We start from the raw sequence: 57,671 nt of genomic DNA on the forward strand, positions 1-57,671 counted from the left end.
TTGCGCTCCTCCGTCTCACCGCGATGCAGAACGAAGGACAGGTCGGCAGCCGTGCGGAACGCCCAGCACTCGCCGACCTTCATCAGGTTGACACCGCGGTTCTGATAGAGGCCCCGAAGGCTCTCCATAACAGCATCGACGGCAATGCCATGCGGCAAACGCTCGGCGATATAGCTGGAACTCACCGGTTCGGCGGCAGCAAAGACAAGCGCCTCGGCAATCCGCTCCGCTTCCAGCATGATGACCGGATCGGACGCCGCCTCTTCGCTGCGGTCAGGACCGGCGGCCTCGTCATCCACATCATCCGGCAGCACGCTCATTCATCGTCTCCCGAAGTGCCGCTGTCATCTGGCGGCGCCACCGGCCGCCCGGCGCCACGCCGCATGAGGATCGGTGCAAAGGCCTCGTCCTGGCGTATTGCCAGTCGCCCTTCGCGAACGAGTTCGAGTGACGCGGCAAAGGTGCTGGCAATGGCGGTGCGCATATCCTCAGGCTTTGCCAGATAGCGCAGCAGAAACCGGTCCAGCGCGGTCCAGTCGGCGATGTCACCGACCATCTCCGTCAGCAATTCGCGGGCTTCGGTGAGCGACCATACGGTTCGCCGCGCAATCTTCACCTCGCTGACCGCCTGACGCTGCCTGAGACTGCTATAGGCATTCAGGAGGTCGTAAAGCGTCGCGCCGAAACGCAATTCGCCGTCATCAGGAATATGTTCCGGCTGACCGCGCGCAAACACATCACGCCCGAGCCGGTTGCGATTGACGAGACTGGCAGCGGCATCGCGCATGGCCTCAAGTCGCTTGAGCCGGAAGGCAAGTGTTGCGGCCATGTCTTCGCCGCTCGGCTCGTCATCCTTGTCCCGCCTGGGAATGAGCAGCCGCGATTTCAGATAGGCAAGCCACGCCGCCATCACCAGATAATCAGCCGCAAGCTCGATGCGGATCTGCCGCGCCTTCTCGATAAATTGCAGATATTGCTCGGCGAGCGCCAGAACGGAGATGCGCGCCAGATCAACCTTCTGTGTGCGGGCAAGGTGCAGCAACAGGTCCAGCGGCCCTTCAAAGCCGCCGACATCAATCACCAGACGCTCGTCGTCTGAAGACAGGCGATTGCCGTCATCATCGAGCTCGGGAAAGAATTGTTCCTGCATGATCTGTCCCATGTCGCAGCAGCTGCCACAGCCGGCAGAGCAGCGTTCCACTTTTTTAGCGCTTGCCCCCAAAGTGGCCGTTTTTCTCTGCTCGTCCCTCAGAAGCGAATCATGCGTCAGAGATCGGCAGATAACGAGCGCCGCTTCGCCACAATCAACAGCTTTATCACGAAAAACCCCGCACAAGGCGGGGTTTTTCAGTCATGCGTCTGTCAGCCCGCTCTAGCGCGGAACGAGGCAGCTGCCGCCCTGGCTCTTGAGCGCCTCGCAAAGCGAAATCGCCTCATTCAGGCTCGAAGCCGGAATGCGAACCCGGTAATAGGTCCCCTTCCCGTCAATCGCAGCCGCCTGATACTCGACCGAGCGTCCGCCGAAGATGCTCGGATATTTCGCGGCCAGCGCAATATAGGCCTTCTTGGCATCGGCTTCCGAAGGCAGAGACGCCACCTGAACGGCATAAGGCGACAGTGAACCGGCCGGCGTTGCCGAAGTCGGGGCCGGCGCTGCCGGTGCAGGCGCTGGCGCGGCCGGTGCGGCAGCTGCGGGCGCGGCTGCAACCGAGGCGGCTGCGGCTGCGGCCGTCGAAGAACGCGGCGTCGGCAGCGGAACATTGTAGAGATCGAAGCCGACACTGTTCGGATCAATCGGCTGCGCCTCCGGTTCGCTGGTCTCGACCGGCGCTGGCTCCAGTGCCGTGCTGGTGTCAACCGGCTGGCCCGCATCAGCCGTTTGGCCCGCGTCCGACGTCTCAGCCGTTGCCTGCGTCTCCGGCGCTGCCGGCACAGGGGTAGCAACATCGTCCTCGCCGACACCGCCAGAGGCGTCACGCTCGACAAGCGTTCCGTCCGGCCGAACGACAATCGTGCGCACCTTGCGGGTTGCAACACCGAGGCTACTGTCAACTGTGCCCGCTTCGCCCGTGTCTGCGGCGGTATCATCCGGCACTGGCGTATCGGAACCGTCATCGGCCGGCGCAACACCATCGGCAACATCGGCGATCGGATTTGGCGCTGCAGCGTCCAGATCGACCGGAGACTGGTCAGAAGAGATCAGGCTGTCCTGGGTCGGCGGCTTGCCGCCCTCGCCGGTCACCCGGCTGAAGACAGGATTATCCTGATTGGGAACGACCTCCCCGCCAGGATCCTCCGGTGCCTCCTTGACGCTGGAGTTGTCTGCCGTAATGACCACAGGCGTATCCCCGCCCGATCCGCTGAAGGCAAACTGATAGACCAGAAAAACGGCAACAGCGATCACGCCGACAAAGGCAAGGCTACCGAGGATGAGCTGACCGGCACCGCGCAATGGACCGAAATAGATGACTGGCTTCTCGTCCTGCAGCTCGTCATCGCGATCGGCCTCGCCGCCCATACGCTGACGGCGCATCGCCTCAGACTGGCTGAGCGCGCGGCGGAAATCATCTTCCAGCACCGACTCGATATCGTCATCGTAAATCGCATCGTCCCCGCCTGCCGTTCCGGCAGCAGCGGACATTTGCGGTTGCTGAGGTTCGCGCGGCGACTGGCGCAACGGGTTCGCCAGCCCGTGCTCGGCGCCGAGAACATCATCAAGGTCGTCGTCCAGCCCGTATTCATAAGCGGGTGCCGCCAGACGCTCCTGCTCGAGGTCATCCTCCGGCAGATCCGGGAGATCCATCTCGGTGACCGGCTGGGGCAATTCGTCCGGGGAAACCAGCGCGGCGGGATCGAAAACATCGTCACGATGGGCTGCGGCTTCCTCAATCGGATCTTCCGGCGCGGCCGGCGGCTCTTCGAGCGCTGCATCATCGAGCTCGAAGTCGGAAAGCTCCTTGGCAAGTTCATCAAGATCCAGATCGAACTCATCAGGCCGGCGCGTTTCCTCGGCGGCGGCAACCGGAGGCTGGAATGACGGCTGCGGTGGCGGTTCCACCTGCCGGCGTTTCTGCACCGGCAAAATCTCGTCTTCGACTGGCGCTGTGACGGTGGCACGCCATTCCGGCTCACCAAAGCTGGCGCCGCCATAAGCAGCGGACGGCCGGGCGTCCACGGCCGGCTCATCAAAGGGCAAGGGTACTTCCGCTGCTGGCTGCACCGGTGCTTGCGGCGCGGCTCGCCCATAGGACGGCTGAGCAAAAGGATCAGGCTCGGGCGCGCTTGCGGGCCTCTGGGAAAAACCCGGCTCCGCCTGATGCGGCTGCGCTGGAGCAGGCTGGCGGCGATCCGGCACGAAAGGCTCAGGCTCAGGCTCAGGGATATCGAACTGCCCCATCGACATTTCCAGCTCATCGGCCAGCATGTCGTCGGAGTAGTCGTCAAAGCCCGTCGCCGTATCAGCCGTGACGTCCTTGGCCGGCTGCGGCGGCACAGCGGGCGGCGGCGGATCGGGCTGTCGCCGGGGGGCGCTCTCAACGGGTTTCTCGACCGGCGCTGAAATCCGTTCAAATTCTCGCAGCAATTCATCTGCGAGGTCGTCCTCACGGGGCGTTTCAGCGGGCCGGGCGGGCTTGTCGTCTGGCGCGATCAGCCTCGCCAGCTCGGCAAAGGGATCATCCGGCGACAAATCACCGAAATTGCCACGCGACCGGTCTGGGTTGTTCTTATCTGCCATTCGTTTCCACCACGCACGCCCAGCCACCCGAAAATCCGGGTGGCGGGCAAATTTGAACCGATATTACCGCATTTCGAGCGGCGCCTCCGTCCCAGTCAATGCGAGACCGGACTTCAATACCGCAGCCACAGCGGCCACAAGACCTAGCTTTGCGATGCTGGATTGTCGGTCTTCGTCATTAACAAATCGTAATTGCGGTTTTTCTTTACCTTTATTCCAGTGAGCGTGGAAATGAGACGCTAGGTCATAAAGGTAGAACGCAATCCTGTGCGGCTCGTAAGCAAGCGCTGCGGCCTCAACCACCCGGGGATATTCCGCGACTTTGGCAATAAGACGGATTTCATCCGGATCGTCAATCGATTCCGCCGCCGCATTTGCCAGGACCTCTGTCGAAAGATCGATGTCGCCGAACACTTCACGGGCCTGACGGAACACCGACATGCAACGCGCATGGGCATATTGCACATAAAAGACCGGATTGTCTTTTGACTGCTCGGTGACCTTGGCAAAGTCAAAGTCAAGCGGCTCGCTATTCTTGCGATAGAGCATCATGAAGCGGACGGAGTCACGCCCGACCTCATCGACAACCTCGCGCAGCGTCACAAAATCGCCCGAGCGCTTCGACATCTTCACTTCTTCGCCATCGCGCATCAGCTTGACCAGCTGGCACAGCAGCACGGTCAGCTTCGACTGCTCGCCCGAAACGGCCTTGGCAACCGCTTCCAGCCGCTTCACATAGCCACCGTGATCGGCGCCGAGGACATAAATCATCTCCTGAAAGCCGCGGTCGAACTTGTCCTTGAAATAGGCGACGTCGGCAGCGAAATAGGTATAGCTGCCGTCGGATTTCTCCAGCGGACGGTCGATGTCATCGCCGACCTCGGTCGAACGGAACAGGGTCTGCTCGCGGTCTTCCCACTCATCAGGCACCTGCCCCTTGGGTGGCGGCAGTGTTCCCTTGTAGACGAAGCCCTTGAAAGTCAGCGCATTGATGGCACCGCGAATTGCTGCCGCATCATCGGCATGCAGCGTGCGCTCGGAAAAGAACACATCGTGATGCACGTTCAAGGCCTCGAGATCCTCGCGGATCATCGCCATCATCGCGGAAATCGCACGGTCCTTGACGAGCGGCATCCACTCATCTTCCGGCAGCTGCCGAAGGCTGGTGGCGAACTCGTCAGCCAGCGCCTTGCCCACTGGCACGAGATAGTCACCGGGGTAAAGACCCGGCGGGATCGTGCCGATATCTTCACCCAGCGCCTCGCGATAGCGCAGATAGACCGAGCGGGCCAGCACATCGATCTGGGCGCCGGCATCGTTGATGTAATATTCCTTGGTCACATCATAGCCGGCATAGCCAAGAAGATTGGCAAGCGCATCGCCGACAACCGCGCCGCGGCAATGGCCGACATGCATCGGGCCGGTCGGATTGGCCGAGACATATTCGACATTGATCTTGCGGTTCGCGCCGACCGGGCTGCGGCCGAAATCCTCGCCCTCACGGATCGCCGTTTTCAGCAGGTTCTGCCAGTAGGCGACCGAAAGCCGGATATTGATAAAGCCCGGACCGGCGACGGTCACTTCAGCGATATCGTCATCACCTTCAAGGATGGTCGAAAATTCGGCAGCCAGATCGCGCGGTTTCAGCCCCAGCGGCTTGGACAGGACCAGTGCGGCATTGGTCGAGACGTCGCCATGGCTCGGATCACGCGGCGGTTCTACCGCAACGCGGGAAAAATCCAGCGTCGCCGCCTGGTCGCGGATCATCGGCATGGCCTTCAGCCGCGTTTCAATTCTCTGTTGGAAATCGGTAAAGAGGTTCATCGCTGTCTTCCATGGGCGCCTGTTTCAGCACGAAACGCCCCTTGTTTCGGGGCGCTCCTAGCGCAATTCGGGGGTGTGGTCAAACAAGCGCTGGTGCGTGCGGATCGCATAGGTGTCCGTCATGCCGGCCAGATAGTCAGAAACATGGCGCGCGAGCTGAGGCTTGGGCAGGTCCTGAAGCCCTGCACTCCAGTGATGCGAACCCATCAAGGCCGGATCGTCGATATAGGCATCGAACAGATCCGCAACGATCTCTGCCGCAGCGCGGCGGATCTCCATGATATCAGGATGACGGTAGATCCGGCTGAACAGCATGGCCTTGATCTGCCGGTCGACAGCCATCATGTCCGGCGAAAAGAACGCGATCGTCTCGCCGGCATGGCGCACGTCATCTGCACTCTTCGGATTGATCTTGCGAAGCTGTGCCTGGGAGAAACCGATCACATCCTCGACCATGCGGGTTATCTGCCGGCGCATCACCTCGTTGGTAAAGCGGCTTTTCTCCAGTCCCGGATAGCGATCATGCACCTCACGCATCAGCCCGGCCAGAAACGGCACATCCTCCAGCATTTCAAAAGTGAGAAAGCCGGCGCGCAGGCCGTCGTCAATATCGTGGGTATTATAGGCGATATCATCCGAAACGGCGGCAACCTGAGCCTCAAGGCTGGCATGGCTTGCAAGCCAGAGATCGTGCCTGGCGCTGTAATCGAGAATAGGCTGCGGCACCGGGCCCTTGAGGCCGTTGCCATCGGCGCCGACCAGCGGACCGTTATGCTTGACGAGCCCCTCAAGGGTTTCCCAGGTCAGGTTGATGCCATCAAACTCGGCATAGCGATGCTCAAGCTTGGTGACGATCCTCAAGGACTGGGCATTATGGTCAAAGCCGCCAAAGGGCTCCATTTTTTCATGCAGCGCATCCTCGCCGGTGTGACCGAAGGGCGTGTGGCCGAAATCGTGGACAAGCGCCACACCTTCGGCAAGATCCTCATCCAGCCTGAGCGCCCGCGCAAGGGCTCTGGCCACCTGAGCCACTTCGATCGTGTGGGTCAGGCGGGTGCGATAGTGGTCATCATCCTGACCGATGAAGACCTGGGTCTTGTGCTTCAACCGGCGAAAGGCCGTGGTATGAATGATACGGTCCCGGTCTCGCTGGAAATCGGACCGTGTCAGACTGCCCGCCTCAGTGACCAGCCGGCCCCTGCCCGTCCATGGATCACAGGCATAGGCGGCGCGCGCAACATCACCAAATCCAAGCGCCTTGCTATCGATGCTCATAGGTCTCGCTCTCAGCCAAAATAACGGCGCCACAATGGCAGAAACTCAATCGCCCATTGACGGCGTACCGCGCCGTTCTTAACTAAGTTTAGAGTGCTTTGAAAGGTGCGCCGGGCTTTCTTTGCCCTGCCCCTCTTGCAGCAAAGGTGAAAGACTGCGGCAATCCCCTCTTCAGGAGATCGATATGGATACGCAAACCGTTACACTTTCCGATGCCGCCGCCAGGCGCATCGCAACCATTATTGCCGGTGAGACTGACAAGCATGCCTTGCGCGTTTCCGTCGAGGGTGGCGGCTGCTCGGGCTTTTCCTATAAATTTGACCTTGTCGCCGGTCCGGAAGAAGACGATCTGGTGATCGAGAAAGCCGATGCGACGGTGCTGATCGACAGCATGTCGCTGATCTACATGGCCGGTTCCGAGATCGATTTCGTCGACAATCTGCTGGGCCAGTCCTTCAAGATTGAAAACCCCAACGCCGTAGCCAATTGCGGCTGCGGCACGAGTTTCGCCATCTGACAGAACCTGCAGGCCGAGAGAAACCGGCCGGAAGAGACAGCGCCGCAGCATAAGCCGCTGCGGCGTTTTTTTGTTGTCAGGAGGGACGGCAATGTCCGCCCGTCCTGCCCGAGTTCAGCTCAGCTTTGTTTCATCGCCTTGCCGGCTGTCTCAGGGATGATCAGAGACATGATGATTGCCGAAAGGCCCGACAGCGTGATGGGCGTGGCAAAGACCTTCTGAATGATATCAGGCATCTGCTGCATGGCAGTCGGCACCAGCGTCACGCCAAGACCTAGACCAAACGACACCGCCATGATGTAGACCTTGCGATGATCGATCGGCTCCGATGCCAGGATACGGATGCCGGCGACAGCGATCGAGCCGAACAGCACAACCGTTGCGCCGCCCAGAACAGGCTTCGGCACCAGCAGGAAAGCCCCGCCGATGATCGGGAAAAAGCCAAGCAGAACAAGAATGCCGGCGATGTAGAGACCAACATGACGGCTGGCAACGCCGGTCATCTGGATGACGCCATTGTTCTGGCTGAACGTGGTGTTCGGGAAGGTGCAGAAAATCGCTGCCAGGCCTGAATTGATGCCGTCAGCAAGCACGCCGCCCTTGACGCGGTTCAGATAGACATCCCCCTGCGTGGGTTCGCCGGAGATAACGGAATTCGCCGTCAGATCGCCGGTCGTCTCGATCGCCGTGATCAGATAGACAAAGGCAATCGGCAGGAACAGGCCGAAATCGAAATTGATGCCGAATTTGAAGGGGACCGGAACAGCAAAAACTGCCTGCGTCCCCAGCTTGGAGAAATCCACCATGCCGAGGAATGAGGAGATGATGAAGCCGGCAACCAGTCCCAGCATGATGGCAGCGATGCGAACCATCGGGTGCTTGTTGAACGACAGCGCAACGATAATCGCAACAACGATGAGGCCGAGGATGATATTCACCGGTGCCCCGAAGGCTTCTCCGGCGCCAGCGCCGCCGGCGAAATCCGTGAAACCGGACTTGACCAGGCTGAGACCGATCACCGTGATGACAATCCCCGTCACCGTCGGCGTCACAATCCTGTCCATCTTGGTGATGAACTGGCTGAGAATGATTTCGACAAGGCAGCCGACAAGGCAAAGCCCGAAAATCATCGCCAGGATATCCTCCGGCGTCCCGCCGCGGTTCTTGACCGCGAAACCGGCGGCCAGAATCACCGAGAGAAAGGCAAAGCTTGTTCCCTGCACGCTCAAAAGGCCGGAGCCGACAGGTCCGATGCGATAGCACTGGATGAAGGTGGCCACGCCCGAGACGAACAGCGACATGGAGATCAGATAAGGCACATGCTGCCCAAGCCCCAAGGCCCCGCCAATGATGAGCGTCGGCGTGACGATGCCGATAATACTCGCCAGAATGTGCTGAATGGCCGCCAGAAACGATGCTCCCGGAGAGGGAACATCGTGCAATTTGTAGATGATATGGTGGTGTCCGCTAGTCGCGTTGTCATCTGCCATGTCGTTCTCTTTTTTCCTGCGGCCCAGCCGCGCGTTGCCCCTGCCTAAATACAACTAGTAAGAAGCAATAACCGTGCCACGAAATTGCCACATTGGCGCAGTCCAAACTTTTTATACATATTTTTCAATATGTTATATCTATTTTTTCAATATCTTGGACAACATCTGAACGCGGTTGCAGAGGCCGGCCGACGCAATCGCTGCGCCATCGCCCATATTTCAGGCAATCGGCCGGGAAAAATCGCAACGGACGCCACGCCTGAACGGGACAGCAATGGTGAACCAGGGCTGGCGCATCGACGCGAAAACAGGTCGCAATGTTCGGCAAGAATGGTGCGTAGACTAGAGCGTTTCCAGGAAAAGTGGATACCGGTTTTCCGTTCGGAAACGCGAAAAAACAAAGACTTAGAGCGCCGATCCGATTCAATCGGATCGAAAAGCGCTCTAAACAGCGCAGCGCATTCCGTCGCGCCCGGGAGAACGCATGGCACCAAAACCAACTGACGAAAATGCAAATCGGGTCAGATCAACCGGAATGACCTTGTTCACTCACGTCTCGCGCGGATCAAGCAACCGGAAACAGCCGATCACGGTCAGTTGCCGCGCCACCGCGAGGCGAAAGGGCGGCCGGAGCTGTTCCGGCCGCGCCATGGTTTTCAGTGGCCGCCTTCCGCAGCGAGTGCGGCGGAACGAATCTCGTCTTCATTGGCTTTCGAGGCGCCGTTGAAAAACAGATTGAGCAGGAGCGCAGCGATCGAAGCAAGCAGGATGCCGCTGTCGATCAACGGATGAATGACATGCGGCATCCACTGCTTGAAGCTCGGCGCGATCAGCGGGATCATGCCGAAGCCCAGCGCGACGGCAACGACCAGCAGATTGTTGCGATTGGTCTTGAAATCGACACCCGCCAGAATGCGGATACCGGTTGCCGCGACCATGCCGAACATCACCAGTCCGCCACCGCCGAGAACCACGGTCGGCAGCGCCTCGACAAGAGCAGCCATCTTCGGCAAAAGGCCGAGAAGGATCAGGATGATGCCGCCGGTGACGCAGACAAAGCGTGAGCGGACACCGGTGACGCCGACCAGGCCAACGTTCTGCGAGAAGCTCGTATAGGGAAAGGTGTTGAAAATGCCACCGATCAGCGTACCGAGACCATCGGTGCGCAACCCGGCGGCCAGCATGCCGCGGGTAACCGTCTTGCCCGTCATCTCGCCAAGCGCCAGGAACATCCCGGTTGATTCGATCATCACCACAACCATGATGACCGACATGGTGAGGATCAGAATCGGATCGAAGATCGGCATGCCGAAATGGAACGGGACGACCGGCGCGAACCAGGCGGCGCTTGCAACCTTGGTGAAGCTCATCATGCCGAGCGCTGCGGCGACGACACCGCCGACGACGATGCCGATGAGAACCGAGATATTGGACAGGAAGCCCTTGCCGAACTTGGCGATCACCAGAATCGTCACGAGAACCAGTGCGGAGATGCCAATGCCCGCGAGCGGCGCATAGGCCGGGTTTGGCAGATTGGCGCTGAGTGCCAGATTGGCCGGGACAGGCGGTACAGTGCCGCCATTGCCGGCAAGCCCCTTGATGCTATCCAGCCAGGACAGGTTCGACGGATCGACGAGGTTCGGCGCGGTCGGGCCGACGGGATTGCCGAAAATCCAGTTAATGCCGATGCGCATCAGCGTGACACCGATGACCAGAATGATCGTTCCGGTGACCACCGGCGGGAAAAAGCGCAGCAGACGGCTGACCAGCGGGGCGATGATCATCGCGACGATACCCGCGCCGATGATAGAGCCGAAAATCATCCGCGCGCCCTCCGGCCCGCCATTCATGCTTGCAATCGAGATCATCGGCCCGGCGGATGCGAATGTGACGCCCATCATCACCGGAAGCTTGATGCCGAACCACTGCGTCAGGCCAAAGGATTGGATTAAAGTTGCAATGCCGCAGGCAAAAAGGTCCGCTGAAATAAGAAAAGCCACGTCCTCTGGCGGCAGCTTCAGCGCGCGACCGATGATCAGCGGCACGGCAATGGCACCGGCATACATGACAAGAACATGCTGCAAGCCGAGCGCGACAAGCCGCGGCAACGGCAAAACCTCGTCTACCGAGTTCACTTTCTGAATGTCTTCTGACATATTTGATAGTCCCTGAAGGAGGGCATTCGCCCCCGCGTTGCTCCGGCATGAGCGCCCTTAACAGAGCGTTCTTCCCCTCAACCGGTCGTTCTAGATTGCGATAGATTGCATTTTTGTCAAAGGCAACTTGAAGCCGAAACGCAGTTTTTTGCAGCAATGTTCATAAATGATCAATAATTAGGCAGGACATAGGAATTTCGCCATGAAAATAGCGAGCTGGAACATCAACGGCATCAAGGCACGGCTGGAAAACCTGCTTGTCTGGCTTGAAGCGGCCCGGCCAGACATCGTCTGCCTTCAGGAGATCAAATCGGTCGACGAGGCCTTCCCGGGCACTGCAATCGAGGCCCTGGGCTACCATGTCGAAACGCATGGGCAGAAAGGTTTCAACGGCGTCGCGATCCTGTCACGGAACCGGCCTGATGACATCATGCGCGGCCTGCCCGGCGATGACACGGATGAACAGGCCCGGTTCATCGAAGCCAGCTTCTCGGTCAAGGGCGGCGCATTGCGCATTGCCTGCCTCTACCTTCCCAACGGCAACCCGGTCGATACCGAAAAATACCCCTACAAGCTCGCCTGGATGGAGCGCCTGCAACGCCACGCCGCGAGCCGGATGGCATTCGAAGAAGCCTTTATCCTCGCCGGCGACTACAATGTCATCCCGGGGCCAGAGGATTGCCATGATCCGGCATCGTGGGCGCAGGATGCACTGTTCCTTCCGCAAACACGCCAGGCCTATCGCCGCCTTCTCTCCATCGGTCTGACGGATGCCGTATCGGCCAATGGCGATGCAGCCGGGCGCTATACATTCTGGGACTACCAGGCCGGCGCATGGCCCAAGAACAACGGCATTCGCATCGATCACATGCTGCTGTCACCGGAAAGCGCCGACAGGCTGCGCAGTGTCGCCATCGACAAGGACACACGCAGCTGGGAGCGCCCTTCCGACCACGTGCCGGTGATGTGTGAGATTGACTACGAGTTTGCCTGAAGACCGCCGAGCACATATCGCACCCGCCTGCCAGTCATGGACTGCCAGTCACGGGGTGCTGGTCGACAGATTCTGCGCCAGAGCAATGGCACCGCGACGGTCCTTCTCATCGACGATCGAGAAGGACTTCTCCTGCAGATCCCGCATCCAGGCGCAGTCGGAGGGTTTGCACAGATTGGTCGCCGCCGTCATGTAAGCGAGCCCGAGCACGGACTGGCCTTCATTGAAGATCAGATTTCCAAACACCGCCATCGCGCCGACATTGCCGTTCACGCGCGCGAGATTGAGCCACTTCTTGGCAAGCTTGACATTTTTGTCGCCGCCCTCACCATTCAGGATCATCTGCGCAAGCTGAAACTGCGCTTCGGCATTGCCAAAAACGGATGCAGCCTGGAAATACAGCTGACGTGCCTCCGAGAGATCCTGCTTAACCGGGCTGCCGGCAATACCTGTCTTGTAATATTTGGCGAGCGCCATCAGCGCATTGACATAGTAGCCGGTATCTTCTGAACCTGGCTCCACATCCTGATTGACGATCTCTGCGAAATATTTGAACGCTTCGTAATCATCTTCCGGAACGCCATCACCAAAAGCATACATATTGGCAAGCGCCCAGCGTGAGCCGGTGTGCCCCTTCTCAGCAGCATAACGATAGGCCTCGACGGCCTTGGCCTTGTCGCCACTCTTATAGGCTTCGAAGCCGAACTTGAAGAGATCAAACCGGCCAGAATCCTTCGGCACATCCGACTTGATGTCGAAACCGAAAGCGTTGCCGCCGGACATGGCGAAAATTCCACCAAGAACAAGCAAAACAGCCGCTGATTTCAATCGCATCTCCAAGATCGTTACTCTACCAATCTTCCAGAACACCTAATCTGAACCCAAGGCTTCACTGCTATGACAGCACGGCAATTTCTACTTTTCCAGTACAATAAACCGACCACGTCGCCCGTCTTTAAACTTCAGCTTCATTATCCATTCGCTTGCACCTATTTTGTGGCGGGAAATGGACTTTTTCGCTAAGCCGACCTTATGAAATTCCATAGTGAAATGCTGTGACCAAACAGCCACAGTCTTACATCTGCGCGCAAAATGGTGAAAAATCAGTGGACGTCATGACCAGGGCAGACGGCCGGGCGCCGGAGCGCCCTTGAACACTGTCGCCGCGCTCAACACGGCGGTTGCACGGCAGCAAAAGCCAGTCTAATAGTCTGAGCAGCGCTGCGGACGTGGCGAAACTGGTAGACGCAAGGGACTTAAAATCCCTCGACCATTGGTTATGCGGGTTCGATTCCCGCCGTCCGCACCATTTCCCGTTTGCAAAAGTCTGCCGCGTAGCGTCGGGCATCAGCAGTCAGCCGAACAGATCCCCCCTCGCCTCTCTCGACTGCAGCGGAGCAACCAATCACGGCCCCCGTCGCCGGGCGGCGAAACCGCGACTGCATCCCATTCGGCAATGGACTTTTTTTCCGCTCAGCCATCCCGCCTGCGAGCGCGCGGCGAGGACATCAAACACTGCAATGAGACATCATCAGCAATGATTTTCGACATTTGCCCCGGAATACCAAAACGAGGCGGAGCAAAGCCGACACAACACCAAAACGAGAAAAGCCCGGCAGAGCCGGGCTTTTCCGTCAATCGACAAATGTCGATTAGAAGTCGCGCTGCAGACGGAACCAGCCGCCGAAAGCGTCGCTGATCGGATCCGGAAGGTCAGCGTAACGCAGGTTCAGCTTAGCGTGGAAGCCATCAACGATGGTGTAGTCAAACAGAGCACCGGCTTCCCAGTAGTTCTTGTCCGACATGTTGTCAGCCTTGGCAGTGGTCCACTGTACAGCCGGGGTGATGGTGAACTTGTCGGTTGCCTTGAGAGCATAACCGGCAGCAACGGCCCATTCGCTGTAGAGGTTGGTAGGCTTGGTGTAGCCCGTGCCGGAGAACCAGCTGAAGCTGTTAGCATAGGCGTTGAAGCCCGAGCTGTACTGAGCGCCGAGGTTCAGGCTGCCCGGTCCGAGAGCGAACGAGCTCATGAAACGCAGCGAACCTTCTTCGTTGTAGGTGTCATAACCACCGTCCAACTTCATGCCAACGCCGCCAGCCTTGAAACCAACGCGGCCCGAAACGCCGAGCTTGGCCATGTCGTTGCTGCCGGTGTAGTTAACCATGTCCGGCGTAAGCGCGTCGAGCGAGATACCGGCTACATAGCCGTCGCCGAGGAAGACGTAACGCATCGAGTTGAACTTGGTGTTGCCCGACAGATGGTCGATTTCGCCGATCAGACCTTCATCCCAGTACGAGGTGAAGTAACCAGCCTGGAAACCACCGAGACCCAAGTAGGTCTGGTCCAGCTCAACCTTCGAAGAAGTGCCGTCGCCGTAAGCGTAGGCGTTCAGTTCGATGTCGCCCGTCAGAACACCGAGTTCAGTGTCGGTCTTCGAGCTAACAGCCAGGTGAGCCTTCGTGAAGACATCCCAGGTAGCCTGGTCGGACGGAGAGGTTACGAAATCAACCTGGAAACGGACATAACCACCGATGTCGAGGCAGGTTTCAGTACCCGGAATGTAGAAATAGCCCTTGCCGAAAGCGTCGCAAACTTCGACATAGTTGGTAGCAACCGGCTCAACAACAACGACCGGATCGGCAGCGTAAGCGCCGGAAGCTGCTGCAACAGCTGCAGCGGAGCCAAGAAGCAGGCTCTTAACGTTCATAGTGACCTCCAAAAAAGGTTTTAAGCGGGTCTGGGATTTTCGCCGAGGCGTTCCCTGCCCCATCCCCTGGTTGAAAGAAGATTGGGCATATCCGCCCTCGCTTCCGAACATGAACATACAAGACAGGATCACGTTCGCAATCACGAAACGCGTTTGTTGCGGCCAACCAAACCACCTTCCTGCCCCCCTGTTGCCAATCAGCAACAAATTCTTTCACAGACCGGTCAAATCTTTACAAAAGGTAAACAAATCCGGGCTTCTGAGGCACAGACATCCATTTGAGCAACCACGAGAATCCAGCAAATATTGCGGTTTTGGTGCCGACAGGGCGACGTCACTGCTGCATGATTGGCTTAATCTGCTAGCGCTGCGGCTGACCGAAACGCGAATCGAAGCAGACCGGGGCGGAGACGATTCGGTCGTGAAATGAAGCAGGCGGCGCGCGCCTGCGACTGCGGCCAGCACCGAAGACGATCGCCGCGCGGTCCAGAAGACGCTTGCAGGGCAGCCCGGAATGGCGACACCATATTAAGCAGCGGCTGACGAAGTCCAGGCGCCCCCTCGGCGAACATCGAGAGCGATCCGATCAGCCAGACGAACACAGACCTGCCCCAGACGCGCATATCGTCGCAAAACGCCGGCTGGGCCACCTCAGCATCCGACGGATCAGATCTCGACAGAACCGAGCCGCAGCCGATCGAACCACGCGCACAGGACGAATCTAGCTGAAGCCATCAAACGCGAGCCAATCCATCAACCGCCGAAGCCAGACAGCTAGACCAGCTCGACATCAACAACACCGTTGACGGTGCGCATGGCCGAAGCGACCTCGGGCGAAAGACGATAGGTTCCCGGCAGCTCGATCTCGATTTCCCGCCGGCCCTCGGCCTGAATGAGGACAAAGGAAACAAGCCCGTCCCCATTATCGTTGAGATAGCGCGCAAAGGAGGCGATCGGAGAATCGCCGCGGATAAACACACGCATGGCCTTCTGCTGCCGGACAGATTCTTCCTCGAGCGATTGTACCGTCTGGATCCGAAGTCCAATTCCCTCCGGCCTCATCTCCGCCGCTACGGTAATGACAACTGAAACGCCAGGTTCAAGCAGATCACGATACTGATAAAGCGCTTCGGAAAAGAGCACGCCCTCGAACTGCCCGGTTGAATCTGAAAAGGCGACGATCCCCATCCTGTTCCCGGTCTTGGTCTTGCGCTCCTGACGCCCGACGACAGTCCCGGCCAGGCGCCCGCGGTCAGCCCCGTTTTTGACCGACAGCGAAAAATCAGCGAAACTCTGGACGCGCATTTTCGCAAGCAGGTCCTTATAAGCATCGAGCGGATGCGCCGTCTGATAATAGCCCAGAACCTGGAACTCCTTCATCAGACGCTCTGAATCCGGCAGCGGTGTAAACTCCGGCAGGATGATTTTCTCGTCAGCAACGAGATTGCCAAAAATATCCGCCTGACCGCTGCGTTTGTCATCTTGACTGCGCTGTGCGAAGCCGAGCAGCCGATCCATCCCTGCCAGCAAGGCCGCACGGGGATGACCGAAACAGTCAAGCGCACCCGCACAGATGAGACTTTCTAGGACCCTGCGATTGACCATTTTCGGATCAATCCGGCGACAAAAATCCTCAAGCGAGGCGAAGGGCCGATCGCCCCGCATCTCGACAATATGCTCGACTGCGGCATCGCCGACACCCTTGATGGCAGCCAGCGCATAAAAGATGCAGCCTTCTCCGGTCTCAAAACGGCGGAAGCTGGTCTGAACCGAGGGGGCGACGACATCAATGCCGAGCCGACGCGCATCGTGACGGAAATCATTCAGCTTCTCGCTGTTCGCCATATCGAAAGTCATGGTGGCGGCGAGGAATTCGCAAGGGTAATGCGCCTTCAGGAAGGCGGTATGATAAGAAACAATAGCATAGGCAGCCGCATGCGACTTGTTGAAGCCATAATTGGCGAACTTGGCCAACAGGTCAAAGATCTCATCGGCGCGCTTCTTCTGAACGCCGCGTTCGACCGCCCCCTCGACGAAACGAACGCGCTGCTTGTCCATCTGCTCCTTGATCTTCTTGCCCATTGCACGGCGCAACAGATCGGCTTCGCCAAGCGAATAGCCGGAAAGCACCTGCGCAACCTGCATCACCTGTTCCTGATAGATGATGACGCCCTGGGTTTCGGCGAGAAGATGGTCGATCAGAGGATGAATTGACTCGATCTCTTCCTCGCCATGCTTGCGCGCATTATAGACCGGAATGTTTTCCATCGGTCCCGGTCGGTAAAGCGCCACCAGTGCGATCAGATCCTCGATCCGGTCAGGCTGCATCCCGATCAGGGCCTTGCGCATGCCCGCACTTTCAACCTGGAACACACCGACCGTTTCGCCACGCGCAAGCATTTCATAGGTCTCTTGATCGTCAAGAGGAACCGTCGCAAGGTCGATCAGCGTTCCGCTTTTGGCAATATAGTCCACCGCGGTCTTCAAGACGGTCAGCGTCTTCAACCCCAAAAAGTCGAACTTCACCAGCCCGGCCTGCTCAACCCACTTCATATTAAACTGCGTCACCGGCATGTCAGACCGCGGATCGCGATACATCGGCACCAGGCGCGACAGCGGCCGGTCGCCAATCACGATGCCGGCGGCATGGGTGGAAGCATGCCGATAAAGCCCCTCAATCTTCTGGGCAATGGCAAGCAGCCGCGCGACGACGGGCTCCTCTTCGGCCGCTTCCTGCAATTTGGGCTCGTCTTCGATAGCCTTGGAAAGCGGCACAGGCGCCGCCGGATTATTCGGCACGAGCTTACAGATACGATCGACCTGCCCGTAAGGCATTTCCAGAACACGGCCGACATCGCGCAGGGCCGCGCGCGCCTGCAGCGAACCGAAGGTGATGATCTGCGCAACCTGCTCCCGGCCGTATTTACGCTGGACATAATGAATGACCTCTTCCCGGCGCTCCTGGCAGAAGTCGATATCGAAGTCCGGCATCGAGACACGTTCCGGATTGAGAAACCGTTCGAAAAGCAGCGAAAAGCGAAGCGGATCCACATCGGTAATCGTCAGAGCATAGGCGACCAATGAGCCCGCGCCGGATCCACGCCCCGGGCCGACCGGAATATCATGCTCCTTAGCCCATTTGATAAAGTCCGAAACGATCAGAAAGTAACCGGGAAATTTCATTCCCTCGATGATATCGAGCTCATATTCCAGCCGTTCGAGATAGTCCTCATGACTGTGCCCCTTCGCCAGCCCGATATGGGCGATGCGGTTTTCAAGTCCCTCGCGCGCCTGGCGCCGCAATTCCGTCGCCTCGGCCTTTTCAGCCTCATCCGGGTGCTCCGAAGCGCCGGTGAAGCGCGGCAGGATCGGACTGCGGGTATCAAGAACAAAACTGCAGCGCCTGGCGATTTCGACGGTATTGTCCACGGCCTCTGGCAGGTCCTCAAAGAGCGCCACCATCTCCTTCTGGCTTTTTACATAGTGGTCGGGCGTCAGACGGAAACGCGTGTCGTCAGACACAATGGCATTGTGCGCCACTGCCATCAGCGCATCATGCGCTTCGAAATCATCACGGGTCGGAAAGAAAGCTTCATTTGTCGCCACCAGCGGCAATTCATGCCGGAAGGCCAGTTCGATGACATGGCGTTCGTGATTGCGATCATAATTCCCGTGGCGCTGCAGCTCGACATAGAGCCGGTCGCCAAAAATCCGCTTCAAACGGAGCAAGCGCTCTTCCGCACGCTCGGCAGAGCCTCCGGCGATGGCCTGATCGACCGGACCACCGGAAGCCCCGGTTAAAACAATCAGCCCCTCGCAAAACTCCTCAAGCCAGCTCAGTTTCACCGACAACGCCTCATGCCCGGAACCTGAAAGATAGGCCCGACTGACGAGCGCCATCAGGTTGGCATAGCCGGCATCGTTGCTCACCAGAAACACGAGCGACGGCAATTTTACAATGACATGCGGCGCCTTGCGCTCTCCGGCCTCGCCATCTTCCATATCAACCGAAAGCTGACATCCAAGGATGGGCTGAAGTCCCTCGCCGATTGCCTTTTGTGAGAACTCAAGCGCCGAAAACAGGTTATTGGTGTCCGTAATGGCTATGGCCGGCTGCTCATCTTTCAGCGCAAGCTTGAGAATGGACTTGAGCGGCAACGCCCCTTCGAGAAGGGAATAGGCAGAATGTGTCCGCAAATGGACGAACCGGACCTTGCCTGAATGTTGTGAAGTAACCGCCATATCGTCCGTCATCCCTGCCACCATACACTTCATCCGACGCATCCACGTCAGACACCGCATCTTCGTATTTAGACCGACTGTCAAATCGGCCGCAATGACGGAACCGGGAAATTCAGAACAAATTTAGAACGAGGCCAGCACGATCGACAGGCTGGCAACAAGCAGAGCGACGGAAGTGAACGCGGCTATATCACGCAATAATTCGGTCATCAGACCCTCCTGTTTTTGCTATGTTTATTTTATGTTCTATTTTTGTTCCTTCGTCAAACGCTTTTTTGCAGCTGCCATGAAGATGCCATCAGAAGGTGTCAGCAGGAGGCGGTTCATCGCAGCCGACCATTCATCGAGAATGGGCGCCAAAGCGCTGAGATAGATGCATAAAGTGGCGTCCGGAAGCAAAGGCCGCGGCAAGGTCCGTGTCGCGATGCAAAAGATCGAAACCGAAGATTTCCGAGAAAGCGGCATTCCCGAGATGACATCGAAATAGAGACATCCTCCTCCGACACGCTAGCTTTCCCTGTGCCAGACGATGTTCAACATAGACCTCTCGAAAATCTGTGGTCCGACATGCGAGGCGACGGTGCAGTTTCATGACACTGAAAGACCGAAGGGATGCAACCGATCAGGTTGCAATGCAAAAGCCCTCGACACGGATGATGCTCCGAGAAGCACCGACGCTCCCGACCTCCAGCCTGATCGAAAGAATGCCCCTCAGCCCGTCGCCAGACAACGTCAGCACAAGCTGAAAAAACCTTTAGGAAAATCGACCCCACAACCCTAGGCATAGAATCCAGGCCGCCCACCTTGCGTGCCCGCGCCGCCCAGAACAGCTCACCACGCGACCTCCATCGCCTAGATATAAATGAAATGTTCTTGAACTATATTTATGATATATCACCCTCAAAGCAAAAAACCTGCTCCATTGACGGGAGCAGGTTTCGGCAATGAAGCTTTTATGCTTCAGAGGTGTTTCTTGGACCCATCCTGGTCCTCATACTGATCACGGAAGCGATCAATGATCGTCATCAAAGCTTCACGCTTGGATTGACACGCCGTTTCACGCCCGTATTTTTCAATAAAATCGGCTTGATCGGTCGTTATCACGGTCGAGAGGCTGGTCAACCCACGCTCTTTGAAAGATCTTCTGAAATTCCGCATATAACGGTTCCAGGCAGCGCGCTCTTCATCCGAACGCTCGATTTTTCTGGACCTGCTATCCAATTCACTATGGCTCATTCGATACCCCCTATCTAGTTTGAGCGCAATGTCGTCGTTCAACATTGTTCTGCCGTCCACGACGAAATCAACTATATTACAATATTCTACAATTTAAAGCAAAAATAGTGATTTTTTTAAGGCAATAATTACATATAATTGGTATAACAAATCTCGTAATCTAAATAATTACAAGATAATGCAGATAAAAATAAAAAAAATTATGATAATATTACTGAAACGGTCGAGAATGAACGTCTCGAAATAACCGCAAAAACTCTAAGTAAATATTCCTAATTTGGAACGTTCGACTTTCAGATAATCAATTCAGGGTTGCTTTCAGCTTGTCCCCATCAAAAGCGCAGCCTTATGTGGCCTCGCCCATCGCCACATCTACTTTTGGCGGGTTCTCGGGGTTTTCACCCCGGATAGCCCAGGCCGAACAGTCCGAACCTGCAACCCTATTGGATGAAAAGATGAAAGGAAAAAATATTTTTGGTTGCATCCTGTCAGGAGCGCCAGCCACGGAAGCGCGCAGCCGGCTTTCGGGTGAAAGCCGGCCTGCCGAAACCGCGAAATGCTATCATCGAATTTGCAGGCCTATTTCAGGCGGCGACCACAAGGCCATCCTGCAGCGTGACCCGGCGGTCCATGCGGCCGGCAAGATCGAGATTGTGTGTTGCGATCAGCGCCGCAAGGCCTGACTGGCGCACCAGCGCCTCGAGCGCCTCGAACACATAGCCAGCCGTACCAGGATCGAGATTGCCGGTCGGCTCATCAGCCAGAAGCAGGCTCGGTGCGTTGGCAACGGCACGGGCAATGGCAACCCGCTGCTGCTCACCGCCGGAGAGCTCTGCCGGACGATGCTCACCACGATGGGCAATTTTCAGGTAGTCGAGCATCTGCTCCGCCCGCTCCTTGGCATCATTGCGCGAAAGGCCGGCAATCAACTGCGGAAGCATGATGTTCTCGAGTGCCGAGAATTCCGGCAGCAGATGATGGAACTGATAAACGAAGCCAATATCGTTGCGCCGCAGTGCCGTACGCTCATCATCGGTCAGATCGGCCGCATTGCGACCGTTGATGATCACCTCGCCAGCGGTTGGGTGCTCGAGCAGACCGGCAATCTGCAGCAGCGTCGATTTTCCGGTGCCAGACGGGGCAACCAGCGCCACCATCTCACCGGGTTTCATCGTGAAACTGGCGCCTTTCAGCACATGAAGCAGCGATTCACCCTGCCCGTAATCCTGGCGAATGTTTTTCAGGACGAGTGCTGGTCTGGCCATTGCGCGCACCTCTTTTCGATTATTCATAACGCAGTGCCTGCACGGGATCGAGGCGCGAGGCCCGCCATGCCGGGAAGATCGTTGCGATGAAGGACAGCGTCAGCGCCATGACAACCACCGTCACGGTTTCCCCCCAGCTCATCTCGGCCGGCAGCGTGCTCAGGAAATAAAGCTGCGGATCGAACAGCACAGTCCCGGAAATCCATGAGAAGAACTCACGGATCGATTCAATATTGAGGCAGACCACAACGCCGAGGATCACGCCGGCAAATGTGCCGACCACGCCGATCGCAGCCCCCGTCATGAAGAATATCCGCATGATCGCCCCGGACGTCGCCCCCATGGTGCGAAGAATGGCGATGTCGGGGCCCTTGTCTTTCACCAGCATGATCAGGCCGGAAATGATGTTGAGCGCGGCAACGATCACGATCAGCGTCAGGATCATGAACATCACATTGCGCTCAACCTCGAGTGCGGTGAAAAAGGTCCGGTTGTTCTGCCGCCAGTCCGACATCAGCACATCCTCACCGGCCGCACTGCGAAGATCCGGAATGACCTGATCGACCTCATCAGGATTCGTCAGAAAAACCTCAATGCTCTGCACCGTGTCGCCGGCGTTGAAATAGGCCTGGGCCTGCTCGAGCGGCATGAACACGATCGAAGCGTCATATTCCGACATGCCGATCTCGAAGATGCCGGAAATCGTATAGGCCTTCACCCGCGGATTGACGCCCATGGGCGTAACATCGCCTTCCGGAGAGATCAGCGTGATCTTGTCTCCGACATAAAGACCAAGACTTGCCGCCATCCGCGAGCCGATCAACACGCCATTGCCAGCGGCATAGCCGACCATATTGCCTTCAATGATGTGATCTGAAACCGTTGTAAGCTTGGTCAGATCCTCCGGCCGGATGCCACGCACCAGCGCGCCCGACCCTGCACCCTGCTTGCCGGAGACAAGCGCCTGCCCCTCGACCAGCGGAAAGGCCAGTTTCACGCCCTTGACCGCTTCGAGCCGCTTTGAAAGTGCATCATAATCCTTGAAAGGATCACCGGCCGGCAGCATGACCACATGACCGTTAATGCCGAGAATACGGGTTACAAGCTCCGAGCGGAACCCATTCATCACCGCCATGACGATGATGAGTGTGGCAACGCCGAGCATGATGCCGATGAAGGAAAAGCCCGCAATAACAGAAATGAAGGCTTCCTTGCGGCGCGAGCGCAGATAGCGCCAGGCGACCATGCGCTCAAACACGGAGAAGGGCCGCGCGGTCGGCGGAAGATCGGGCAGTGCCTCTTGCGTCTCGGTCGCGGCCATTCAGAATGTCTCCCTGTCAGCCCTGAGTAAGCTTTGCGATCGCCGCCTCAAGCGTCATTGTCTCACGTTCGCCGGTCTTGCGGTCCTTGATCTCGACCTCACCATTGGCAACGCCGCGCGGCCCGACAACCACCTGAACAGGAATACCTATCAGATCAGCGGTAGCAAACTTCGCGCCGGCGCGCTCATCGGTGTCATCAAGAAGCACGTCCTTGCCGGCATTGCCAAGCGCTTCGTAAAGCCTGTCGGCAACACCGTCACAGGCACCATCACCTGCCTTCATGTTGATGATCACGACGTCGAAAGGCGCAACCGACTGAGGCCAGATGATTCCGGCATCATCATGTGATGCTTCGACAATGGCGGGAACAAGGCGGGTTGGCCCAATACCATAAGAACCCATATGGACAGCGTGTTCCTTGCCATCAGGCCCCTGAACCTTCGCACCCATCGGCTCCGAATATTTCGTGCCGAAATAGAAGATGTGGCCAACTTCGATACCGCGCGCCGACAGGCGTTCAGCATCGGGAATAGTGTTGAATGCCTCTGCATCATGCATTTCGTCGGTCGCAGCATAAAGCGAGGTCCACTGGTCGAAGACGCCCTGAAGCGTTTCGACGCTGTCAAAATCGATATCAGCCGGCGGAATGTCGAATTTGACGAAATCGCGATGGCAGAACACCTCGGATTCACCCGTATCGGCCAGAATGATGAATTCATGGCTGAGATTGCCGCCAATCGGACCGGTATCGGCGCGCATCGGAATGGCTCGCAGACCAAGACGGTCAAACGTGCGCAGATAGGCCGTGAACATCTTGCGGTAGGAATGCTCTGCCCCCTCACGCGTCAGGTCGAAGGAATAGGCATCCTTCATCATGAATTCGCGCGAACGCATGGTGCCGAAGCGCGGACGGATCTCGTCACGGAACTTCCACTGGATATGGTAGAGGTTGAGCGGAATCTGCTTGTAGGACTTCACATAGGAGCGAAAGATCTCGGTGATCATCTCCTCATTGGTCGGTCCGTAGAGCATGGGGCGCTCCTGCCGGTCGACGATACGCAGCATTTCCTTGCCATAGGCCTCATAGCGGCCGCTCTCCATCCAGAGATCGGCGGACTGCATGGTCGGCATCAGCAATTCCACCGCGCCGGAGCGGTTCTGCTCTTCGCGGATGATGTTGTTGACCTTGTCCAGCACGCGCTTGCCCAGCGGCAGCCAGGAATAGATGCCCTGGGAATGCTGACGGATCATGCCGGCCCGAAGCATGAAGCGATGAGAGACGATTTCGGCTTCCTTGGGCGTTTCCTTCAGGATCGGCAGGAAATAACGGGAAAGGCGCATGGATACTGCTTTCATTGGCTGACGCCCGCCTGACGCGGGAATCGTTTGACACCGGTAAAATCCGGGCTTCCTTGTAGCGACTTCCACGGCAAATTTAAAGCGGAAGCAACGTTGATCGACAGATCGGTGAAGCCGTTTGACAGCCGGCTTGACAAAGCGCGGTTTCAAGAAACGTTTCAGAAAGTCGCACCCTGCTTGTCAATGAAAAAAACTTCTCGACTGTCGCATTTTTGCAAAAAAACCGGGTGACAAGGCTTAATTCGTAGGCTAGTTTAAGCCCATAAAACAGGCAGGGAGCTTAAATTCTTGCCTTTCATTCGCGGTCAAGTCTTGGGAGGATGGATCTAGGCGCGCTCGTTCGCAGCCCCGGTAACGGTACGGATCACGCGATACTTGTGAAACAAGGCCTTTGAGGCCTTGTTTTTTTTTGTGCGACCGCAAAAGCAAGCCAGCAGTTTATGTGCCAGTTCCGTGACATGGCGATGACAAGCGCAGCCTACCAGAACAGGCCTGCAAATGTGTCGAAATCAAAGCCGAATTCAACGGTCACCAGCCACCAGAGTGCGAAGACCACCAGCGCGATCAGCGAGGTCCAGCCAAGGACACGCAACGGCCGGAAGCGATGCGGCGCACTCTCGACGGTTCCCGGCACAACCTCCCCCACTTCGGCCTGGGTCTTCAAGCCAAAGGGCAGAACGGCGAACAGCACCAGCCACCAGATGATAAAATAGACGGCAAAGGCCGAAAACAGTGACATCTCTCCTCCCAGTCTGACGCGGATTATGCCAGCCCGAAAGCGCCCTGTCACATCATGCTTTATCGTCCCGACAAATGGTAAAGCCCGACGCGGATGCGTCGGGCTCAGATTACTAGCGCATCGGCTCGAAAATCGGAATCGATTTTCGAGCCGATGCGTAGATTCAATAAGTTAGAGCGTCCTTTGTGCATCCGAATGGATGCACGGCGCTCTATCAAACCTTACCGCTTTTTCTGACGTCGTGCCTGTGCTTGTCACAGGCATCCAGCCGACGCGCGTCCGCGCGGCGAAAAAACTTGTCTACTCAATGCCTTTTGAAGCTGGATCCCCGTGACACGCACGGGGTGGACGACGGAGGGAGGGGCTTGTGCCACCTCAAACATGCAATATGAATGGCCTGGTCAACAATCTGAGCCCGACGCGGATGCGTCGGGATTCTCAATCTCACATGGCGTGCGACTGCGCGTCCGGGGATCAGACCTTGACGACGAAGACGGTGACCACCGGCTTCTTGCCCCAGCACTCATTGGCAGCGGCACGCACCGAACGGCGAACCGCCTCCTTGACCATGGCGAGATCCTTGCGGCGCGACCGCGGAATGCTTTCAACGGCACCAAGAACGGCATCAAACAGCACGTCTTCCATCTTCTCGTCGTCATCGTCGAAGGCAGGCAAGCCGATCGGAACCACTTCCGGGTCGCCACGGAATTCGAATTTCTGATCGAGCACGAGATTGACCGAAACATGGCCGACAAAGGAGAGCTTGCGGCGATCACCGACACCGATCGTGTCATAATCGGCAATCAGCTTGCCATCCTTGAAGATCCGGCCAGCCTCGACATGGTCGATCACTTCCGGATCTCCGGGCGCGAGCCGCAGCATATCGCCATTGCGCACGCGCGGCACCTTGGCGATGCCGCACTGGGTTGCGAGTTCGGCCTGAGCGCTCAGATGCGCGGCCTCGCCATGCACCGGCACCAGAATTTCGGGCCGCACCCAGTCATACATCTGCTTCAGTTCGCTGCGCCGCGGATGACCGGAAACATGCACCAGCGCCTCGGCATCGGTGAGAATATGGACGCCCTGCTCGATCAGCCCGTTCTTGATATCCTGGATCGCCTTCTCATTGCCGGGAATGGCGCGCGAGGAAAACACCACGAGATCGCCGGCGGCAAGCGAGATATTGCGCATCTCATCTCGGGAAAGCTTGGCAAGGGCGGCACGGCTTTCGCCCTGCGAACCGGTCAGGATCGCAACCACCTTTTCACGCGGCATATAGCCGAACTCATCCTCGTCGACGAAGGGCTTGATGCCCTCCATCAGGCCGATATCACGCGCAACCTCCACCGCACGCTTCAGCGAAGAACCAAGCAGCAGAACCTCGCGCCCCGCCTCTTCTGCCGCGCGCGCGATCGAACGGATACGGCCAATATTGGAGGAAAAGGTGGTGAGCGCCACCCGGCCCTCGGCATTTTCGATCACCTGCCGCAGGCTTGCCGAAACCTCCATCTCTGATGGCGAAACGCCATCGCGCATGGCATTGGTGCTGTCGCACATCAGCGCCAGCACGCCCTCATCGCCAAGCGCTCGGAAACGGGCTTCATCGGTCAACGGACCAAGCGACGGCGCCAGGTCGATCTTCCAGTCACCGGTATGGATCACAGCCCCCAGCGGTGTGCGGATGCAAAGCGACATAGGTTCCGGAATCGAGTGGTTGACGGCGACCGCCTCGACCTCGAACGGACCGGCATTGATCCGGTCACCAGCCTTGAAGATCGTGACCGGCAGCTCGCCTCGAGCACCCTCATAGGCACGCTTTGACTCCAGCAGACCTGCCGTGAAGGGCGAGGCATAGATCGGAACATTGAGCCCCGGCCAGAGATCGTTGATCGCGCCGAAATGATCCTCATGCGCGTGGGTGATGATCATGGCCTTCAGCCGTGCCCGGTTTTCGCGCACGAATTCGATATCCGGCAAAACCAGATCGACGCCCGGCAGATCGGGACCAGGGAAGGTCACGCCACAATCGACCATGATCCACTGGCGATCCTTCGCCGGGCCATAGCCATAAAGCGCGAGGTTCATACCGATCTCGCCAAGGCCGCCCAGCGGCAGGAAAACCAGTTCTGCGTTATTGTCTGCCATCAGGCATTGATTCCAATTCAGGTTCCAAAGAAGACATCGCCGGCTGCGAAGACGCGCATACCTTCCTGTGTTTCGAGCATCAGCATGCCGCTGTCATCAATGCCGGCAAAGCGGCCGGACACGCGGTCATGCAATAGGTTGACGGTGATTGGTTCACCGATGCCGCAGGCATGCCTGCGCCAGCTTTCGACCGTTTCCCTTATACCTTTTCCGCCATTCCAGACAGTCAATTCGACGTCCATGGCGGCAAAGAGATGGGCAAACAGCATTTCGGGATCTGCGCCAGGCGCATAATCACGCAATCTTGCGGTGGGATAGGCACTCACTTCGGGCGCAAACCCGACATTGACGCCAATGCCGATGACAATCGCATTGCGTCCGTCCGGCAACTGCTCCGCTTCCAGCAGAATGCCCGCAATCTTGTTGCGGGCGATCAATACATCATTTGGCCACTTGATTTCAACAGGTCTGGAAATCCCTGGCGCCGCAGCAGCCACGGCCTGGCGCACGGCAAGCGCCACCGCGAGTGGCAGCGACGCGATATCTTCCGATCGTGCAGGATTGATCAGGAGCAGCGAGGCATAGAGATTGCCCCGCTCGGAAACCCAACGGCGACCGCGCCGGCCGCGCCCGCCCGTCTGGCGGGCCGCCGTTATCCACAGGCCGCCCGGATCGCCCGCCTTCGCCCGGCGCATGGCCTCGCTATTGGTGGAATCGACCTCATCCAGCGCTTCGTGGCGCATCGCCCCGAAGGCTGGCATTTGACTGCCCTGCATCTAGAACAGAGCCGCAGCCGCAGCCGAGGCTGCCGCATCAAGCGAACCGCCGAAGATCAGGTAGCCGATCGCAAACAGGCCCGACAGGCCGTAGACGAAACGCAGTTCACCGGCAACGCGGGCAAACTCGACCGTCGGCTCATCGAACCACATGACCTTGACCACCCGAAGATAGTAAAAGGCAGCAACGACCGATGCCAGGATACCGATGATGGCGAAGACATAGAGCTGGGCTTCCATCGCCGCCAGGAAAACGAAATACTTGGCGAAGAAACCAGCCAACGGCGGAATGCCCGCAAGCGAGAACATCAGCGTCGTCAGGACCACCGCCATGACCGGTTTGGTCGAGGCAAGACCGGCGAGATCATCGATATTCTCGACATTGCCGCCTTCCTTGAGCCGCATCGCCATGATGATGGCAAAGGTGCCGAGCGTCATGAAGATGTAGATCGCCATGTAAAGCACGACGCTGCGAACGCCCAGTTCCGAGCCGCCGGCAAGACCGAGCAGTGCGTAACCCATATGGGTGATCGACGAATAGGCCATCATCCGCTTGATATTGCGCTGGCCAATGGCGGCAAAGGCACCAAGCAGCATCGAGCAGAGCGAGATGAAGATGATGATCTGGCGCCATTCGAAAAAGGCCGGGGCAAAGGCATCTACCAGAATGCGGATGATGATCGCCATGGCAGCAACCTTCGGCGCCGAGGCGAAGAAGGCGGTGACCGGCGTCGGTGCGCCTTCATAGACATCCGGCGTCCACATGTGGAACGGAACGGCGGAAATCTTGAACGAAATGCCCGCCAGCACGAAGACCATGCCGAAGATGAAGCCGAGATTCATCGCACCATTGTCAAGCTGGCTGGCGATGCCCGAAAAGCCGATATTACCGGTAAATCCATAGATCAGCGACATGCCGTAAAGCAGCATGCCCGACGCCAGCGAACCGAGAACGAAATATTTCAGCCCCGCTTCCGTCGATCTGAGACTGTCCCGATTGATCGCGGCAATGATGTAGAGCGGGAACGACATCAGCTCCAGCCCCATATAGAAGGCCAGAAGATCGTTTGCCGAAATCAGCAGCATCATGCCGACGCTGGAAAGCAGCATCAGCACCGGATATTCGAACCGATCCTGATAATCCGGCTCTTCATGCCCCACCGACATGACGAGTGCCAGCGCCGTCGCGATCAGCGCCAGAACCTTCATGAAGGAGGTGAAGGCCGAAAAGCTCAGCGATCCGCTGAAGGCTTCGACGGGCCCGTCGCCAAGCATGACCTTGGTCTGGCCGATAACCCAGCCCGCCGCCACAATGATCAACGCCACAGACAGGGCGTTGATGGTTGGTCCGCTTTTCCGGCCGGCAAAGACGCCGATCATCAACAGGACCATCGCCCCGATCGCCAGGATCAACTCCGGCATGATCAGTTTCAGACTTTGAATGAGAAGTTCCGAGGTCATGTCCAAAAGATCCTGTATCAGTACGTCGGCAGCGCGATCTGCTTGGTGGATTCCAGCACAGCATCATAATGCTGCACGATCTGCTGCACCGATCCGCGCATCATGTCGAAGATCGGCGACGGGAAGAAGCCGAAGATGATGACAAGAGCCGCGAGCGGATAGAGCACCAGTTTTTCGCGTGTCGACAGATCCAGAAGGGCCTTCAGGCTCTCCTTCTCCAGCGCGCCGAAAATGATCCGGCGATAAAGCCACAGCGTGTAGGCCGCCGACAGGATCACGCCCGTGGCCGCGAAAACCGCAACCCAGGTATTGATCTGGAAGACGCCAATGACGGTGAGGAATTCGCCAACGAAGCCGGACGTGCCCGGCAGACCGACATTCGCCATGGCGAAGATCATGAAGATCACGGCGAATTTCGGCATATTGTTCACGAGACCGCCATAGGCCGCAATCTCACGTGTATGCATCCGGTCATAGATGACACCGATACAGAAGAACAGCGCGCCTGAAACGATACCATGCGACAGCATCAGGAAGATCGAGCCTTCAATGCCTTCGGTCGTCGCCGAGAACATGCCCATGGTCACGAAGCCCATATGCGCGATCGACGAATAGGCAACCATCTTCTTCATGTCCGTCTGCATCAGCGCCACGAGCGAGGCGTAGATGATGGCAATGATCGACATGGCGAAAATGATCGGCGCGAAAGCCCAGGAGGCATCCGGGAACATCGGCATCGAGTAGCGCAGAACACCAAAGCCGCCAAGCTTCAGCAGCACGCCCGCCAGCACGCCGGACGCTGCGGTCGGCGCTTCCACGTGGGCATCGGGCAGCCAGGTATGGACAGGCCACATCGGCATCTTGACCGCGAAGGAGGCAAAGAACCCAAGGAACAGCCAATATTCCATATTGATCGGGAAATTGTACTGCAGCAGCACCGGCACGCTGGTCGTGCCCGTGACCCAGTACATCGCCATGATCGACAGCAGCATGAAGACTGAACCGGCCAGCGTGTAGAGGAAGAACTTCATCGACGCGTAGACGCGGCGTTCGTGCCCCCAGATGCCGATCACAAGATACATCGGGATCAGGCCGGCTTCGAAGAAGACGTAGAACATCACGATATCGAGCGAGACGAACACGCCGATAATCAGCGTTTCCAGCACCAGGAAGGCGATCATATAGGCCTTCACTCGCTCGTTGATCGCTTCCCAGGATGCCAGGATACAGAAGGGCATCAGGATCGTGGTGAGCATGATGAACAGGATCGAAATCCCGTCAATGCCCATATGATAACCGATGCCCGTGCCGAGCCAGGGGTGATCCTCGATCATCTGGAAATTCGGGTTCGACGGGTCGAACTTGATCCAGATGATCACCGAAACGACGAAGGTGAACAGCGTCGTCAGAAGCGCAACATTGCGAATGTTTCGCAAGCCTGCCTCGTTGTCATCGCGCGTGAAAAGGATCAGCGCTACACCAACCAGCGGCAGGAAGGTGACCGTGGAAAGAATTGGCCAATCGCTCATTACTGCGCTCCTCCGAGCATCATCCAGGTTACAAGTGCGGCAACGCCGATCAGCATCGCGAACGCGTAGTGATAGACATAGCCGGACTGCAGTTTCACGACGCGTCTGGTGACGCCGCTAACCCCGGCTGCGATACCGTCGGGACCGAAGCGGTCGATGACGCCGATATCGCCCTTCTTCCAGAAGAAGTTGCCGAGCCGCTTGGCTGCGCGAACGAAGAGGAAGTCATACAATTCGTCGAAATACCACTTGTTGAGAAGGAAGGCGTAAAGCTTCGGGAAGGTTTCCGCCAGCGCCTTGGCCGAGGACGGCTTCAGCAGGTACATGTAAATCGCAACGACCGTGCCAGCCAGCATCGCCACAAACGGGCTCAGCTTGACCCATTCGGGAACCTCTTCGTGAAGCTCCAGAATTTCATTGTGCTGCGAGGTAAACAGGGCGCCCTTCCAGAAGGCGTCGTAATCGTGCCCGTAGAAGAAGGGCAGGAAGAAGTAACCGGCAAACAGAGCGCCGATCGACAGCAGCACCAGCGGCAGCAGCATCACCCAGGGGGATTCATGGGCGTGGTGCATGACATCGGCCGAGGCACGGGCCTTGCCGAAGAAGGTCATGAAGATCAGGCGCCAGGAATAGAAGGCGGTGAAGGCCGCGGCGATCACCAGCATCCAGAAGGAGAAGCTGGCCAGCGAGCTCGACGAGACGAAGGCCGATTCAATGATCGCATCCTTGGAGAAGAAGCCGGAAGCACCGATGACGGTACCGGGAATACCGGCGCCGGTGATGGCGAGCGTACCGATGATCATCGCCCAGAAGGTGACCGGAATGTGCTTTTTCAAGCCACCCATGCGGCGCATGTCCTGATCGCCGGAGACGGCATGAATGACCGAGCCGGCCGCAAGGAACAGCAGCGCCTTGAAGAAGGCATGGGTGAACAGGTGGAACACGGCAGCGCCGTAAGCCCCTGCCCCGAGTGCTGCAAACATGTAGCCAAGCTGCGAACAGGTCGAATAGGCGATGACGCGCTTGATATCGTTCTGCACCAGACCGATCGTCGCGGCAAAGAAGGCCGTGATCGAACCGATCAGCGTGATGAAGGTCAGCGCATCCGGCGACAGTTCATAAAGCGGCGACATGCGGGCGACAAGGAAGACACCGGCCGTGACCATGGTCGCAGCATGGATAAGCGCCGAAACAGGCGTCGGGCCTTCCATCGCATCCGGCAGCCAGGTGTGCAGCAGGAACTGCGCCGACTTGCCCATCGCGCCCATGAACAGCAGCAGGCAGATCGCGGTGATGGCATGCTGAACGTCGAGGTGGAACCACAGGAAGTTCAGGACCGCCTGATGATCGCCACCGGCATCGTGATGCGAGGCGAGCTCACGTGCACCGGAAAAGATCGGATCGAAATCGATCGTGTGCGACAGGAAGAACAATCCGGCAATACCGAGCAGGAAGCCGAAGTCACCAACGCGGTTGACGATGAAAGCCTTCATGGCCGCCGCACAGGCAGACGGCTTCTTGTACCAGAAGCCGATCAGCAGATAGGAAGCGAGACCAACGCCTTCCCAGCCAAAGAACATCTGCAACAGGTTGTCAGCGGTAACCAGCGACAGCATCGCAAAGGTGAACAGCGACAGATAGGCGAAGAAGCGCGGGCGATGCGGATCGTCATGCATGTAGCCGACGGAATAAAGATGCACGAGGCAGGACACGGTGTTGACCACGACCAGCATGACCGCCGTCAGCGTATCGATCCTCAGTCCCCAGTCCGCCTGAACGCCGCCGGACGAGACCCAGCTCATGATCGGAACGTGAATAACGAAGCCCGGCTCGGAGGTCAGGAAGCCCACCGAAATGAACACCCACCAGGACAGGATGGCAGCGACCAGCATGAAGGCGATCGTGACCAGTTCCGAAGCTTTGGCCCCCATGCGGGTGCCGAAAAGCCCGGTGATCAGAAAGCCCAGAAGCGGCAGGAAAATGATGAGTTTGTAGATCATCGCGCGTTCAGCCCTTCATCATGTTGACGTCTTCGACGGCGATCGAACCGCGATTTCGATAGAAGACCACCAGAATTGCCAGACCGATGGCCGCTTCCGCTGCTGCAACCGTCAGAATGAAAAGGGCAAATACCTGTCCGACCATGTCATGCAGGAACGCTGAGAAAGCGATCATGTTGAGGTTGACCGACAGCAGGATGAGCTCGATGGACATGAGTATGATGATGACGTTCTTTCGGTTCAGAAAGATCCCGAAAACGCCGATGGTAAAAAGAATGGCACTAACCGTAAGGTAGTGGGAAAGTCCGATTTCCATTGCCTTGTCCTTGGTCCCGTTTCCCTGCTCTTAAATTCTCAGAGGCCCTGCCCGGGCTTCACCTTGACTGCCTCATGCGCACTGATGCGCGTGCGGGCAACCTGTTTGGCGATGTCCTGGCGCTTGACGTCGGTCCGATGCTTCAGCGTCAGCACGATCGCTCCGATCATGGCAACGAGAAGGATAAGGCCGGCAACCTGGAAGAAGTAAGCATAGTGAGTATAAATGATGTCACCGAGTGCGGCGGCACTGGACTTGTCGGCCAGGTCCGGCATCGGCATCGTAATGTTGCCGGAAAGCTCCGGCGAAATCATCGTGCCACCCACCACAATGATCAGTTCAGCCAGAAGCGCGACACCAATCAGCGCACCGATCGGTGCATAACGCAGCAATCCTGACCGAAGCTCGGAAAAGTCGATATCCAGCATCATCACGACGAAGAGGAACAGCACCGCCACGGCGCCGACATAAACGACCAGCAGCAGCAGGCCGAGATATTCCGCACCGGCGATGATGAACAGCGCCGCAGCATTGACGAACACCGTGATCAGAAACAACACCGAATGAACGGGGTTTTTAGCCACGATCACCATCAGCGCCGAAGCCACCGCGATAAACGCGAAGATATAGAAAAAAAGAGCCTGGAGACCCATGGTGGTGCCTTTTCTTCGTGAGTAGTCCCGGAAAGTTCGCGCGGTGCGAACCCTCCTCCCTCGATCTCAGTTCCCGGCCGGCGCATCATTGCAGCCGCCCGGCATCTCGTTCTGCCTCAGCGGTAAGGCGCGTCCATCGCAATGTTGCGGGCAATTTCCCGCTCCCAGCGATCGCCGTTGTTCAAAAGCCGCTGCTTGTCATAGTAAAGTTCTTCGCGCGTCTCGGTGGCGAATTCGAAATTCGGACCCTCGACGATCGCCTCAACCGGGCATGCTTCCTGGCAGAAACCGCAATAGATGCACTTCACCATATCGATGTCGTAACGCACCGTCCGGCGGGTACCGTCATTGCGGCGCGGGCCGGCTTCAATGGTGATCGCCTGAGCGGGACAGATCGCCTCGCACAGCTTGCAGGCAATGCAGCGCTCCTCACCGTTCGGATAACGGCGCAGCGCGTGTTCGCCACGGAAGCGCGGGCTCACCGGTCCCTTTTCGAAGGGATAGTTCACCGTCGACTTCGGACTGAAAAAATACCGCATCGTCAGGAAGAAAGCCGAAACGAATTCCTTCAAAAACAGCGCGTTGAAAGCCTGAGTTACAGAACTCATTTAAAAATCTCCCATATGGCGCTTCTCATCCGCCATCATCATGCCCATCCCGTCAGCTTGACCACGAAGGCCACGATCACGACCATTGCCAGCGACAGCGGCAGGAAAACCTTCCAGCCGAGACGCATCAGCTGGTCGTAGCGGTAGCGCGGTACAAATGCCTTCACCATGCCGAACATGAAGAAGACCAGGCAAAGCTTGAGCACGAACCAGATGACACCCGGGATCCAGTTCAGCACGGCGATATCGACGATCGGTAGCCAGCCACCCAGGAACAGCGTCGTTGTCATGCCGCACATCAGCGTGATCGCAGCATATTCACCCAGCATGAACATCATGTACGGGGTCGAGCCATACTCGACCATGTAACCGGCGACCAGTTCCGATTCCGCTTCCGGCAGATCGAAGGGCGGGCGGTTGGTCTCAGCCAGTGCCGAGATGAAGAAGACGATAAACATCGGGAACAGCGCCAGCCAGTTCCAGTCCAGGAATGAATTGGGCAGGCCCAGCATCGTGCCAAGACCATCCTTCTGGGCATAGACGATATCCGTCAGGTTCAGCGAACCGACCGTCAGCAGCACGGTGATGATCACCAGGCCGATCGAGACTTCGTAGGACACCATCTGCGCGGCCGAACGCAGCGCGCCGAGGAAGGCGTATTTGGAGTTGGACGCCCAGCCGCCCATGATCACGCCATAAACCTCAAGCGAGGAAATGGCAAAGATGTAGAGGATGCCGAGATTGATATTGGCAACCGCCCAGCCATCGGCCACCGGCACAACGGCCCAGGTGGCCAGTGCCAGCGTCACCGAGACGAGCGGCGCCAGCAGGAACACGACCTTGTCGGCGCTGGCCGGAATGATCGGTTCCTTGAACACGAATTTCAGCAGGTCGGCAAAGGATTGCCACAGGCCGAACGGGCCGACGACATTCGGGCCACGGCGCATCTGCACCGCTGCCCAGATCTTGCGGTCAGCCAGAAGCAGGAAGGCGATGCCGACAAGCAGGATCACGAGCAGCAGCAGCGACTCGCCGATCATGATCAGCGCGGGCCAGAGATAGGTCGAAAGAAAAGATCCCATTGTTCAGTCCTTACTCCGCCGCAGCCTTGAAATTGTTGCGGGCCAGCGCCGAGCATTCGGCCATGACCTTTGACGCCCGGGCAATCGGGTTGGTGAGGTAGAAATCCTTCAACGGAGAGAAAAACGCCCCCTGCCCCAGCTGGCCACCCATGGCCGCAACAGCATCGATGTCTCCGGCATCCCCTCCGGCGATCGTATCAAGTGCGGCCATATGGGGATAGTCCGCATAAAGTTTTGCCCTCAGCTGATCGAGCGAATCAAACGGCAGCGTCTTGCCGATAATCGCCGAAAGCGCCCGCAGGATCGCCCAGTCTTCGCGCGCATCCCCCGGCGCAAAGCCTGCGCGGTTGTTCATCTGCACCCGGCCTTCGGTATTGACCCAGGTGCCGGATTTCTCCGTATAGGCCGCACCCGGCAGGATGACGTCTGCCGCCATCGCGCCGGCATCACCATGGCTGCCGATATAGACGGTGAAGCCAGCCTTCTTGGCGGAGAAATCCATTTCATCCGCGCCAAGCAGGAACAGAACATCCATCGCATCGAGCATTTGAGCCGCCGTCGCGCCGCCCTTGCCCGGCACGAAGCCAAGATCAAGAGCACCGACACGGGCCGCGGCCGTATGCAGGACCGCAAAGCCATTCCAGTCCGCTTCAACAGCGCCGACGGCCTTCGCCAGCGCCGCCGCCTTGGCAAGGACTGCGGCACCATCGGCCCCAGCCAGTGCGCCCTGACCGATCATGATCATCGGCTTCTTGGCCTGCTTCAGCGTGTCGAGGAAAGCGAGCTCACCGCCAGCAAGGGCAGAAAGCGTCTCAGCGCCCGCGCCGAGATAATCATAGGTGTAACGCAGGTCGACATTCTCACCGATCAGCGCAACCGGCAGATTGCTGCGACGCCAGTGCTTGCGGATACGGGCATTGAGAACCGCAGCCTCATGGCGCGGATCAGCGCCGATGATCAGCAATGCATCGGCCTCTTCGATCCCGGCAATCGTCGGGTTGAACAGGTAGCTTGCCCGGCCGAGCGTCGGATCAAGCGCTGCGCCGTCCTGGCGACAGTCGGTATTTTCCGAACCGAGCGAAGCCATCAGCTGCTTTAGCGCGTAAATTTCCTCAACCGAGGCAAGATCGCCTGCAATCGCGCCGATCTTGCTGGCATCAACGCCGTTCATCGCCGCCTTGATGGCAGCAAAGGCATCGCCCCAGCCGGCCGGCTGCAACCGGCCCTGAACACGAACATAGGGCGTATCAATACGCTGGGTCTTCAGACCATCCCAGATGTAGCGGGTCTTGTCGGAGATCCACTCCTCGTTCACATCCTCATTGACGCGGGGCAGAACACGCATGACCTCACGGCCGCGCGTATCGACGCGGATCGCCGAACCAAGCGCGTCCATGACGTCGATCGATTCGGTCTTGTTCAGCTCCCAGGGACGTGCGGTGAACGCGAAGGGCTTGGACGTCAGCGCGCCGACCGGGCAAAGATCGACGACATTGCCCTGCAGTTCCGAGGTCATGGCCTGTTCGAGATAAGTGGTGATCTCGGCATCCTCGCCGCGGCCGATCAGGCCGAGCTCGGAAATACCGGCCACTTCGGTGGTGAAGCGAACGCAGCGCGTGCAGTGAATGCAGCGGTTCATCACGGTCTTGACCAGCGGGCCGATATATTTGTTCTCGACCGCGCGCTTGTCTTCGCGATAGCGCGACGCATCGATGCCAAAGGCCATGGCCTGGTCCTGCAGATCGCACTCGCCGCCCTGGTCGCAGATCGGGCAATCCAGCGGATGGTTGATGAGCAGGAACTCCATCACCCCTTCGCGCGCCTTCTTGACCATCGGCGTCTTTGTATAGATTTCCGGCAGCGATCCGTCCGGGCCACCGCGAATATCACGCACACCCATGGCGCAGGAGGCTGCCGGCTTCGGCGGCCCGCCCTTCACCTGAATGAGGCACATACGGCAATTGCCCGCGATCGACAGCCGCTCGTGAAAGCAGAAGCGCGGGATCTCGGCGCCGGCCGCTTCCGCTGCCTGCATCAGCGTAAAGTGGTCGGGAACCTCGATTTCCTTGCCGTCAACAATCAGTTTAGCCATTTTATCTTTCCCGCTTTGCCGGCTTTCACACCGGCTCGAATCCTGTTTCCACCGCCCGCGCCCGACCGGGGCGGCAGATATATTTATTCAGCCGCTTCCATCACCGCGCCGTGAGACGTGGCATTGGCCGTATATTGATCAATCCGCGCCTCGATTTCCGGGCGGAAATTGCGAATCAGCCCCTGAACCGGCCAGGCCGCCGCATCACCGAGGGCACAGATCGTGTGACCTTCGACCTGCTTGGTGACATCGAACAGCATGTCGATCTCGCGCTTCTGCGCGTTGCCCGTGACCATGCGTTCCATCACCCGCCACATCCAGCCGGTGCCTTCGCGGCATGGCGTGCACTGGCCGCAGCTTTCGTGCTTGAAGAATTCTGAAAGTCTGGCAATCGCCTTGATGATGTCGGTCGACTTGTCCATCACGATCGCGCCGCCGGTACCGAAGGACGACTTCACGCCGCGCAGACCGTCGAAGTCCATCTGCACGTCCATCATGTCCTCGGCCTTGACCACCGGGCAGGACGCGCCGCCGGGAATAACCGCCAGAAGATTGTCCCAGCCACCGCGAATACCGCCCGCATGCTTTTCAATCAGCTCGCGGAAAGTGATGCCCATGCTTTCCTCGACAACGCAGGGCCGGTTCACATGGCCCGAGACCATGAACAGCTTGGTGCCGACATTGTTGGGACGACCGAAGGAGGAGAACCAGCTGGCACCGCGCCGCAGAATGGTCGGCGCAACGGAAATCGATTCGACGTTGTTGACCGTCGTCGGCATGCCATAGAGGCCCATATTGGCCGGGAATGGCGGTTTCATGCGCGGCTGGCCCTTCTTGCCTTCAAGGCTTTCCAGCAGCGCCGTTTCCTCGCCGCAGATATAGGCACCGGCGCCGTGATGGACGATCACGTCCATGTCCCAGCCGCATTTGTTGTTCTTGCCGAGCAGGCCGGCGTCATAGCACTCGTCGATGGCGCGCTGCAGCGCCTCGCGTTCGCGCATATATTCGCCACGCACATAGATGAAGGCCGTATGGGCTCCCATGGCAACGCCCGCCAGCAGGCAGCCCTCGATCAGATGGTGCGGATCGTGGCGCAGGATCTCGCGATCCTTGCAGGTGCCGGGTTCTGATTCGTCGGCATTGACGACGAGATAATGCGGCCGTCCGTCATCGCCCTTCGGCATGAAGGACCACTTCAGGCCCGTCGGGAAGCCAGCGCCGCCGCGACCGCGCAGCCCCGAATCCTTCATTTCCTGAATGATCCAGTCACGCCCCTTGTCGACAAGCGCCTTGGTGTTATCCCAAGATCCGCGCGCCATTGCGCCTTTCAGCGATTTATCCTTGGCGCCGTAGAGATTTGTGAAGATGCGATCCTTGTCCTTTAACATGCTTCACTCCTATCGCGGCTTCTTGCCGAAGACTTTTTCGTATTCATCCGGGCCACCCTTGGCCAGAACACCGGCCTGGCGCACCCATTCATCGCGGATGATGCGGCCGCCAAGCTTGAATGTATCACTGACCCAGGCAATCTCTGCCGGCGTCCAGGCCGCGATCTGGGCAAAGGTATAGACACCGATCCCATTCAAAAGCGAGGCCGCCTTGGGGCCGACACCGGCGATCAACTCCAGATCATCCGGCGTTTCCGGAACGCTTTCGGAGGCTGGAGGACGGCTGCCGGCAGCAGACGCCATCGCCTCTTCCGATCCGGCATCCTCGGCAACTTCCTCGTCGGCGGCCTGATCATCCGCACCGTCATCGACCAGAGCGGTAAAGCCGCCCTCTGGCGCACTGTACCAGCGATCGATCTGCGGGCCGGGCTTGATCTCGCTGCCCTTGCCTGCCTCGAAGGCATCAATGATTTCTTCCAGCCGTTCCGGCGTCAGATCCTCATAGCTGTCCTTGAAAATCATCACCATCGGCGCATTTGCGCAGGCGCCCTGACATTCGACCTCTTCCCAGGACAAGCTGCCATCGGCATTCGGCTCAAATGCGTGTTCGTTGATCTTGCGCTTGCACACCGAGATCAGCTCGCCGGCGCCGCGCAGCATGCAGGGCGTCGTGCCACAGACCTGAATATGGGCTTTGGTGCCGACCGGCTTCAGCTGGAACTGGGTGTAGAAGGTCGCGATCTCAAGCACGCGGATCTGCGCCATGGACAGCATTTCCGCGACCTTCTCGATCGCAGCCCGCGTCACCCATCCGTCCTGTTCCTGCGCGCGCATCAAAAGCGGGATCACGGCGGACTGCTGGCGGCCAGCGGGATATTTGTTGATCGTGGCCTCGGCCCAGACGGCATTTTCCGCATTGAAGGAAAATTCCGGCGGCTGGACGGCTTCATCGGCTAGACGGCGAACAGACATGCTTTCTCACACCTCTTCAGAGGTTGGCATTGATGCTTCCGGCAGGCATGCGCTCCGGCACCGGGCCGGACGGCGACAGCTGGAAACATTCTTCGAAACAAAAACGCGGCCATGCATCACCGGTCAACCTCCCCGAACACGATGTCGAGCGTGCCGATAATCGCGGTCACGTCGGCAAGCAGATGTCCCTTGGACAGGAAATCCATGGCGGACAGATGGGCAAAACCCGGCGCGCGGATCTTGCAGCGATAGGGCTTGTTGGAGCCATCGGACACGAGATAGACGCCGAACTCGCCCTTGGGCGCTTCGACGGCGGCATAAACCTCGCCTTCGGGCACATGATAGCCCTCGGTGTAGAGCTTGAAGTGATGGATCAGCGCTTCCATCGAACGCTTCATCTGGCCGCGCTTCGGCGGCACGACCTTGCCATCCATCGACGAGAACGGACCGGACTTCTCAGCGCCGAGAAGACGATCGACGCATTGCTTCATGATCTTGACCGACTGACGCATTTCCTCGATGCGCACCACCCAGCGGTCATAGCAGTCGCCATGCTTGCCGACGATCACATCGAAATCGAGATCCGAATAGCATTCATAAGGCTGGGCGCGACGCAAATCCCAGGCAACGCCGGAGCCGCGCACCATCACCCCGGAGAAACCCCAGCTGAAGGCGTCTTCAGCCGAAATGACGCCGATGTCGACATTACGCTGCTTGAAGATACGGTTTTCCGCCAGCAGCGCTTCGATATCATTGAGCTTGGGCGGGAACTGTTCGCACCAGCGGCCGATATCCTCGACCAGTTCATGCGGCAGGTCCTGATGCACGCCGCCGGGTCGGAAATAGGCCGCATGCATGCGCGCGCCGCAGGCCCGCTCGTAGAATACCATCAGCTTTTCGCGCTCTTCGAAGCCCCAGAGCGGCGGCGTCAGTGCGCCGACGTCCATTGCCGCAGTCGTGGCATTCAGAAGATGGTTCAGAATGCGGCCCATTTCGGAATAGAGCACGCGAATCAGCTGTCCGCGCGGCGGGATGTCGACACCCAGCAGCTTCTCCACCGCAAGCGCGAAAGCATGCTCCTGATTCATCGGCGCCACATAGTCGAGCCGGTCGAAATAGGGGACAGCCTGCAGATAGGTCTTGGTCTCGATCAGCTTCTCGGTACCGCGATGCAGCAGCCCGATATGCGGGTCGACGCGTTCCACGATTTCGCCATCAAGTTCGAGTACCAATCTGAGAACGCCGTGCGCAGACGGATGCTCCGGCCCGAAATTGATCGTGAAGTTGCGAACGTTATGTTCAGTCATGGTCAACGCGCTCCGCGTTTATTGAATTTCCATCCCAGTCGCTCCGCGAAGGAGCAGCTCATTCACTCAGCCGCTGGCCTTCTCGTCGCCGGGAAGGATGTATTCAGGCCCCTCCCAGGGACTGAGGAAATCGAAACTGCGAAATTCCTGCTTCAACTCGACAGGCTCATAGATCACGCGCTTGGCTTCTTCGTCGTAACGCAGCTCGACAAAGCCCGTCGTCGGGAAGTCCTTGCGCAGCGGATGCCCTTCAAAACCGTAATCGGTCAGAATACGGCGCAGATCCGGATGACCGCTGAAGGGAACACCATACATGTCCCAGGTCTCGCGCTCATACCAGTCAGCCCCGGGGAAAACCGGCGTGATCGATGGCACAACCTCATCCTCACCGACCTGCAGCTTGATGCGGATCCGCAGATTCTGGGTCGGCGACAGCAGGTGATAGACGACATCGAAGCGCTTCTCGCGCTGCGGCCAGTCAACACCGCAGATATCCGTGATCGACACGAAGGCGCACTGGCCATCGTCGCGCAGGAATTTGGCGACATCGACAATCGCAGCCGGGGTGGTGAAAAGCGTCAGCTCTTCATAGTCCACCTTCGCGTCGGTAACGCCAACACAGACTTCCCGGATATGGGTCGCCAGTTCGTTCAGGACTTCACTCATCGGATCTCTCCCCGGCCTTACCGCTCGATTGTACCGGTGCGGCGAATCTTCTTCTGCAGCAAAAGCACGCCGTAAAGCAGCGCCTCTGCGGTGGGGGGACAGCCAGGAACATAGATATCCACCGGCACGACACGGTCACAGCCACGCACGACGGAATAGGAATAATGGTAGTAGCCGCCGCCATTGGCGCAGGAACCCATCGAGATCACGTAGCGCGGCTCGGGCATCTGGTCATAGACCTTCCGAAGCGCCGGCGCCATCTTGTTGGTCAGGGTCCCGGCAACGATCATCACATCGGACTGGCGTGGCGAGGCGCGCGGGGCAAAGCCAAAGCGCTCGCAGTCATAGCGCGGCATCGACATCTGCATCATTTCGACGGCGCAGCAGGCCAGCCCGAACTGCATCCACATCAGCGAGCCGGTACGGGCCCAGGTGATCAGCTCATCGGTGGAGGTAACCAGGAAACCCTTGTCGGCAAGCTCGTTGTTGATCTCGCCGAAGTAAGGATCATTGGCGCCGACCGGCTTGCCGGTCGAGGGATCGATGACGCCCTTGGGCTGAGGGGCCACCAGTGTCTCGTTCTGGTTCACTCCCATTCCAGCGCTCCCTTCTTCCATTCGTAGACAAAGCCGATCGTCAGGACCAGCAGAAAGATCATCATCGACCAGAAGCCGAACCAGCCGATATCGCCGAAGGACACGGCCCACGGAAACAGGAAGGCAACTTCCAGATCGAAGATGATGAACAAGATCGCCACGAGATAGAATCGGATATCGAACTTCATGCGCGCGTCGTCGAATGCATTGAAGCCGCATTCATACGCAGAAAGCTTTTCCGGATCCGGTGCTTTGAACGCCACCGCAAAAGGCGCAATCATCAGCGCAAGGCCGATAATGAGACAGATGGCGATAAAAATAACGATCGGAATATAGGAACTGAGCAACTCAGTCATTTCAATCCCCTTGCCGGTTCACAAACGTCCAAGGATGGTCCCATCCACGATAAACCGGGCGACCCAAAATTGATAGATGTTGAGCAGTGGTTAGCGCAGCCGTGAGCTCGGCGCAAGCCATCCGGAAGGCGAATCGCGAATGCTCTGTCACCTTTATGGACAGCCCGACCGTCATCTCCGGTCGCTTTTTACCGACAGGCCAGTCGGTTTCGCGGTCTCACAGCAAATTGACGCATGGCATATCGTGATGCCGGTGGAAAACCTGAAAACGGCAGATCATTCCCGCCAGCGACCGAAAATGAGAGACTCACAACGAACCACGCGAGGCAAAAAACAGAAATGAATAGTAAGACTTGGAGCATTCCGGGAGAGAAATGGCGCGAGTGACGGGGCTCGAACCCGCGACCTCCGGCGTGACAGGCCGGCACTCTAACCAGCTGAGCTACACCCGCGCATTTGTTCGCCTTTTCGTTTCGAAGCGGCGTTGGCGAGTGGTTAGCCCAGCCGCGCGCAGGAAGCAAGCCACCCCAGGAAAGTTTTCCAAAAAGAATCTTTATCCGGCAACTTTTTTTAAAAGCGGCTGACCGGACACTGCCGCAAACATCCGCTTCCGGATATCGATGCCGGACCGGCCCGATCGGCTCAACGAAGCCGAAACGAAGAAACACCGGCCAGGACCACGATCCTGCCAGCGAAACGACACAATATATATGGAACATATCGAAGGGAAGAAATGGCGCGAGTGACGGGGCTCGAACCCGCGACCTCCGGCGTGACAGGCCGGCACTCTAACCAGCTGAGCTACACCCGCGCATTTTCCGCCTTTTTCACTTTCGAACCCTCTCTTTCGAGCGGCTCACCGTGTGGCGTGAGCGGCTGATTAAGGGGTTCACGTGGGATAGTCAAGCGGCTTCTATCGGAATTTTGAAGTTTTTGTTTCGGTGCATCGGGCGGGCCCTATAAATGGCCTGATCGCTCTGGACAGCGAGGTTAGCGCTTACATGACGCCAAAGGCTGCAAGTCCGGCGTTACGTACTTGCACACTTGCATTTTTTACGTGAAGCATGGGCCTGAAAAACGCGATGAAACAGATCCCTGGAGAAAACACCCCATGAATGCGTGGCGCAGATCCGCCCTGCTCGGCATTGCCCTTGTGCTGTCGAATACACTGACGGCGTCAGCCCAGACTGCGGGCAGTGCTTTTGCGGATGAGGCCACCGCGGCACTGAGAGCCGGGAAGCCGCTACCCGGCCTCCTCTCCTCCACACCGGACACGGCCGGCCAGCAATTGCGCAGCCTGGCCGAAGCGGCCCCGAACCGCTACGTGCTGCTGCTGCAGCAGTTTCTGAGCGCGAACGGCGTCTATAGCGGCAAGGCCAGCTCCATCCTCGACGTCCCGACGATCCGGGCGCTCTTCAGTTTCTGCGATCGCACCGGCATTTCGGCTGCCTGCCTCAACGGCCCGCTTCTGCCTGGCACGGCCGAGGCGCTTGGCAGAGCGATTGCCGGCGGGCAGCCGCAAACCGCAGCCACGGCGCCCGCCGTTCCAAAGCCCGCATCGCGACCCCGCGCCGAATCAGCATCACAAGGCGAAGCGCGCAATCCAGCCAAGGACTGGCTCGGCCAGTCGGGCAATCAGGATGGCATCGCCATTGAGGCGAGCCGGTCGAACAGTCAGGAAGTCCGTTTTCATCTGGCGGGCACGACCAGCCGCAGCGGCGTCGGCACGCTCTACCTTTCCGGACGGACCGACAATCCGGCCAAGGCGGGCGAAACCTGGCAGCTGAAGGCAAGAATCACCCTCGATGACGCCGATGGTCCGCAGCGCTGGCTGATCACCCAGATCTCGCTTTTCGACAAGAACGGACATTTCATCGCCCCACTCGACCAGGCGGCCTTCACGCTATCACCGGACAAGCCCTCGACAGATATCGACCTCAACGGCACGATCTCTCAACCCGATGCCGCCTTCATCAGAACCATGATCGGCTTTTCTTACGCTGCGAAGGAGGCAATCGGTCTCGATCTTGATGTTCAGACGCAGGGCCTGAAAAAAACGGGCGCGACGGAGAAATAGGTTCACTTGTGCAAAAAAACTGAAAAAAAGCGCAACTACCCTCTTGCGGTTTGTCTCGGTTCCGCATATTTCACCCCCACCAACGCGGCGGGCGATTAGCTCAGTTGGTAGAGCGCCTCGTTTACACCGAGGATGTCGGGAGTTCGAGCCTCTCATCGCCCACCATCTCTCTTCCAAAAACAGCGATCGTTTTTTTTTGTGATGCCTGCCGGGACACTACTTTATGGTGTGCTGCGCCGTCTTTTGACTGGCATTTTCTCGTTTAAATCGATTCATCAATGCGTGCAGACAGCGTAACCAACAATTAAACATTGTGACAGCGTCGACATTGCCGTATTGTCGACGGACATCGGGAGGAGAAATCTGATGTCACGCTACCAATGTTCAGACTGCGGCATGCGTCAGGAGACAGGCACCGTATGTCGGCAATGCGGAAGCTATAATATGTCTTCACTTGAGCGGCATAAGGCGACCAGCGAGACGCCGCCAGCGGCCGCAAGTTCTTCAGTTCCGCAGAATCTGCCGATCTGGCTGTCGCTGGTCGCGATTGCGACCTTCACGACCTATTTGCTGATCTTCCATATGTAAAAGGCGAGGAAGCCGATGCTTCCTCGCCTTTATCAATCGGCCGGAACGACCACCGGCACAGCAGCGCCGGGTGTTCCTCAGCCTGATCCGTTCCCGCCCGAAATTCAGGCCGTACGATTCTTTTCTCCATCGGAAAACAGCGAGCGGCCATTCTGCTCGACGATCTGCTTTCCCTTTTTCAGGCTCCATTCGATCGCCTCATCCTGCGAGGCAAACAGATCGGCACGAATGAACGTACGCACCAGCGTTTCGTCGCCGACCTCCTTTTCGATCCGCCCCTTGAGCCGGTACTGCGTTCCCTCGCGCACCGGCTCGGCGAAGATGATGCAATCCTCGTGAACGATCGACTGTACCGCCTGATCGTTTTCCTTGCCGCCACTGCCGGCGCCACCGGAAAACATCGAGCCGAGTTTCGAGAAAAACGATGCCATGCCCTTACTCCTTTTCACTCCTACATATCCGATCACGTGCAGCCACGCCAGCCCGGCACCGCCTGTCGATGCGCCGAAAGCCTTTCCGGTACAGATCAGATGATCAGATTCGCCAGCACGTCATTCTCCGTAATATCCTGATAACGCAGCCCGGCAGCATCGATCTTGTCAAACAGGGTCGCGAAATTTTCAGGACGGGTTGATTCGATGCCGATCAGGATCGAACCGAAATTGCGCGCCGATTTCTTCAGATATTCAAACCGGGCGATATCGTCCTCTGGGCCCAGCAGGTTGAGGAAGTCGCGCAAGGCGCCGGGGCGCTGCGGCAGGCGGAGAATCAGATATTTCTTGATTCCGGCATAGCGCATTGCCCTTTCCTTCACATCGGGCAGGCGTTCGAAATCAAAATTGCCGCCGGAGACAATAATGACGATCCGCCGACCTGCGATCCGGTCTTGCGGCAGCAGCGACAACGCCGTCAACGCCAGTGCGCCGGCCGGCTCCAGCACCACGCCTTCGACATTCAGCATCTCCGACATGGTGACGCAGATCGCATTTTCCGGCACCAGCATGACCTGATCCGCAGAAAACCGCTTCAGCGCGGCGAAATTCGCATCGCCGATGCGGGCGACGGCGGCTCCGTCAACGAAATTGTCGACCTCGTCCAGCGCGACAATCGCCCCTTTTTCCAGCGATTGCTTGAGGCTGGGGGCGCCAGACGGCTCACAGAAGAGAAAATCCTGCGCCGGCATCTCGTCCGAGAAATAGCCGGTGACACCCGCGGCCAGGCCGCCGCCGCCGACGGGGATGATGACGAGATCGGGTTTCCCGCCCGGCTCCGGCCAGGCATCGGCAATCTCGAGCGCGACCGTTGCCTGCCCCTCAATGATGTCGGTGTCGTCAAAGGGCGGCACCATGATGCCGTCATGTTCGGCGACATAGCGACGCGCGGCGTCATAGCAGACGTCGAAAATGTCGCCGACCAGCTCGATACGGATATTGTCGCCGCCAAAGGTGCGGGTTTTGTCGATTTTCTGCTGTGGCGTCGTCACCGGCATGAAGATGACACCCGTCACGCCGAAATGGCGGCAGCAATAGGCGAAGCCCTGGGCGTGATTCCCTGCGGACGCACATGCAAAAACTTTTGTACCGCTCTCCCGCGTCATCGCCTTGCGCATGAAATTGAACGCGCCGCGAATCTTGTAGGACCGCACAGGCGTCAGATCTTCACGTTTCAGATAAATCTCGGCACCAAAACGGTTGCTCAGATGGGCATTCAGCTGCAGTGGCGTCGGTTCGAAAATCGCCCTGAGCGCGTCCCTGGCGGCAATAACCTCGTTGCGCATTATCGTCGTTCCCATTGAGTTTGTCGTCCCCTCCCGCTATGGCATAGCTTGGAGTAGCAACAAAGCCCGTTTGTCACGCCAGACTGGCCAGGGAAACGTCCACTTGAACGCCACACTCTTCAGAACCGCTCTTTATATCGCTGCAATTTGCGGCCTTTATCTGGCTGCAGCCATGTTCGTGCCAGCGATGGCCGACCTTTATTATGCAAGCCCCGATTGGCAGGTTTTCGCCATGTGCGGCTTCATGGTGGGCGGTATCAGCGCCGTGACCGCCGTTGCCATGCGCGGAAAGCCACCGCCGTTTTCGCGGCGGCTCGGCTTTTTCCTGGTCAACCTTCTCTGGTGTGTCTTTGCCCTTGTCGGCGCCATTCCGATTTATGTGGCGCATAAGGAGCTGACCTTTGCCCAGGCGATCTTCGAATCGGTTTCGGCAATCACCACCACCGGTTCGACCGTGCTGTCCGGCCTTGATCACACCCCGCCCGGCCTGCTGATCTGGCGTTCGCTGCTGCAATGGATGGGCGGTATCGGTATCGTCGCGCTCGGCCTCTTCATCCTGCCATTCCTGCGGATCGGCGGCATGGCCTTCTTCAAGATGGAATCATCAGACACCGGCGACAAGCCTTTTGCCCGCATGGCAAGTTTCACCCGCGCCTTCTTCGCCATCTATATCGGCATCACGATCCTCTGTGCGATCGCCTATGACGTCGCCGGCATGTCGCATTTCGACGCCATCAACCACGCCTTCACAACCGTGGCGACCGGTGGCTTCTCCACCCATGATGCATCATTCGGCTATTTCCATTCGTCGACGATCGACTGGATCGGCACGTTTTTCATGACGATCTGCAGCCTGCCCTTCTCGATCCTGATCCTGTTCGTCGTGCGCGGCCGGCTTGATTCGCTGCGCGATCCACAGATCATGCTGTTCCTGCTCTATCTGGCGGGCGCGGCGATGCTGATCGCGATTTTCGTCACACTGAAGGGCGAAATGCCCTTTGGCGATGCCCTGACACAGAGCTTCTTCAGTGTCGCTTCGATCGTCTCGACAACAGGTTTTGCCTCTTCCGACTACACCGCATGGGGCAATTTCGTCATCATCGTCGTGCTTTTCCTGACATTCATGGGCGGCTGCTCGGGATCGACGGCAGGGGGCATCAAATCCTACCGTTTCCTGATCATTTTCAACATGCTCCAGACCGGCATGAAACGGCTGATCTATCCCAACGCCGTCTATTCGGTGCGCTACGGCAAGCTGACCGTCGATGCGGAAACCCAGCGCGCCGTCGCGATGTTCTTCTGTGCCTATATTCTGCTCTGGGCGCTTGGCAGCATGATCATGGGGGCGATGGGCTATGATCTGGTCACCGCCACATCCTCCGTGCTGACGGCATTGTCGAATGTCGGCCCCGGACTCGGCAATATTGTCGGCCCGTCCGGCAATTTCTCGAGCTTCCATGACCCGGAGCTTTACCTCCTGTCGCTGATGATGCTGCTTGGCCGTCTGGAGATCCTGACGGTCATGGTGATCCTCATGCCGATGTACTGGCGCGGCTGAGAACTGTGGATTGAGGCCCTCTGACGGCCTCAAAGCCCCGTCCGGGCGGGAATTTCCGTTCGCCTCCCGGACGATCTTGGGCTATTGAAACGACAAACGAAGTGTAAACAAAGCGGGACCGCGGAACCTGATGACCCTTTCCAACAGCCAGGCCATAACCCCGGAGCTCATTGCCGCCCACGGACTGAAGCCGGAAGAGTATGAACGTATTCTCGAGCTGATCGGCCGTGAGCCAAGCTTCACAGAACTCGGCATCTTTTCGGCCATGTGGAACGAGCATTGCTCCTACAAGTCATCAAAGCGCTGGCTGAGAACCCTGCCGACCACCGGCCGCCGGGTCATCCAGGGCCCTGGCGAGAATGCCGGTGTTGTCGACATCAACGACGGCGATTGCGTCGTCTTCAAGATGGAAAGCCACAACCACCCGTCCTATATCGAACCCTATCAGGGGGCAGCGACCGGTGTTGGCGGCATTCTGCGCGACATCTTCACCATGGGTGCCCGCCCCGTTGCCGCCATGAATGCCCTGCGCTTCGGTGCGCCGGATCACCCCAAGACCCGCCGCCTTGTTTCCGGCGTCGTTGCCGGTGTCGGCGGCTATGGCAATTCCTTCGGCGTGCCGACCGTCGGCGGCGAAGTTGAGTTCGATGCCCGCTATAACGGCAATATCCTCGTCAACGCCTTTGCCGCAGGACTGGCAAAGAGCGATGCGATCTTCCTGTCGGAGGCCAAGGGCGTCGGCCTTCCGGTCGTCTATCTCGGTGCCAAGACCGGGCGCGACGGCGTCGGCGGTGCCACAATGGCCTCGGCCGAATTTGACGAGCAGATCGAAGAGAAGCGTCCCACCGTCCAGGTCGGCGACCCCTTCACCGAAAAATGCCTGCTGGAAGCCTGCATGGAGCTGATGCAGACCGGCGCCGTGATCGCGATCCAGGACATGGGCGCTGCCGGGCTGACCTGTTCTGCCGTTGAAATGGGTGCCAAGGGCAATCTCGGTATTGAGCTCGATCTCGACAAGGTGCCGGTGCGCGAAGAACGCATGACGGCCTATGAGATGATGCTTTCGGAAAGCCAGGAGCGCATGCTCATGGTGCTGTCGCCGGAAAAGGAAGATGAGGCCAAGGCGATCTTCGTCAAATGGGGTCTCGATTTCGCCATTGTCGGCAAGACCACAGATGACCTGCGCTTCCGCGTCCTGCATCAGGGCGATGAGGTTGCCAATCTTCCGATCAAGGATCTCGGCGATCAGGCGCCCGAATATGACCGCCCCTGGCGCGAGCCGGACAGCCGTGGCCCCCTGCCCTCCCATCTGGTCGAGGTGCCGGAAGACTACAACGCCGCACTGGTGAAACTTGTCGGCGGGCCGAACCAGTCGAGCCGGCGCTGGGTCTATGAGCAATATGACACGCTGATCCAGGGCAATTCGCTGCAGCTTCCCGGCGGCGATGCCGGCGTGGTCCGCGTCGACGGCCATCCGACCAAGGCACTTGCCTTCACATGCGACGTGACGCCGCATTATGTCGAGGCCGATCCGTTTGAGGGCGGCAAGCAGGCGGTTGCCGAGTGCTGGCGCAACCTGACGGCCACCGGCGCCGAGCCGCTTGCCGTGACCGACAACCTGAATTTCGGCAATCCGGAAAAGCCGGAAATCATGGGGACCTTCGTCAAGGCCATCCAGGGCATCGGCGCAGCCTGCGAGGCGCTTTCCTTCCCGATCGTTTCCGGCAATGTGTCACTCTATAACGAGACCAATGGCGAAGCGATCCTGCCGACGCCGACCATCGGCGCAGTCGGCCTGCTGACCGACTGGCGCAACATGGCCCGGATCGGCTCCTACGAGGATGGCGACCAGCTGATCATGATCGGCACGGATGGCGAACATCTCGGAGCCACGGCCTACCTGCGCGAATATCTCGGTCGCCTTGACGGCCCGCCGCCCGCGGTTGACCTGCATGCCGAGCGCCGCAATGGCGACTTTGTCCGCTCGATCATCGCCAATGGCCAGGTCAAGGCCTGCCACGACCTCTCTGCCGGCGGCCTTGCCGTCGCGCTGGCCGAGATGTGCATGGCAAGTGGAATTGGCCTCAAGATCAGCCTCAGTGAAAGCCGCGGCCTGCCGCATGCGCTGCTCTTCGGTGAAGATCAGGCCCGCTATGTGATCGCGGTTCCAGCCGAGCTTGGCAATTTCATCTGCGCCTCTGCCGAAGGCGTCGGCGTTCCGTTCCGCCGTCTCGGTACGGCAGGCGGCACGAGGCTCGAGATCGACGATCTGATTTCACTTGAAATAGATGCGTTGCGGACCGCCCATGAATCGTGGTTTCCTCACTTCATGGATGATGCCCCCCAAAAGGCCGAGCCGGCCTGAAACCGACCCGGCCTCAAGGCACGAAATAACAAGGAGACTGAACCATGGCGATGACGGCTGGCGACATTGAAGACATGATCAAGGCGGGAATTCCGGGCGCAAAGGTCACCATTCGCGACCTTGCCGGCGACGGCGATCATTTTGCTGCCGAAGTTGTGGCCGAGGCATTCCGTGGCAAGACCCGCGTTCAGCAGCATCAGATGGTCTATGAAGCGCTTCAGGGAAATATGGGCGATGTCTTGCACGCCCTCGCCCTGCAGACATCAGCCCCGGCGTGAACCAATGGCGCGGCGGGGTCTCATTTGCCTGACAGCCGCCGCCCTTCTTGGCACAGTTGTGGCAACCACGGCTGCGGCAGAACCAGACTGCCATGCAAATGATCGCTATCGGGTTGCCGTTCAGCCGCACCAGAGCACACCAGGCGAACGCTTCGCGGTCGTTCCCGTCAACGCGGCGACACAGGGCCTGCCCTGCCGCTTTGAAGACGACGGGAACGCCGTCATCATCGGATCGGATGATGATCCACTATGGTTTGCCGGGCTTTCCGGCGACTATCTTGTCGCAACCCGCTCCACCGGCCCCGAGGGCGATCTTGTGGTCTTTCAGCTCGAATCCGGAGAAAAGATACTCGATCGGCCAGCCGGCGATTTTTCGCTGGAGGACGACGCACTCAGTTTCTGGCAGCGACAGAGACCGGCAGTGACGGGCGAATGCCCGGCGCTCGCAGAGGACGAAAAGGCCGGTCTTTCGATCGTCATCGAAACGCAGATCCGCTTTGATTTCGTCACGCTGACGCCGCAGGAAACGGGTGAAATCCGCTGCGCAGCGGTGCAGTAATGTGACGAAAGTCAGCATCGTGACCAGACGTTCTTGCTCAAAAGACGGATGGGTCATATATAGTAGTTGACAAATCTCAGGCCGGCGGGCCTTGAACCCGCTGTGAAAGGATCATTTTCATGAGTGATATTCAGGACGCCATCAAGAGCGAAGTCGACAGCAATGACGTCGTACTGTTCATGAAGGGAACGCCGCAGTTCCCGCAATGTGGCTTTTCCGGTCAGGTCGTTCAGATTCTGGATTACCTCGGTGTTCCGTATAAAGGCATCAATGTGCTTGCCGACGCCGACCTGCGTCAGGGCATCAAGGATTTTTCCAACTGGCCGACCATTCCGCAGCTTTATGTGAAAGGCGAATTCATCGGCGGTTGCGACATTGTGCGCGAAATGTTCCAGGCTGGCGAATTGCAGGAATTCATGGGCTCGAAGGGCATCACGGTCAGCGGCGCTGCCTGATTCCCAAACAATCTGCATGACCATGACCTGACTGCCGCCTCGTTGCCCGACCTGGCGGCAGAACGTTATTTCCGTTCCGTGGCCGATATCGCTGACAAGCGCCTGTCACACAAGGCGACCATAAGAGCGGCAGCAGACCAGACGACCACCGGCATCCGCAGACCTCGGCCGGCGGGCCTTTGACGATAGAATGGCATATCGGATGGATATGCCGGGAAGCGGTTCCTGGGGGGAGCCTCCGGATCTATTGCAAAAAGATCAACAACAGGCGCTGTGCCAAACAGCGCCTTGTTTTTCCTTGGGATATTTCAGTGACTGACACGACACAACGAATTTCGCCTGCCGCGCATCTGGCGCCTGGAAAGTGGGAACTGGTCGCCATGATGGCGATGCTGATGGCGCTCAACGCACTTGCCATCGATATCATGCTGCCCGGACTGCAGCAGATCGGTGCCTCGCTGGGGGTCGCGGATGAAAACAGCCGGCAGTTCATCGTCACCGCCTATGTCTTCGGTTTCGGCATTGCCCAGATTGCCTACGGACCGATCTCGGACCGGTTCGGCCGCAAGAAGCCGCTTCTGGTCGGCCTTGCAATCTATTTCATCGGTGCTGTGCTGTGCGCCTTCTCGCCGAGCTTTGGCCTGCTGCTGGCAGTACGCTTCTTTCAGGGTCTGGGTGCTGCGGCGACCCGCGTCATCTCCGTATCGGTTGTCCGCGACCTGCATGGCGGCCGCGCCATGGCCGAGATCATGTCGCTGATCATGATGGTCTTCATGATCGTGCCGATCATTGCACCGTCACTCGGCCAGATCATCATGATCTTCGGCGAGTGGCACCTGATCTTCATCTTCCTCGGAACCGCAGCGCTCATCAACATCGTCTGGGTTTCGCTGCGGCTGCCGGAAACGCAGCATCCCGAAGATGTCACCCCGCTGACGCCGAAAGCCGTCGGCCACAGCTTCTATCTGGTTCTGTCGAACCGCACGGCGCTGTTCTACACGCTGGCAACCACCTTCGTCATGGGCTGCATCTTCGGCTTCGTCACCTCGGCCCAGCAGGTCTTTGTCGAGGTCTTCGGCCTTGGCACACTGTTCCCGCTCGCCTTTGCCGGCGTCGGTGTGGTCATGGCAAGCTCCTCGCTGCTGAACTCGCGCATCGTCGGCAAGCTTGGCATGCGCCGCCTTTCGCATGCAGCGATGATCGGCTTTGCCGTCACCAACGGCATCTGGTTGGTGCTTGATCTGGTCTTCGCCGGCACCATGCCTTTCTTCCTGTTCTACATCATCTTCCTCGCCGCCTGGTTCCAGTTCGGCTGGATCGGTGCGAATTTCAACTCGCTGGCGATGGAACCGCTCGGCCATGTCGCCGGTGCTGCCTCCTCCATTCTCGGCTTCGCCTCGACGGCTGGTTCCGCCCTGCTCGGAAGCTTCATCGGCCTGTCCTATAACGGTACGACGACACCGATGGTCACCGGCTTCTTCATCTTTGCCGTGCTCGCACTGGTGATGACGCTGATTGCCGAGAAGGGCAAATTGTTCCAGCCGCACAACCAGCCGGTTTGAAACTGGCGAAAGCCGCGCCCTGCCCTCGTTGCGCTTTGTCAATTCCGCTGTGTGCGCGCCCATTCGCAAGACATAAAACATCCCGGTACCGGCCGTTATCACAACGGTCGGTACCTTTTTCAGCGGGCACAATGTGCTATGAAGATGAGACCGGATGCGCGACACCGCTCTATTGTCCGGTCCCCATCACCCCGGAGGCGCGCCTGCGTGCCTTCTTCAGGAATTCGTCATGACTGAAAACACAGCCGCAGCGGCAAGGCCAACCATGTCCAAATGGGAGGTCGTGGTGATGATGGCGATGCTGATGGCGCTCAATGCGCTCGCCATCGACATCATGCTGCCGGGCCTGCAGCAGATCGGCGCCTCGCTCGGCGTCGAGGATGAAAACAGCCGGCAATTCATTGTCACCGCCTATGTGCTCGGCATGGGATTCGCCCAGCTGTTTTTCGGCCCGCTTTCCGATCGCTTCGGCCGCAAGCTGCCGCTTCTGGCGGGCATTATTGTCTATCTGGCCGGATCACTGGCGGCGGCGATTGTGCCAAGCTTCATGATGATGCTGGTGATCCGCTTCATCCAGGGCATCGGCTCCGCCTCGACCCGCGTCATCTCCATCTCGATCGTCCGCGATCTATATGGCGGCCGGAAGATGGCCGAGGTCATGTCGCTGGTGATGATGGTCTTCATGATCATTCCAATCGTCGCACCGACCATCGGCCAGTCGATCCTCTTTGTCGGCGAATGGCACCTCATCTTCCTGTTTCTGGCGCTGTTTGCGGCGGCGATGTTCCTGTGGGTGCTGATCCGGCTGCCGGAAACGCTTAATCCGAAGGATGTGCGTGAATTCAGTGTCGCCTCGGTGGTGCGTGGCTTCATCATGGTTCTGTCGAACGGCACCGCCGCGCTCTACATTCTCGCGGCAACACTGATCCAGGGCTGCATGTTCGGCTACATCACCTCGGCCCAGCAGATCTATATCGAGGTGTTCGGCATCGGCACACTGTTCCCGATCGCCTTTGCCGGGATCGGCGTCGTCTTGTCCGCCTCGGCGCTGGCCAATTCACGCATGGTCGGCAAATTCGGCATGCGCCGTCTGTCACAGACCGCATTGATCGGCTTCGTCGCCACGATGGCACTCTGGCTGATCCTCGATCTCGCCTTTGGCGGACACATGCCGTTCTTGCTGTTCTATGCCCTGTTTGCGATCGGCTGGTTCCAGTATGGCTGGCTCGGCGCCAACATCAACACCATGGCGATGGAGCCGCTCGGCCATATCGCCGGCATTGGCTCCTCTGTGCTCGGCTTTACCGGCACGGCCGGATCTGCCCTGCTCGGCTCGCTGGTCGGACTGTCGTTCAACGGCACGACCACGCCGCTGATCACCGGCTTTTTCTGCTTTGGCGTGGCGACACTCGCTGTGGTGGTGATCGCCGAACGCGGCAAGCTGTTCAGGCCGCATAATCCGGCCGCAGAATGATAAAGGCCGCTGTCATCGCGGCAGCGGCCTCAGACAGCTGACAAACCTCTCCCCTTCTTTCTGCCGTCATGCCTGTGCTTGTCACAGGCATCCAGCCGACGCGCGTCTGCGCGGCGAAAGAACTTTTCGATTGAATGCCTTATGAAACTGGATCCCCGTGACAAGCACGGGGATGACGACTGACGAAGGCGCTACTCCACCTCAAACATGCAATCTGAATGACTTTGTCAGCTGTCTGAGGCCGCTGCCATCGCGGCAGCGGCCTTTTCGTCTCTGAACCGCAGTTCCGCCCTGACGCATTGGCCGCCAGGGTGCATGCCTGCGGGCTAAAGCGTGAAGACCTTCTGACGCAGTTCCTGCCAGCTTTCCCGGTCCGGCGCGCCCAAGAGACCACCCTCGAGATGCGAGGGCAGATAGGCAGAACCGTCATAGCGGGCGATATAGGCTCCGGCCTCCAGCCCTATCAGGACACCGGCAAGATGATCCCAGGGCATGATCTTGAAATAGGTGAAGAAGTGCAGCCCGCCCGAGGCAAAGGCGCGATATTCGACAGCCGCACAGCGATAGCTCGCCGCAAAGCGCACCTTGGCAAGATTGGCGAGCAGGCCGGCCCGCTCATCCCCCGGCATGAAGGCAATCGATGCGGTTCCGAGCATCTGATCGAGCGGCACGGGATCAGCGACCTTCATCCGCTGGGATGTGCCGTCGGCACGCTTCAGCCAGGTGCCAGCGCCCTTTTCAGCAACCATGAAATCATCGCCCATCGGGTCATAGATCAGGCCGGCAACGGTCTCGCCCTTTTCGACGATGGCCATCATGACGCCATAGGCGGAAATGCCGTTGGCGAAATTGAACGTGCCATCAATCGGATCGACGACAACGGCAAGTTCGGCATGCTGCAGCTTCTCGAGCAGTGACGGATCGGCAGCAACCCCTTCTTCACCGATGAAGCTGGCACCGGGCAGGATCTCGGCGACACCCGCCTTGATCACCCGCTCCGCACCGGTGTCAGCCACGGTGACCAGATCGCTCGGCTCCGATTTTTCGGCAACCTCGCTGGTTTCAAGCCTGCGGAAACGCGGCAGGATCTCCTCGCGGGCGGCACGGCGCATCAGCGCCGAGAGCTGGTCGAGAGTGTCGGATGTGATCGTCATCGGAAAATCCTTTGCTTGAAATGGATGGAAGCGTTATGCCCCCTGTGGCGGCGGCAGTCCATGTAAAAGGCCGCGGAAACGGCCGGAGATCAAGCTTTGCACCGGATTGGCAGCCCTGGTGAGTTGACAATTCAGCCGATCCCGATTATGTCCGCCCGAACGCTGGCTCCGGCTGGCGTCTTAACTGACATGTCCCGTGGTTTTCCGGGCGCTTTTGATCCGTGAAAACCTGTCAGGCCCACTCCGAAAGGACAGGCCAGAGGAGGGCGTGTTTCCTTCCATGCCGGTTCAATATGGGCCGGCTGAACACTTTTGATAAGGAAATACGATGAGCAAGCGCGAATCGTCCAAGCATAAAATTGACCGCCGTATGGGCGAAAACATCTGGGGCCGTCCGAAGTCCCCGGTAAACCGCCGCGAATATGGCCCCGGCCAGCACGGCCAGCGCCGCAAGGGCAAGCTGTCGGACTTCGGTGTGCAGCTGCGCGCCAAGCAGAAGCTGAAGGGCTATTACGGCGAACTGCGTGAAAAGCAGTTCCACGCAATCTTCGTTGAAGCCAACCGCCGCAAGGGCGACACCGGTGAAAACCTGGTTGGCCTGCTGGAAAGCCGTCTCGACGCTATCGTTTACCGCGCCAAGTTCGTACCGACGGTCTTTGCTGCCCGTCAGTTCGTCAACCACGGCCACGTCACCGTCAACGGTACCCGCGTCAACATCGGTTCCTACCGTTGCAAGGCCGGCGATGTGATCGAGATCCGTGAGCGCTCCAAGCAGCTCGCTTCCGTTCTCGAAGCAACCCAGCTCGCTGAACGCGATGTTCCGGATTACATTGAAGTTGACCACAACAAGATGGTTGCGACCTTCGTACGGGTTCCGGCTCTTGCCGACATCCCCTACCCGGTCATCATGGAACCGAACCTGGTCGTCGAATTCTATTCGCGCTGATTTCTTCAGCGATCGCTTTGTGGAAAGCCGCCCTTCGGGGCGGCTTTTTCAGTTTGCAGCCGGGCGCG

46 protein-coding genes and 4 tRNA genes (1 of these 50 running past the window's edge) are annotated in these 57,671 nt (G+C 58.4%); 14 read left to right on the top strand and 36 right to left on the bottom strand.

Annotation, left to right across the window (positions count from 1 at the left end; all coding sequences use genetic code 11):
* From scpB to HCK86_RS08660, 5 genes are all read right to left on the bottom strand, one after another.
* Positions 1–239, bottom strand: the beginning of a protein-coding gene (gene scpB / locus HCK86_RS08640) for an SMC-Scp complex subunit ScpB (RefSeq protein ID WP_246739529.1). Its footprint begins 412 nt before the window's first position; only the first 239 of its 651 coding nucleotides appear in the window; its start codon is at positions 237–239; the stop codon falls past the left edge of the window.
* Positions 240–316: 77 nt separating this feature from the next.
* Positions 317–1,150, bottom strand: coding sequence for a ScpA family protein (locus tag HCK86_RS08645; RefSeq protein ID WP_176084059.1), 834 nt, complete (start codon positions 1,148–1,150; stop codon positions 317–319).
* Between the two features lie 222 nt (positions 1,151–1,372).
* Positions 1,373–3,736, bottom strand: coding sequence for an SPOR domain-containing protein (locus HCK86_RS08650; protein WP_176084060.1), 2,364 nt, complete (start codon positions 3,734–3,736; stop codon positions 1,373–1,375).
* A gap of 63 nt (positions 3,737–3,799) precedes the next feature.
* Entirely contained in the window at positions 3,800–5,560 is a 1,761-nt protein-coding gene (gene argS / locus HCK86_RS08655; RefSeq protein WP_176084061.1) for an arginine--tRNA ligase, read from the bottom strand.
* Positions 5,561–5,617: 57 nt separating this feature from the next.
* Positions 5,618–6,835, bottom strand: coding sequence for a deoxyguanosinetriphosphate triphosphohydrolase (locus tag HCK86_RS08660; protein WP_176084062.1), 1,218 nt, complete (start codon positions 6,833–6,835; stop codon positions 5,618–5,620).
* A gap of 184 nt (positions 6,836–7,019) precedes the next feature.
* Between HCK86_RS08660 and erpA the strand changes: the two genes are divergently transcribed.
* On the top strand, positions 7,020–7,352 hold the full coding sequence (gene erpA / locus HCK86_RS08665; protein ID WP_176084063.1) for an iron-sulfur cluster insertion protein ErpA: 333 nt from the start codon (positions 7,020–7,022) through the stop codon (positions 7,350–7,352).
* A gap of 119 nt (positions 7,353–7,471) precedes the next feature.
* Here erpA and HCK86_RS08670 read toward each other — a convergent pair whose 3' ends face one another.
* Entirely contained in the window at positions 7,472–8,842 is a 1,371-nt protein-coding gene (locus HCK86_RS08670) for a nucleobase:cation symporter-2 family protein (RefSeq protein ID WP_176084064.1), read from the bottom strand.
* A 656-nt stretch (positions 8,843–9,498) separates the two neighbouring features.
* The gene (locus HCK86_RS08675) at positions 9,499–10,998 is read right to left on the bottom strand and encodes a nucleobase:cation symporter-2 family protein (RefSeq protein ID WP_176084065.1); all 1,500 of its coding nucleotides are present in this window, start codon (positions 10,996–10,998) and stop codon (positions 9,499–9,501) included.
* A 202-nt stretch (positions 10,999–11,200) separates the two neighbouring features.
* On the opposite strand from HCK86_RS08675, the gene xth reads away from it, so the two are divergent.
* Positions 11,201–11,992 (top strand): exodeoxyribonuclease III, encoded by a 792-nt coding sequence (gene xth, locus HCK86_RS08680; RefSeq protein WP_176084066.1) that lies wholly within the window; start codon positions 11,201–11,203, stop codon positions 11,990–11,992.
* Between the two features lie 48 nt (positions 11,993–12,040).
* On the opposite strand, the gene HCK86_RS08685 is transcribed toward xth, so the two are convergent.
* Complete coding sequence (locus tag HCK86_RS08685; RefSeq protein ID WP_246739530.1) at positions 12,041–12,775, bottom strand: tetratricopeptide repeat protein; 735 nt, start codon at positions 12,773–12,775, stop codon at positions 12,041–12,043.
* Between the two features lie 440 nt (positions 12,776–13,215).
* Between HCK86_RS08685 and HCK86_RS08690 the strand changes: the two genes are divergently transcribed.
* A tRNA-Leu gene (locus HCK86_RS08690) sits at positions 13,216–13,301 on the top strand.
* A gap of 343 nt (positions 13,302–13,644) precedes the next feature.
* Here the strand turns inward: HCK86_RS08690 and HCK86_RS08695 are convergent.
* The 25 genes from HCK86_RS08695 to HCK86_RS08815 all read right to left on the bottom strand — a co-directional run bounded on the left by HCK86_RS08695 (position 13,645) and on the right by HCK86_RS08815 (position 43,621).
* On the bottom strand, positions 13,645–14,700 hold the full coding sequence (locus HCK86_RS08695; RefSeq protein ID WP_176084068.1) for a porin: 1,056 nt from the start codon (positions 14,698–14,700) through the stop codon (positions 13,645–13,647).
* 774 nt (positions 14,701–15,474) lie between these two features.
* Positions 15,475–18,954: a DNA polymerase III subunit alpha gene (gene dnaE, locus HCK86_RS08700; protein WP_176084069.1), complete on the bottom strand. Its 3,480-nt coding sequence runs from the start codon at positions 18,952–18,954 to the stop codon at positions 15,475–15,477.
* A 948-nt stretch (positions 18,955–19,902) separates the two neighbouring features.
* Positions 19,903–20,178: a hypothetical protein gene (locus HCK86_RS08705; RefSeq protein WP_176084070.1), complete on the bottom strand. Its 276-nt coding sequence runs from the start codon at positions 20,176–20,178 to the stop codon at positions 19,903–19,905.
* A 584-nt stretch (positions 20,179–20,762) separates the two neighbouring features.
* A complete protein-coding gene (locus tag HCK86_RS08710; protein ID WP_176084071.1) occupies positions 20,763–21,443 on the bottom strand; it encodes an ABC transporter ATP-binding protein in 681 nt (226 codons plus the stop codon).
* A 19-nt stretch (positions 21,444–21,462) separates the two neighbouring features.
* Entirely contained in the window at positions 21,463–22,764 is a 1,302-nt protein-coding gene (locus HCK86_RS08715) for a lipoprotein-releasing ABC transporter permease subunit (protein WP_176084072.1), read from the bottom strand.
* Positions 22,765–22,780: 16 nt separating this feature from the next.
* Complete coding sequence (gene proS / locus HCK86_RS08720; protein WP_176084207.1) at positions 22,781–24,106, bottom strand: proline--tRNA ligase; 1,326 nt, start codon at positions 24,104–24,106, stop codon at positions 22,781–22,783.
* A gap of 496 nt (positions 24,107–24,602) precedes the next feature.
* Positions 24,603–24,863, bottom strand: coding sequence for a DUF1467 family protein (locus HCK86_RS08725; RefSeq protein ID WP_176084073.1), 261 nt, complete (start codon positions 24,861–24,863; stop codon positions 24,603–24,605).
* A gap of 474 nt (positions 24,864–25,337) precedes the next feature.
* Positions 25,338–27,008 (bottom strand): ribonuclease J, encoded by a 1,671-nt coding sequence (locus tag HCK86_RS08730; RefSeq protein ID WP_176084074.1) that lies wholly within the window; start codon positions 27,006–27,008, stop codon positions 25,338–25,340.
* Positions 27,009–27,025: 17 nt separating this feature from the next.
* Positions 27,026–27,769, bottom strand: coding sequence for a biotin--[acetyl-CoA-carboxylase] ligase (locus HCK86_RS08735; protein ID WP_246739514.1), 744 nt, complete (start codon positions 27,767–27,769; stop codon positions 27,026–27,028).
* A 15-nt stretch (positions 27,770–27,784) separates the two neighbouring features.
* Positions 27,785–29,245, bottom strand: coding sequence for an NADH-quinone oxidoreductase subunit NuoN (nuoN, locus tag HCK86_RS08740; protein WP_176084076.1), 1,461 nt, complete (start codon positions 29,243–29,245; stop codon positions 27,785–27,787).
* A gap of 17 nt (positions 29,246–29,262) precedes the next feature.
* Positions 29,263–30,774 (bottom strand): NADH-quinone oxidoreductase subunit M, encoded by a 1,512-nt coding sequence (locus HCK86_RS08745; protein WP_176084077.1) that lies wholly within the window; start codon positions 30,772–30,774, stop codon positions 29,263–29,265.
* On the bottom strand, positions 30,774–32,774 hold the full coding sequence (gene nuoL / locus HCK86_RS08750) for an NADH-quinone oxidoreductase subunit L (RefSeq protein WP_176084078.1): 2,001 nt from the start codon (positions 32,772–32,774) through the stop codon (positions 30,774–30,776). Before nuoL ends, HCK86_RS08745 begins: the two co-directional genes overlap by 1 nt.
* Before the next feature lie 7 nt (positions 32,775–32,781).
* A complete protein-coding gene (gene nuoK, locus HCK86_RS08755; RefSeq protein ID WP_141147461.1) occupies positions 32,782–33,090 on the bottom strand; it encodes an NADH-quinone oxidoreductase subunit NuoK in 309 nt (102 codons plus the stop codon).
* 38 nt (positions 33,091–33,128) lie between these two features.
* The gene (locus HCK86_RS08760; protein WP_176084079.1) at positions 33,129–33,743 is read right to left on the bottom strand and encodes an NADH-quinone oxidoreductase subunit J; all 615 of its coding nucleotides are present in this window, start codon (positions 33,741–33,743) and stop codon (positions 33,129–33,131) included.
* Between the two features lie 116 nt (positions 33,744–33,859).
* The gene (nuoI, locus tag HCK86_RS08765) at positions 33,860–34,351 is read right to left on the bottom strand and encodes an NADH-quinone oxidoreductase subunit NuoI (RefSeq protein ID WP_141147463.1); all 492 of its coding nucleotides are present in this window, start codon (positions 34,349–34,351) and stop codon (positions 33,860–33,862) included.
* A gap of 38 nt (positions 34,352–34,389) precedes the next feature.
* Entirely contained in the window at positions 34,390–35,433 is a 1,044-nt protein-coding gene (nuoH, locus tag HCK86_RS08770; RefSeq protein WP_141147464.1) for an NADH-quinone oxidoreductase subunit NuoH, read from the bottom strand.
* Between the two features lie 10 nt (positions 35,434–35,443).
* Positions 35,444–37,525, bottom strand: a complete 2,082-nt coding sequence (gene nuoG / locus HCK86_RS08775; protein WP_176084080.1) for an NADH-quinone oxidoreductase subunit NuoG — start codon at positions 37,523–37,525, stop codon at positions 35,444–35,446.
* A gap of 83 nt (positions 37,526–37,608) precedes the next feature.
* Positions 37,609–38,913 carry an NADH-quinone oxidoreductase subunit NuoF gene (nuoF, locus tag HCK86_RS08780; RefSeq protein WP_176084081.1) on the bottom strand — a complete coding sequence of 435 codons (1,305 nt, stop codon included), beginning with the start codon at positions 38,911–38,913 and terminating at the stop codon, positions 37,609–37,611.
* A gap of 9 nt (positions 38,914–38,922) precedes the next feature.
* On the bottom strand, positions 38,923–39,885 hold the full coding sequence (gene nuoE / locus HCK86_RS08785) for an NADH-quinone oxidoreductase subunit NuoE (RefSeq protein ID WP_176084082.1): 963 nt from the start codon (positions 39,883–39,885) through the stop codon (positions 38,923–38,925).
* 116 nt (positions 39,886–40,001) lie between these two features.
* Complete coding sequence (locus HCK86_RS08790; protein WP_176084083.1) at positions 40,002–41,192, bottom strand: NADH-quinone oxidoreductase subunit D; 1,191 nt, start codon at positions 41,190–41,192, stop codon at positions 40,002–40,004.
* A gap of 66 nt (positions 41,193–41,258) precedes the next feature.
* A complete protein-coding gene (locus HCK86_RS08795) occupies positions 41,259–41,858 on the bottom strand; it encodes an NADH-quinone oxidoreductase subunit C (protein ID WP_176084084.1) in 600 nt (199 codons plus the stop codon).
* A gap of 17 nt (positions 41,859–41,875) precedes the next feature.
* Positions 41,876–42,454: an NADH-quinone oxidoreductase subunit B gene (locus tag HCK86_RS08800; RefSeq protein WP_141147470.1), complete on the bottom strand. Its 579-nt coding sequence runs from the start codon at positions 42,452–42,454 to the stop codon at positions 41,876–41,878.
* Positions 42,445–42,810: an NADH-quinone oxidoreductase subunit A gene (locus HCK86_RS08805; RefSeq protein ID WP_176084085.1), complete on the bottom strand. Its 366-nt coding sequence runs from the start codon at positions 42,808–42,810 to the stop codon at positions 42,445–42,447. Before HCK86_RS08805 ends, HCK86_RS08800 begins: the two co-directional genes overlap by 10 nt.
* A gap of 375 nt (positions 42,811–43,185) precedes the next feature.
* Positions 43,186–43,262, bottom strand: a tRNA-Asp gene (locus HCK86_RS08810).
* A gap of 282 nt (positions 43,263–43,544) precedes the next feature.
* Positions 43,545–43,621, bottom strand: a tRNA-Asp gene (locus tag HCK86_RS08815).
* Between the two features lie 300 nt (positions 43,622–43,921).
* Here HCK86_RS08815 and HCK86_RS08820 point away from each other — a divergent pair.
* The 3 genes from HCK86_RS08820 (at position 43,922) to HCK86_RS08830 (ending at position 45,475) form a co-directional block, all read left to right on the top strand.
* Positions 43,922–44,887 (top strand): hypothetical protein, encoded by a 966-nt coding sequence (locus HCK86_RS08820; RefSeq protein ID WP_176084086.1) that lies wholly within the window; start codon positions 43,922–43,924, stop codon positions 44,885–44,887.
* Between the two features lie 89 nt (positions 44,888–44,976).
* Positions 44,977–45,052 (top strand) — tRNA-Val (locus tag HCK86_RS08825).
* Positions 45,053–45,331: 279 nt separating this feature from the next.
* Complete coding sequence (locus HCK86_RS08830; RefSeq protein WP_176084087.1) at positions 45,332–45,475, top strand: hypothetical protein; 144 nt, start codon at positions 45,332–45,334, stop codon at positions 45,473–45,475.
* 104 nt (positions 45,476–45,579) lie between these two features.
* Here HCK86_RS08830 and HCK86_RS08835 read toward each other — a convergent pair whose 3' ends face one another.
* Positions 45,580–45,906, bottom strand: coding sequence for an HlyU family transcriptional regulator (locus tag HCK86_RS08835; protein WP_176084088.1), 327 nt, complete (start codon positions 45,904–45,906; stop codon positions 45,580–45,582).
* A gap of 95 nt (positions 45,907–46,001) precedes the next feature.
* Positions 46,002–47,252, bottom strand: a complete 1,251-nt coding sequence (gene ilvA, locus HCK86_RS08840; RefSeq protein ID WP_176084089.1) for a threonine ammonia-lyase — start codon at positions 47,250–47,252, stop codon at positions 46,002–46,004.
* 103 nt (positions 47,253–47,355) lie between these two features.
* Between ilvA and HCK86_RS08845 the strand changes: the two genes are divergently transcribed.
* From HCK86_RS08845 to HCK86_RS08875, 7 genes are all read left to right on the top strand, one after another.
* Positions 47,356–48,810 carry a TrkH family potassium uptake protein gene (locus tag HCK86_RS08845; protein WP_176084090.1) on the top strand — a complete coding sequence of 485 codons (1,455 nt, stop codon included), beginning with the start codon at positions 47,356–47,358 and terminating at the stop codon, positions 48,808–48,810.
* 130 nt (positions 48,811–48,940) lie between these two features.
* On the top strand, positions 48,941–51,175 hold the full coding sequence (gene purL / locus HCK86_RS08850; RefSeq protein ID WP_176084091.1) for a phosphoribosylformylglycinamidine synthase subunit PurL: 2,235 nt from the start codon (positions 48,941–48,943) through the stop codon (positions 51,173–51,175).
* A 44-nt stretch (positions 51,176–51,219) separates the two neighbouring features.
* Entirely contained in the window at positions 51,220–51,453 is a 234-nt protein-coding gene (locus HCK86_RS08855) for a BolA family transcriptional regulator (protein WP_176084092.1), read from the top strand.
* Between the two features lie 4 nt (positions 51,454–51,457).
* Entirely contained in the window at positions 51,458–52,012 is a 555-nt protein-coding gene (locus HCK86_RS08860) for a hypothetical protein (protein ID WP_176084093.1), read from the top strand.
* 119 nt (positions 52,013–52,131) lie between these two features.
* Positions 52,132–52,467, top strand: a complete 336-nt coding sequence (gene grxD, locus HCK86_RS08865; RefSeq protein ID WP_176084094.1) for a Grx4 family monothiol glutaredoxin — start codon at positions 52,132–52,134, stop codon at positions 52,465–52,467.
* A 311-nt stretch (positions 52,468–52,778) separates the two neighbouring features.
* Positions 52,779–54,029 carry a multidrug effflux MFS transporter gene (locus HCK86_RS08870; RefSeq protein ID WP_348641056.1) on the top strand — a complete coding sequence of 417 codons (1,251 nt, stop codon included), beginning with the start codon at positions 52,779–52,781 and terminating at the stop codon, positions 54,027–54,029.
* A gap of 229 nt (positions 54,030–54,258) precedes the next feature.
* Entirely contained in the window at positions 54,259–55,503 is a 1,245-nt protein-coding gene (locus HCK86_RS08875; RefSeq protein ID WP_246739515.1) for a multidrug effflux MFS transporter, read from the top strand.
* A gap of 326 nt (positions 55,504–55,829) precedes the next feature.
* On the opposite strand, the gene HCK86_RS08880 is transcribed toward HCK86_RS08875, so the two are convergent.
* Entirely contained in the window at positions 55,830–56,657 is an 828-nt protein-coding gene (locus HCK86_RS08880; RefSeq protein ID WP_176084095.1) for an inositol monophosphatase family protein, read from the bottom strand.
* Between the two features lie 328 nt (positions 56,658–56,985).
* Between HCK86_RS08880 and rpsD the strand changes: the two genes are divergently transcribed.
* The gene (gene rpsD / locus HCK86_RS08885) at positions 56,986–57,603 is read left to right on the top strand and encodes a 30S ribosomal protein S4 (protein WP_176084096.1); all 618 of its coding nucleotides are present in this window, start codon (positions 56,986–56,988) and stop codon (positions 57,601–57,603) included.
* The last annotated feature ends 68 nt before the right edge of the window (positions 57,604–57,671 follow it).

Source organism: Martelella sp. HB161492 (assembly GCF_013184775.1).
Taxonomy (GTDB): domain Bacteria; phylum Pseudomonadota; class Alphaproteobacteria; order Rhizobiales; family Rhizobiaceae; genus Martelella.

Coding starts and splice junctions, on each gene's coding strand:
- HCK86_RS08645 (WP_176084059.1), bottom strand. CDS start 1,150: ATGCAGGAACAATTCTTTCCCGAGCTCGATGATGACGGCAATCGCCTG.
- HCK86_RS08650 (WP_176084060.1), bottom strand. CDS start 3,736: ATGGCAGATAAGAACAACCCAGACCGGTCGCGTGGCAATTTCGGTGAT.
- argS (WP_176084061.1), bottom strand. CDS start 5,560: ATGAACCTCTTTACCGATTTCCAACAGAGAATTGAAACGCGGCTGAAG.
- HCK86_RS08660 (WP_176084062.1), bottom strand. CDS start 6,835: ATGAGCATCGATAGCAAGGCGCTTGGATTTGGTGATGTTGCGCGCGCC.
- erpA (WP_176084063.1), top strand. CDS start 7,020: ATGGATACGCAAACCGTTACACTTTCCGATGCCGCCGCCAGGCGCATC.
- HCK86_RS08670 (WP_176084064.1), bottom strand. CDS start 8,842: ATGGCAGATGACAACGCGACTAGCGGACACCACCATATCATCTACAAA.
- HCK86_RS08675 (WP_176084065.1), bottom strand. CDS start 10,998: ATGTCAGAAGACATTCAGAAAGTGAACTCGGTAGACGAGGTTTTGCCG.
- xth (WP_176084066.1), top strand. CDS start 11,201: ATGAAAATAGCGAGCTGGAACATCAACGGCATCAAGGCACGGCTGGAA.
- HCK86_RS08685 (WP_246739530.1), bottom strand. CDS start 12,775: ATGTCCGGCGGCAACGCTTTCGGTTTCGACATCAAGTCGGATGTGCCG.
- HCK86_RS08695 (WP_176084068.1), bottom strand. CDS start 14,700: ATGAACGTTAAGAGCCTGCTTCTTGGCTCCGCTGCAGCTGTTGCAGCA.
- dnaE (WP_176084069.1), bottom strand. CDS start 18,954: ATGACGGACGATATGGCGGTTACTTCACAACATTCAGGCAAGGTCCGG.
- HCK86_RS08705 (WP_176084070.1), bottom strand. CDS start 20,178: ATGAGCCATAGTGAATTGGATAGCAGGTCCAGAAAAATCGAGCGTTCG.
- HCK86_RS08710 (WP_176084071.1), bottom strand. CDS start 21,443: ATGGCCAGACCAGCACTCGTCCTGAAAAACATTCGCCAGGATTACGGG.
- HCK86_RS08715 (WP_176084072.1), bottom strand. CDS start 22,764: ATGGCCGCGACCGAGACGCAAGAGGCACTGCCCGATCTTCCGCCGACC.
- proS (WP_176084207.1), bottom strand. CDS start 24,106: ATGCGCCTTTCCCGTTATTTCCTGCCGATCCTGAAGGAAACGCCCAAG.
- HCK86_RS08725 (WP_176084073.1), bottom strand. CDS start 24,863: ATGTCACTGTTTTCGGCCTTTGCCGTCTATTTTATCATCTGGTGGCTG.
- HCK86_RS08730 (WP_176084074.1), bottom strand. CDS start 27,008: ATGGCAGACAATAACGCAGAACTGGTTTTCCTGCCGCTGGGCGGCCTT.
- HCK86_RS08735 (WP_246739514.1), bottom strand. CDS start 27,769: ATGCCAGCCTTCGGGGCGATGCGCCACGAAGCGCTGGATGAGGTCGAT.
- nuoN (WP_176084076.1), bottom strand. CDS start 29,245: ATGACCTCGGAACTTCTCATTCAAAGTCTGAAACTGATCATGCCGGAG.
- HCK86_RS08745 (WP_176084077.1), bottom strand. CDS start 30,774: ATGAGCGATTGGCCAATTCTTTCCACGGTCACCTTCCTGCCGCTGGTT.
- nuoL (WP_176084078.1), bottom strand. CDS start 32,774: ATGATCTACAAACTCATCATTTTCCTGCCGCTTCTGGGCTTTCTGATC.
- nuoK (WP_141147461.1), bottom strand. CDS start 33,090: ATGGAAATCGGACTTTCCCACTACCTTACGGTTAGTGCCATTCTTTTT.
- HCK86_RS08760 (WP_176084079.1), bottom strand. CDS start 33,743: ATGGGTCTCCAGGCTCTTTTTTTCTATATCTTCGCGTTTATCGCGGTG.
- nuoI (WP_141147463.1), bottom strand. CDS start 34,351: ATGAGTTCTGTAACTCAGGCTTTCAACGCGCTGTTTTTGAAGGAATTC.
- nuoH (WP_141147464.1), bottom strand. CDS start 35,433: ATGGGATCTTTTCTTTCGACCTATCTCTGGCCCGCGCTGATCATGATC.
- nuoG (WP_176084080.1), bottom strand. CDS start 37,525: ATGGCTAAACTGATTGTTGACGGCAAGGAAATCGAGGTTCCCGACCAC.
- nuoF (WP_176084081.1), bottom strand. CDS start 38,913: ATGTTAAAGGACAAGGATCGCATCTTCACAAATCTCTACGGCGCCAAG.
- nuoE (WP_176084082.1), bottom strand. CDS start 39,885: ATGTCTGTTCGCCGTCTAGCCGATGAAGCCGTCCAGCCGCCGGAATTT.
- HCK86_RS08790 (WP_176084083.1), bottom strand. CDS start 41,192: ATGACTGAACATAACGTTCGCAACTTCACGATCAATTTCGGGCCGGAG.
- HCK86_RS08795 (WP_176084084.1), bottom strand. CDS start 41,858: ATGAGTGAAGTCCTGAACGAACTGGCGACCCATATCCGGGAAGTCTGT.
- HCK86_RS08800 (WP_141147470.1), bottom strand. CDS start 42,454: ATGGGAGTGAACCAGAACGAGACACTGGTGGCCCCTCAGCCCAAGGGC.
- HCK86_RS08805 (WP_176084085.1), bottom strand. CDS start 42,810: ATGACTGAGTTGCTCAGTTCCTATATTCCGATCGTTATTTTTATCGCC.
- HCK86_RS08820 (WP_176084086.1), top strand. CDS start 43,922: ATGAATGCGTGGCGCAGATCCGCCCTGCTCGGCATTGCCCTTGTGCTG.
- HCK86_RS08830 (WP_176084087.1), top strand. CDS start 45,332: ATGTCTTCACTTGAGCGGCATAAGGCGACCAGCGAGACGCCGCCAGCG.
- HCK86_RS08835 (WP_176084088.1), bottom strand. CDS start 45,906: ATGGCATCGTTTTTCTCGAAACTCGGCTCGATGTTTTCCGGTGGCGCC.
- ilvA (WP_176084089.1), bottom strand. CDS start 47,252: ATGCGCAACGAGGTTATTGCCGCCAGGGACGCGCTCAGGGCGATTTTC.
- purL (WP_176084091.1), top strand. CDS start 48,941: ATGACCCTTTCCAACAGCCAGGCCATAACCCCGGAGCTCATTGCCGCC.
- HCK86_RS08855 (WP_176084092.1), top strand. CDS start 51,220: ATGGCGATGACGGCTGGCGACATTGAAGACATGATCAAGGCGGGAATT.
- HCK86_RS08860 (WP_176084093.1), top strand. CDS start 51,458: ATGGCGCGGCGGGGTCTCATTTGCCTGACAGCCGCCGCCCTTCTTGGC.
- grxD (WP_176084094.1), top strand. CDS start 52,132: ATGAGTGATATTCAGGACGCCATCAAGAGCGAAGTCGACAGCAATGAC.
- HCK86_RS08875 (WP_246739515.1), top strand. CDS start 54,259: ATGACTGAAAACACAGCCGCAGCGGCAAGGCCAACCATGTCCAAATGG.
- HCK86_RS08880 (WP_176084095.1), bottom strand. CDS start 56,657: ATGACGATCACATCCGACACTCTCGACCAGCTCTCGGCGCTGATGCGC.
- rpsD (WP_176084096.1), top strand. CDS start 56,986: ATGAGCAAGCGCGAATCGTCCAAGCATAAAATTGACCGCCGTATGGGC.